Origin of the sequence: Streptomyces sp. LMG1-1-1.1 (genome assembly GCF_040815545.1) — a bacterium.
GTDB lineage: Bacteria > Actinomycetota > Actinomycetes > Streptomycetales > Streptomycetaceae > Streptomyces.
Genome location: NZ_JBFPNH010000046.1, coordinates 1 through 51,841, shown reverse-complemented (window position 1 = coordinate 51,841; position 51,841 = coordinate 1). Strand labels below are relative to the sequence as shown.

Annotated in this window: 53 protein-coding genes, 1 tRNA gene and 2 pseudogenes; 22 read left to right on the top strand and 34 right to left on the bottom strand. The window is 68.6% G+C overall.

Translation table 11 applies throughout. The features are described 5' to 3' along the window. Nucleotides 1–1,816: 1,816 nt before the first annotated feature. The 5 genes from MRBLMG1_RS26660 to MRBLMG1_RS26640 form a co-directional block, all read right to left on the bottom strand. Nucleotides 1,817–2,929, bottom strand: a complete 1,113-nt coding sequence (locus MRBLMG1_RS26660; protein WP_367826662.1) for a hypothetical protein — start codon at nucleotides 2,927–2,929, stop codon at nucleotides 1,817–1,819. Continuing rightward, nucleotides 2,926–3,276, bottom strand: coding sequence for a hypothetical protein (locus MRBLMG1_RS26655; RefSeq protein WP_367826661.1), 351 nt, complete (start codon nucleotides 3,274–3,276; stop codon nucleotides 2,926–2,928). Before MRBLMG1_RS26655 ends, MRBLMG1_RS26660 begins: the two co-directional genes overlap by 4 nt. A gap of 44 nt (nucleotides 3,277–3,320) precedes the next feature. After that, nucleotides 3,321–4,808, bottom strand: coding sequence for an integrase (locus MRBLMG1_RS26650; RefSeq protein WP_367826660.1), 1,488 nt, complete (start codon nucleotides 4,806–4,808; stop codon nucleotides 3,321–3,323). Continuing rightward, nucleotides 4,805–5,563, bottom strand: coding sequence for a TnsA-like heteromeric transposase endonuclease subunit (locus tag MRBLMG1_RS26645; RefSeq protein ID WP_367826659.1), 759 nt, complete (start codon nucleotides 5,561–5,563; stop codon nucleotides 4,805–4,807). The genes MRBLMG1_RS26650 and MRBLMG1_RS26645 overlap by 4 nt, the downstream gene beginning before the upstream one ends. Nucleotides 5,564–5,782: 219 nt before the next feature. Further along, nucleotides 5,783–6,328, bottom strand: a complete 546-nt coding sequence (locus tag MRBLMG1_RS26640; RefSeq protein WP_367826658.1) for an SMI1/KNR4 family protein — start codon at nucleotides 6,326–6,328, stop codon at nucleotides 5,783–5,785. Between the two features lie 472 nt (nucleotides 6,329–6,800). On the opposite strand from MRBLMG1_RS26640, the gene MRBLMG1_RS26635 reads away from it, so the two are divergent. Then, nucleotides 6,801–6,923 (top strand): hypothetical protein, encoded by a 123-nt coding sequence (locus MRBLMG1_RS26635; RefSeq protein WP_329219709.1) that lies wholly within the window; start codon nucleotides 6,801–6,803, stop codon nucleotides 6,921–6,923. A gap of 949 nt (nucleotides 6,924–7,872) precedes the next feature. On the opposite strand, the gene MRBLMG1_RS26630 is transcribed toward MRBLMG1_RS26635, so the two are convergent. The 3 genes from MRBLMG1_RS26630 to MRBLMG1_RS26620 form a co-directional block, all read right to left on the bottom strand. Beyond that, on the bottom strand, nucleotides 7,873–8,394 hold the full coding sequence (locus tag MRBLMG1_RS26630; RefSeq protein WP_367826657.1) for a hypothetical protein: 522 nt from the start codon (nucleotides 8,392–8,394) through the stop codon (nucleotides 7,873–7,875). Between the two features lie 1,211 nt (nucleotides 8,395–9,605). Next, a complete protein-coding gene (locus tag MRBLMG1_RS26625) occupies nucleotides 9,606–10,793 on the bottom strand; it encodes a serine hydrolase domain-containing protein (protein ID WP_367826656.1) in 1,188 nt (395 codons plus the stop codon). Nucleotides 10,794–10,909: 116 nt separating this feature from the next. Continuing rightward, nucleotides 10,910–11,542: a TetR/AcrR family transcriptional regulator gene (locus MRBLMG1_RS26620; protein WP_367826655.1), complete on the bottom strand. Its 633-nt coding sequence runs from the start codon at nucleotides 11,540–11,542 to the stop codon at nucleotides 10,910–10,912. 107 nt (nucleotides 11,543–11,649) lie between these two features. Here MRBLMG1_RS26620 and MRBLMG1_RS26615 point away from each other — a divergent pair, with 107 nt between their 5' ends. The 3 genes from MRBLMG1_RS26615 (at nucleotide 11,650) to MRBLMG1_RS26605 (ending at nucleotide 15,832) form a co-directional block, all read left to right on the top strand. Then, nucleotides 11,650–13,206 carry an acyl-CoA synthetase gene (locus tag MRBLMG1_RS26615; protein WP_367826654.1) on the top strand — a complete coding sequence of 519 codons (1,557 nt, stop codon included), beginning with the start codon at nucleotides 11,650–11,652 and terminating at the stop codon, nucleotides 13,204–13,206. A 14-nt stretch (nucleotides 13,207–13,220) separates the two neighbouring features. Then, nucleotides 13,221–14,390, top strand: a complete 1,170-nt coding sequence (locus MRBLMG1_RS26610) for an acyl-CoA dehydrogenase family protein (protein ID WP_367826653.1) — start codon at nucleotides 13,221–13,223, stop codon at nucleotides 14,388–14,390. A gap of 116 nt (nucleotides 14,391–14,506) precedes the next feature. Continuing rightward, on the top strand, nucleotides 14,507–15,832 hold the full coding sequence (locus tag MRBLMG1_RS26605) for an MFS transporter (RefSeq protein WP_367826652.1): 1,326 nt from the start codon (nucleotides 14,507–14,509) through the stop codon (nucleotides 15,830–15,832). Between the two features lie 497 nt (nucleotides 15,833–16,329). Here the strand turns inward: MRBLMG1_RS26605 and MRBLMG1_RS26600 are convergent, their stop codons facing one another. Together MRBLMG1_RS26600 and MRBLMG1_RS26595 are read right to left on the bottom strand one after the other, a co-directional pair. Continuing rightward, entirely contained in the window at nucleotides 16,330–16,533 is a 204-nt protein-coding gene (locus MRBLMG1_RS26600) for a cold-shock protein (RefSeq protein WP_367826651.1), read from the bottom strand. 245 nt (nucleotides 16,534–16,778) lie between these two features. Continuing rightward, complete coding sequence (locus MRBLMG1_RS26595) at nucleotides 16,779–17,117, bottom strand: helix-turn-helix domain-containing protein (protein WP_367826650.1); 339 nt, start codon at nucleotides 17,115–17,117, stop codon at nucleotides 16,779–16,781. Nucleotides 17,118–17,869: 752 nt separating this feature from the next. Here MRBLMG1_RS26595 and MRBLMG1_RS26590 point away from each other — a divergent pair. Continuing rightward, the gene (locus MRBLMG1_RS26590; protein ID WP_367826649.1) at nucleotides 17,870–18,658 is read left to right on the top strand and encodes an FAD-dependent oxidoreductase; all 789 of its coding nucleotides are present in this window, start codon (nucleotides 17,870–17,872) and stop codon (nucleotides 18,656–18,658) included. Between the two features lie 36 nt (nucleotides 18,659–18,694). On the opposite strand, the gene MRBLMG1_RS26585 is transcribed toward MRBLMG1_RS26590, so the two are convergent. Beyond that, complete coding sequence (locus MRBLMG1_RS26585; RefSeq protein ID WP_367826648.1) at nucleotides 18,695–18,919, bottom strand: hypothetical protein; 225 nt, start codon at nucleotides 18,917–18,919, stop codon at nucleotides 18,695–18,697. A gap of 167 nt (nucleotides 18,920–19,086) precedes the next feature. On the opposite strand from MRBLMG1_RS26585, the gene MRBLMG1_RS26580 reads away from it, so the two are divergent. After that, nucleotides 19,087–19,557: an excalibur calcium-binding protein gene (locus MRBLMG1_RS26580; RefSeq protein WP_367826647.1), complete on the top strand. Its 471-nt coding sequence runs from the start codon at nucleotides 19,087–19,089 to the stop codon at nucleotides 19,555–19,557. Between the two features lie 1,484 nt (nucleotides 19,558–21,041). Here the strand turns inward: MRBLMG1_RS26580 and MRBLMG1_RS26575 are convergent. After that, nucleotides 21,042–21,425: a hypothetical protein gene (locus MRBLMG1_RS26575; RefSeq protein WP_367826646.1), complete on the bottom strand. Its 384-nt coding sequence runs from the start codon at nucleotides 21,423–21,425 to the stop codon at nucleotides 21,042–21,044. 177 nt (nucleotides 21,426–21,602) lie between these two features. On the opposite strand from MRBLMG1_RS26575, the gene MRBLMG1_RS26570 reads away from it, so the two are divergent. Then, on the top strand, nucleotides 21,603–21,824 hold the full coding sequence (locus MRBLMG1_RS26570; RefSeq protein ID WP_367826645.1) for a hypothetical protein: 222 nt from the start codon (nucleotides 21,603–21,605) through the stop codon (nucleotides 21,822–21,824). A 107-nt stretch (nucleotides 21,825–21,931) separates the two neighbouring features. On the opposite strand, the gene MRBLMG1_RS26565 is transcribed toward MRBLMG1_RS26570, so the two are convergent. Beyond that, complete coding sequence (locus tag MRBLMG1_RS26565; RefSeq protein ID WP_367826644.1) at nucleotides 21,932–22,060, bottom strand: hypothetical protein; 129 nt, start codon at nucleotides 22,058–22,060, stop codon at nucleotides 21,932–21,934. A gap of 280 nt (nucleotides 22,061–22,340) precedes the next feature. Here MRBLMG1_RS26565 and MRBLMG1_RS26560 point away from each other — a divergent pair, with 280 nt between their 5' ends. Next, entirely contained in the window at nucleotides 22,341–22,691 is a 351-nt protein-coding gene (locus MRBLMG1_RS26560; protein ID WP_367826643.1) for a Mu transposase domain-containing protein, read from the top strand. Nucleotides 22,692–22,707: 16 nt separating this feature from the next. On the opposite strand, the gene MRBLMG1_RS26555 is transcribed toward MRBLMG1_RS26560, so the two are convergent. Both MRBLMG1_RS26555 and MRBLMG1_RS26550 read right to left on the bottom strand, forming a co-directional pair. Further along, nucleotides 22,708–23,181: a hypothetical protein gene (locus MRBLMG1_RS26555; protein WP_367826642.1), complete on the bottom strand. Its 474-nt coding sequence runs from the start codon at nucleotides 23,179–23,181 to the stop codon at nucleotides 22,708–22,710. Between the two features lie 457 nt (nucleotides 23,182–23,638). Beyond that, nucleotides 23,639–24,082: an exonuclease domain-containing protein gene (locus MRBLMG1_RS26550; protein WP_367826641.1), complete on the bottom strand. Its 444-nt coding sequence runs from the start codon at nucleotides 24,080–24,082 to the stop codon at nucleotides 23,639–23,641. A 55-nt stretch (nucleotides 24,083–24,137) separates the two neighbouring features. Between MRBLMG1_RS26550 and MRBLMG1_RS26545 the strand changes: the two genes are divergently transcribed. Continuing rightward, on the top strand, nucleotides 24,138–24,284 hold the full coding sequence (locus MRBLMG1_RS26545) for a hypothetical protein (RefSeq protein ID WP_367826640.1): 147 nt from the start codon (nucleotides 24,138–24,140) through the stop codon (nucleotides 24,282–24,284). 144 nt (nucleotides 24,285–24,428) lie between these two features. Beyond that, on the top strand, nucleotides 24,429–24,929 hold the full coding sequence (locus MRBLMG1_RS26540) for an allene oxide cyclase barrel-like domain-containing protein (protein WP_367826639.1): 501 nt from the start codon (nucleotides 24,429–24,431) through the stop codon (nucleotides 24,927–24,929). A gap of 323 nt (nucleotides 24,930–25,252) precedes the next feature. Here MRBLMG1_RS26540 and MRBLMG1_RS26535 read toward each other — a convergent pair whose 3' ends face one another. Both MRBLMG1_RS26535 and MRBLMG1_RS26530 read right to left on the bottom strand, forming a co-directional pair. After that, nucleotides 25,253–25,522 carry a hypothetical protein gene (locus MRBLMG1_RS26535; RefSeq protein ID WP_367826638.1) on the bottom strand — a complete coding sequence of 90 codons (270 nt, stop codon included), beginning with the start codon at nucleotides 25,520–25,522 and terminating at the stop codon, nucleotides 25,253–25,255. Further along, complete coding sequence (locus tag MRBLMG1_RS26530) at nucleotides 25,519–25,749, bottom strand: hypothetical protein (protein ID WP_367826637.1); 231 nt, start codon at nucleotides 25,747–25,749, stop codon at nucleotides 25,519–25,521. Before MRBLMG1_RS26530 ends, MRBLMG1_RS26535 begins: the two co-directional genes overlap by 4 nt. A gap of 636 nt (nucleotides 25,750–26,385) precedes the next feature. Here MRBLMG1_RS26530 and MRBLMG1_RS26525 point away from each other — a divergent pair. Then, on the top strand, nucleotides 26,386–27,786 hold the full coding sequence (locus tag MRBLMG1_RS26525; RefSeq protein ID WP_367826636.1) for a helicase associated domain-containing protein: 1,401 nt from the start codon (nucleotides 26,386–26,388) through the stop codon (nucleotides 27,784–27,786). Between the two features lie 398 nt (nucleotides 27,787–28,184). Here MRBLMG1_RS26525 and MRBLMG1_RS26520 read toward each other — a convergent pair whose 3' ends face one another. Further along, on the bottom strand, nucleotides 28,185–29,120 hold the full coding sequence (locus tag MRBLMG1_RS26520; protein WP_367826635.1) for an NAD(P)-dependent oxidoreductase: 936 nt from the start codon (nucleotides 29,118–29,120) through the stop codon (nucleotides 28,185–28,187). Nucleotides 29,121–29,235: 115 nt separating this feature from the next. On the opposite strand from MRBLMG1_RS26520, the gene MRBLMG1_RS26515 reads away from it, so the two are divergent. After that, nucleotides 29,236–29,868 carry a TetR/AcrR family transcriptional regulator gene (locus tag MRBLMG1_RS26515; protein ID WP_367826634.1) on the top strand — a complete coding sequence of 211 codons (633 nt, stop codon included), beginning with the start codon at nucleotides 29,236–29,238 and terminating at the stop codon, nucleotides 29,866–29,868. Nucleotides 29,869–30,057: 189 nt separating this feature from the next. Here MRBLMG1_RS26515 and MRBLMG1_RS26510 read toward each other — a convergent pair. The 7 genes from MRBLMG1_RS26510 to MRBLMG1_RS26480 form a co-directional block, all read right to left on the bottom strand. Then, nucleotides 30,058–30,131, bottom strand: a tRNA-Met gene (locus MRBLMG1_RS26510). 66 nt (nucleotides 30,132–30,197) lie between these two features. Then, nucleotides 30,198–30,398 carry a cold-shock protein gene (locus MRBLMG1_RS26505; protein WP_367826633.1) on the bottom strand — a complete coding sequence of 67 codons (201 nt, stop codon included), beginning with the start codon at nucleotides 30,396–30,398 and terminating at the stop codon, nucleotides 30,198–30,200. A 118-nt stretch (nucleotides 30,399–30,516) separates the two neighbouring features. Continuing rightward, complete coding sequence (locus tag MRBLMG1_RS26500) at nucleotides 30,517–30,783, bottom strand: HU family DNA-binding protein (protein WP_367826663.1); 267 nt, start codon at nucleotides 30,781–30,783, stop codon at nucleotides 30,517–30,519. Between the two features lies 1 nt (nucleotide 30,784). Continuing rightward, the gene (locus MRBLMG1_RS26495) at nucleotides 30,785–31,186 is read right to left on the bottom strand and encodes an alpha/beta fold hydrolase (protein WP_367826632.1); all 402 of its coding nucleotides are present in this window, start codon (nucleotides 31,184–31,186) and stop codon (nucleotides 30,785–30,787) included. After that, nucleotides 31,183–31,398 (bottom strand): hypothetical protein, encoded by a 216-nt coding sequence (locus MRBLMG1_RS26490; RefSeq protein WP_367826631.1) that lies wholly within the window; start codon nucleotides 31,396–31,398, stop codon nucleotides 31,183–31,185. The genes MRBLMG1_RS26495 and MRBLMG1_RS26490 overlap by 4 nt, the downstream gene beginning before the upstream one ends. A gap of 91 nt (nucleotides 31,399–31,489) precedes the next feature. Then, complete coding sequence (locus MRBLMG1_RS26485) at nucleotides 31,490–32,497, bottom strand: NADP-dependent oxidoreductase (protein WP_367826630.1); 1,008 nt, start codon at nucleotides 32,495–32,497, stop codon at nucleotides 31,490–31,492. A 175-nt stretch (nucleotides 32,498–32,672) separates the two neighbouring features. Further along, the gene (locus tag MRBLMG1_RS26480; RefSeq protein WP_367826629.1) at nucleotides 32,673–33,359 is read right to left on the bottom strand and encodes an SDR family oxidoreductase; all 687 of its coding nucleotides are present in this window, start codon (nucleotides 33,357–33,359) and stop codon (nucleotides 32,673–32,675) included. Nucleotides 33,360–33,470: 111 nt separating this feature from the next. Between MRBLMG1_RS26480 and MRBLMG1_RS26475 the strand changes: the two genes are divergently transcribed. Together MRBLMG1_RS26475 and MRBLMG1_RS26470 are read left to right on the top strand one after the other, a co-directional pair. Then, nucleotides 33,471–34,031, top strand: a complete 561-nt coding sequence (locus MRBLMG1_RS26475; RefSeq protein WP_367826628.1) for a TetR/AcrR family transcriptional regulator — start codon at nucleotides 33,471–33,473, stop codon at nucleotides 34,029–34,031. 680 nt (nucleotides 34,032–34,711) lie between these two features. Then, a complete protein-coding gene (locus tag MRBLMG1_RS26470; RefSeq protein ID WP_367826627.1) occupies nucleotides 34,712–35,197 on the top strand; it encodes a hypothetical protein in 486 nt (161 codons plus the stop codon). A gap of 1 nt (nucleotide 35,198) precedes the next feature. Here the strand turns inward: MRBLMG1_RS26470 and istB are convergent, their stop codons facing one another. Beyond that, nucleotides 35,199–36,020 (bottom strand): IS21-like element helper ATPase IstB, encoded by an 822-nt coding sequence (gene istB, locus MRBLMG1_RS26465; protein ID WP_367826626.1) that lies wholly within the window; start codon nucleotides 36,018–36,020, stop codon nucleotides 35,199–35,201. A 3-nt stretch (nucleotides 36,021–36,023) separates the two neighbouring features. Continuing rightward, nucleotides 36,024–37,277 (bottom strand): IS21 family transposase, encoded by a 1,254-nt coding sequence (istA, locus tag MRBLMG1_RS26460; RefSeq protein WP_367826625.1) that lies wholly within the window; start codon nucleotides 37,275–37,277, stop codon nucleotides 36,024–36,026. 297 nt (nucleotides 37,278–37,574) lie between these two features. On the opposite strand from istA, the gene MRBLMG1_RS26455 reads away from it, so the two are divergent. Then, nucleotides 37,575–38,105 (top strand): hypothetical protein, encoded by a 531-nt coding sequence (locus MRBLMG1_RS26455; protein ID WP_367826624.1) that lies wholly within the window; start codon nucleotides 37,575–37,577, stop codon nucleotides 38,103–38,105. Between the two features lie 605 nt (nucleotides 38,106–38,710). Here the strand turns inward: MRBLMG1_RS26455 and MRBLMG1_RS26450 are convergent. Next, the gene (locus MRBLMG1_RS26450; protein WP_367826623.1) at nucleotides 38,711–39,319 is read right to left on the bottom strand and encodes a GOLPH3/VPS74 family protein; all 609 of its coding nucleotides are present in this window, start codon (nucleotides 39,317–39,319) and stop codon (nucleotides 38,711–38,713) included. A 588-nt stretch (nucleotides 39,320–39,907) separates the two neighbouring features. On the opposite strand from MRBLMG1_RS26450, the gene MRBLMG1_RS26445 reads away from it, so the two are divergent. From MRBLMG1_RS26445 to MRBLMG1_RS26430, 4 genes are all read left to right on the top strand, one after another. Further along, the gene (locus tag MRBLMG1_RS26445) at nucleotides 39,908–41,059 is read left to right on the top strand and encodes a S1 family peptidase (protein ID WP_367826622.1); all 1,152 of its coding nucleotides are present in this window, start codon (nucleotides 39,908–39,910) and stop codon (nucleotides 41,057–41,059) included. A gap of 672 nt (nucleotides 41,060–41,731) precedes the next feature. After that, on the top strand, nucleotides 41,732–42,994 hold the full coding sequence (locus tag MRBLMG1_RS26440) for a family 16 glycosylhydrolase (RefSeq protein ID WP_367826621.1): 1,263 nt from the start codon (nucleotides 41,732–41,734) through the stop codon (nucleotides 42,992–42,994). A 148-nt stretch (nucleotides 42,995–43,142) separates the two neighbouring features. Beyond that, a complete protein-coding gene (locus MRBLMG1_RS26435; RefSeq protein WP_367826620.1) occupies nucleotides 43,143–44,813 on the top strand; it encodes a glycoside hydrolase family 64 protein in 1,671 nt (556 codons plus the stop codon). A gap of 242 nt (nucleotides 44,814–45,055) precedes the next feature. Further along, entirely contained in the window at nucleotides 45,056–46,261 is a 1,206-nt protein-coding gene (locus MRBLMG1_RS26430; protein ID WP_367826619.1) for a protein-L-isoaspartate O-methyltransferase family protein, read from the top strand. 175 nt (nucleotides 46,262–46,436) lie between these two features. Here MRBLMG1_RS26430 and MRBLMG1_RS26425 read toward each other — a convergent pair. Then, nucleotides 46,437–46,604, bottom strand: a pseudogene (locus MRBLMG1_RS26425) (tyrosine-type recombinase/integrase); the annotation flags it as partial. Nucleotides 46,605–46,714: 110 nt separating this feature from the next. On the opposite strand from MRBLMG1_RS26425, the gene MRBLMG1_RS26420 reads away from it, so the two are divergent. Then, nucleotides 46,715–47,326, top strand: a complete 612-nt coding sequence (locus MRBLMG1_RS26420; RefSeq protein WP_367826618.1) for an SMI1/KNR4 family protein — start codon at nucleotides 46,715–46,717, stop codon at nucleotides 47,324–47,326. A 940-nt stretch (nucleotides 47,327–48,266) separates the two neighbouring features. Here MRBLMG1_RS26420 and MRBLMG1_RS26415 read toward each other — a convergent pair. Together MRBLMG1_RS26415 and MRBLMG1_RS26410 are read right to left on the bottom strand one after the other, a co-directional pair. Then, entirely contained in the window at nucleotides 48,267–48,404 is a 138-nt protein-coding gene (locus MRBLMG1_RS26415) for a hypothetical protein (RefSeq protein ID WP_367826617.1), read from the bottom strand. A 13-nt stretch (nucleotides 48,405–48,417) separates the two neighbouring features. Beyond that, nucleotides 48,418–48,597 carry a hypothetical protein gene (locus MRBLMG1_RS26410; protein WP_367826616.1) on the bottom strand — a complete coding sequence of 60 codons (180 nt, stop codon included), beginning with the start codon at nucleotides 48,595–48,597 and terminating at the stop codon, nucleotides 48,418–48,420. Between the two features lie 510 nt (nucleotides 48,598–49,107). Here MRBLMG1_RS26410 and MRBLMG1_RS26405 point away from each other — a divergent pair. Beyond that, nucleotides 49,108–49,278, top strand: coding sequence for a hypothetical protein (locus tag MRBLMG1_RS26405; protein WP_367826615.1), 171 nt, complete (start codon nucleotides 49,108–49,110; stop codon nucleotides 49,276–49,278). 284 nt (nucleotides 49,279–49,562) lie between these two features. Here MRBLMG1_RS26405 and MRBLMG1_RS26400 read toward each other — a convergent pair whose 3' ends face one another. Continuing rightward, a complete protein-coding gene (locus MRBLMG1_RS26400) occupies nucleotides 49,563–50,096 on the bottom strand; it encodes a hypothetical protein (RefSeq protein WP_367826614.1) in 534 nt (177 codons plus the stop codon). Nucleotides 50,097–50,355: 259 nt separating this feature from the next. Between MRBLMG1_RS26400 and MRBLMG1_RS26395 the strand changes: the two genes are divergently transcribed. After that, nucleotides 50,356–50,568: a DUF4262 domain-containing protein gene (locus tag MRBLMG1_RS26395; protein WP_367826613.1), complete on the top strand. Its 213-nt coding sequence runs from the start codon at nucleotides 50,356–50,358 to the stop codon at nucleotides 50,566–50,568. Nucleotides 50,569–50,629: 61 nt separating this feature from the next. Here the strand turns inward: MRBLMG1_RS26395 and MRBLMG1_RS26390 are convergent, their stop codons facing one another. Beyond that, nucleotides 50,630–51,622, bottom strand: a complete 993-nt coding sequence (locus tag MRBLMG1_RS26390; protein WP_367826612.1) for a GlxA family transcriptional regulator — start codon at nucleotides 51,620–51,622, stop codon at nucleotides 50,630–50,632. Between the two features lie 32 nt (nucleotides 51,623–51,654). Continuing rightward, a pseudogene (locus MRBLMG1_RS26385) lies at nucleotides 51,655–51,841 on the bottom strand (hypothetical protein); the annotation flags it as partial.

Here is a 51,841-nt window from a genome sequence, read left to right as displayed (position 1 = left end):
CTCCTGCGGAGACACGACGCGGAGTGACTGCGTCACTCCCAGTGCCGCGGCGCCGCTGCGCGGCGCTCGGCTGGCTACCTGAGAGGCAGTCACCTTCGGTGTCTGTGGGGTAGCGAGGTGAGTCAAGGGGTGCGGGTCATGGGGTGGGGGCTGGTGTGTGGTTTAGCACCCGCCTGCGGCGGGTTGTAGTGCGGTAAGTTGGCTGATTTTCTTGGTTGTTAATGGGTTGTTGGGTAACGCCGTTCAGGATGCCGATCCCTGCGAGACCGACCGGTACGGGATGCTTCCACTTCGTCCCGGGAAGGCTCCAAGAGGCGTCAGGGGCCACTCTCTGGCGCTCAAAGGTTCCCTCGGTCCGCCAGAGAGTTGTCACTCTAAGTAAATCTCGGCAATGTATCCCGATCTCAAGTGGTCTATACCGAGAATGATCATAGGTGACGCCCCCAGAGTGGACGCGCGATGTCCGAAGCCGGAAGAACATGCCGGAAACACAAAACCTGCGCCCATCACCAACCCCCACCACCAGACAGCCATATGACGAAAACGTAAAACCCGCACCATCAACGCCTCCTGGTGCAACATCACCACCCCATACACAAAGCACATAAGACAGCCCATCACCCACGCGGAACATCACCCCTCTCCAGCACAAAGACCGGCAAGAAGCACAGGACCTACGGCCCCGCACCACAAGCAAGCCCAGCACCCCCACAGGGCGCCCAGGCTCCCCCAGACGAACAGAAGCGACGACAGGAGTCCACAGCGACACGGAGCGCGGCGGTCGCCACCCGAAGGACGCCCAGGCACAGCAAGGAACCAGAGCCCGGGGCGGGATGCAGGACAGTGGCCGGCCTCAAACGGCCATGGATCCAACACCCGCCCCACGCGCGGCACACAAACGGGCAGGGCAGCAGGAGCAGTAACGGGCGCGGGGAGGCACGGGCATGCAGGCGTCAGGGACGCAAGCCGCGTATGCAGAAAACGCAAACAACTACAGCACATGGACCTGCGCGTATGCGGAAAACGCAACCACCGGAAGAGCTATCCCCGCCTTCGCTATGCGGGAACCGCATACGAATAGAGTGAGCGATCGGCACGGGTCGGCCGCACGCGCAAAACAGCGTGCGAAACCAACCTCGAACCCCAGTCGCTTCAGTCACTCACCCGTGGCCCCACGTTCCCTCCCCCCAGACCCGCCCCCGGAGGTCGGTGAGATCCCAGGCGAGCAGGTCAAGGCCTCGGCGCCCCGTCGCCCGCACCGCACCACGACAGTCACCCTGCAAGGACCCAGAACGCGCTGCAGACCTCGCGGCGCAGCTAACCCTGTTCGACGAGCACTGGGACTGCCCGTGGCCGCTGGACTGGCAGCGGCACTACCGCGTCCTGGCGGCACCTGGTCGACGCCGACGGCGTCCTGCCCCACATCACACCGGGCGTCGTCTTCGAGGCAACGACGTCGCCAAGTGGCTCCAGCAGCAGAAGCAGTCGACCCTCTGAGCACGGCTCCTGCCCGAGCAGCAGGCACGGCTGGGCGTGCAGCCCGACCAAGCGCCCTGTGGCCAGCCGCGGGGCCCCGAAAGCCAAGCAAGGCGCAGCAGGCGTTCCAGCGGGGGCTGGCGGCGCTCGCGAAGCTGGGTGTGGACCGGGTGTGACACGCCACCTCGCCCGTCGTTGAGCTGGGAGGTCAGCTGTCCTGTCTCAGATGATCTGGTCCAAGGATGGGGCTCTGACCTGGGGCGACCAGATCGATTGAGATGTCAGGCCGCCGGAAATCGCAATCGACCTGGTCCCCCAGAGGCGAATGCCCGGTCCCGTCTCAGACGACCTGGTTCGTCTCGAACTGATACCACGCCTGGTTGGCCAGCCATGACTGGTAGTTCTTGAAGATCACGGCGAGGCCATCGGGTTGTTCGCGTAGGTCGAAATACTCGCGCAGAAGCCGGTAGAGAGTATTGACGGCCTCGGCCTCGGCCTGTGGGGTGAACGGATGGATCCAACCGCCGGAGGCGAGGTGGCGGATCAGCACGGGCCAGGTGAGGTCGTGGCCATGGTCCAGACGGATGACGAGCCACTCCTGGAAGCCCGTGAGCATGTTCCAGGAGGTGCCGGCGTCCAGGCCGAGAATGAAGGCGGTGTTCGCGGCGAAGGAGTCGTCCAGGCCGTGCCGGGTCGGGTCTCTTTGCAGGGCGCTCAGGAGCGCTCGATAGTGCTTGAACACGTTGCCCTGGAAGGTCTGCCGGGTGACAGCGAGGAAGTTCCCCGCAGTTCGATCCGGGTGGTTAGCATGGGTGGACGGGCTATGGGCTGGGTGGTCGGACATGTAGCGGTGGACGGTGGCGAATCCGACGGTGATGTCGTATTCGTCGAGTAGCCGTTCCCAGACCTGCATGACCGTCGGAGGCTGGCCACCGTGTTTGGCCGCGTGATCGTTGATGATCATGTCGATGGCTGCTTGGGCGCGTTCTTTGGCGGCGGCACGCTTCTTGCGTGGTGGTGGCGTGGGAGAGTCCAGGGCTTGGAGGATGATGCGCCGACTGACATGGTGTCGCTCCGCCAAGCGCTGAACCGAAAGTTCGGGCTTGACAGTTGAGTCTTCGCGGATGGCTGCGAAGAGCCCGGGTTTGTCGGCGTCGGTCGTGACGCGTCGCTTGGGCTTGGCCGGCGCCTCCTTCCGTGGCGCGAGATCGGTAAGTGTCCGCTCCAGCACGTCCTGTCGGCGCCCGGTGAGCCCGGCGAGCCGATCGATTCGAAGCCGTCGTCGAGGGCTGAAGTCCGGTGGGCCGGCGAGGTAGCCCCGTAGGTAGCTGGGCTTGAGATGGTTGGCCAGGGCCAGGCGGCGGACGTAGGAGTCGGTGGTCTCACCGGCCTGTGGGCGCGGGCAGGCCGGCAGCAGACGAAGACGGCCATCATCGCTGCCGGGAACATTCACGAGGCGGGCTTGGTCTTGCGGGTCTGGGCAGCGCGGTCGAGTTTGACGCGTTCCAGCGACCGTCGGGTGATCTTCTCGGTGCCGTCGAGGATCGCGTCGATGGCGGCCCCGCGGATGAGGTGGGACAGGCTGCCGATCATGCCGCCGGTCCGTTGGTGGAGGTAGTGAGCCAGCCCCTCCAGGGTCTTGGGCTGGTGGTGGTGCAGTCGCAAGGCCTCTTCGAAGGTGCTGACCAGGCCGGTCCATTCCGTAGTGCGAGGGAAGGGGACGGTGTCGATGACCGCGAAGCGCCCGGCGATCTGCCGCCCGCGGGTGCCGTTGAACAGTCCGTTCGCCTCCAGGTCCACCCCCGCATAGACGAAAGTGGCCGGGATCCGTTCCGAGAAGTACTTCAGCGTGTCCGAGACCTCCCGGCGCTCTCGATCAGGGCGGCGTACTTCTGGTTTGGGGTGAAGGTCCGGCCGGGGACGCCCGGGTCGCGGAGCCCGTCATGCGGCCGATTTTGCCATTTGGCGACAAGCCACTCGTCGAGGAATTCCTGGATCTCCAGCATCGACCAGAGCGGCTCGTCCTCCACGTCTCGGCCGCGGTGTTCGGCGGTGCGGCCGAGGTAGCCGGGCAGGAACTGGCAGAACAGCGTGGCCACCGATTCAAGCGTGCGCTCGATGTGGGGCTTCTCCGCCGGGGAGCGCGGGTGGCAGGGCTGGAAGGTGATCTCCAAGGAGCGGCAGGCGGAACGGAAGTTGTCCGAGATGAACGCCTTGCCCCGGTCACAGACGATCGTCTCGGGGATGATCACCGGCCGGGCAGCGGCGTGTTCCAGGCGCTCGTCCAGGGGCAGCAGCCTGCGGTGCGGCAGCACCGAGCGGGACATCGCCAGCGCCTGGGCCCAGCCCGGTCGCATCTGCTCCGGGGTCAGCGCTCGGGCCAGCAACAGCGAGGCGTCCACAGACTTGGTGGTCGGCCGCACCACCGCGGCGGCGATGGTGCGGGTGGCGACGTCGACCAGTCCGGTGAGCTCGACCCGTCCGGGGACCCCCTCGTCCAGCCGCACCAGCACGTCCAGCGGGGTGGAGTCGATCTGCATCAACTCGCCCGGGGCCGCGACCGACTCGTAGCGGAACGGCCCCTCGGGCTGGTCGGCCAACGAGCGGCGGGTGCGGGCCGAGCCGGTGACGTGGACTCCTTGCGACAGGTTGCCGAAGAGCCGGTAGAACGTGGCCCGCGACGGCATCTCCACCGCGCCCTGGCCGTGCTCGACCTCCAGGATCCGCTCGGTCCGCCAGCGCGCGTGCTCGATTGTGCGAGTGGGGGCCGGGACGCTCTCGCCGATTGCCTGGCGGATCGCCGCCACCACCCGCGGATCGGCCCGGCCAACCAGTGAGGCGTGCGGGACCAGCCGGTGATCCACTACCGCTGCGATCCCGCCGGCCTCGTACTGCTGGCGCTTGCGCTTGATCGTCCGCGCCGTGACTTCCTCGCCCAGCGCGGCCAATTCGGCGGCCTTCGCCCGCTCGCGTTCGGCCAGCGAGCGGCAGGCGGGGTCGTACTCGGACTTGACCCGAGCTCCAGCCGGGGCGTCGGGTGGCAGGCCGGTGAGCAGTTCGACCAGGGGCCGCTGCCACCACAAGGCGCGCTCGGCCACCGGCTCGGGCAGGCGGTCCAGTAGCGCGGCCGAGCCCAGCGCGGTGCGGTCGCCGGCCCCGAGGACCGCGAAGTCCTTGGCGGACTGCAGGTGGACCTGGTCGACGAGCATGCCGGCGCCGTGCGTGTCGGCGAGCCGGACCCGCATCCCGGTCAGGCCGACCACCGTGTAGGTGTGCTTCTGGAACCTGACCCGGTCGCCGAGCCGCAGCCGACCAGGCCGCGCGGAGTTCACGGCCGGACCAGGGACGCCAGGTGCACCAGGGTGCCGGTGCCCAGCGGAGCCGTCACCAAGTCCGCCGTCAGTTCGTGCCGCCAGAGCAGGTGGTAGAGCACCGGCAGCACGGCCAGTCGGTCCCCGACCTGCTCGGCCCCGACGAGCAGGGGCAAGGGCTCGGCGAAGGCTTCCCGCAGCCGGTCGGCTGCGGGGGCGCGATGGCAGCGGCGGTGTCGGCAGCGGGCCAGCCAGCGCAGGTTCGCCCGGTAGGGCTGGTTCAGGTCGCCGATGTGGCGGAACTGCCAGCCCACTTCCTCGCAGACCCGCGCAGTGAACGCGAAGACCTCGGCGGTGGCCTCGTCGACCAGGTTCTCCGGTCGCCCGTCGACAACGACACCTGTGCCGTCCAGCAACCGGGCGAAGTAGTCCGGGGTATGCCCGCGCTCCCGCTCCCCGTCCGTCCAGGCGAGACGGAAGGGCTGGGAGGCCAGCGCGACGACAGCGGAATCGAAGTCCAGCGCCATCGCCGCGTCCCTCTCCACCCAGGACTCATAGCCCACGTGGGTCCGCGAGGTTGCCGCCCAGTACTCGCCGGTGAAATTCTTCTGTCCCTTGAACGAGGTGAACGGCCGCACCGCCAATGCCAGTTCGAAAGGCTCTGCCCACCAGCACGCCAACGGACCGGAACGCTCGACGCCGTCGGTGTCGACGAACCCGACCTCGACGCCCGAGGCGTACTCCCAGGCGGAGGCCACCACCGCGGACCCGTCCATGAACACCTCCACCCTGCCGGGATCGTCCCCGTCACTGCGAGGGTGGAGCACCCTGCGGCCCACCGTGGCCGAGAGCCGGATACCGTCACGCGAAAGGGTGACAACCCGTCTCAAACAATCTGGTCGTCGCAGGCCAGGGGAGTTCTGACCGCTCCCGGGCCATCGTCAGGGCCGGAGTTGCCGTGCCTGGGGGTCGAAGCAGTTGAGTGGTTGGGTCACCTACTGCACCCACTCGGTGTACCAGGTGCGAAAACAGGGGCTCACTGGGACGAAGCCGCCCCAGTCCGGGTCGATCTGCCAGACCTCGCCCTTTCGTGGGCCGTTCAAGATCAGCCTGTTGTAGATGCCGCAGCCCTCTTCGGCCAGCATGAGCGTGCCCCCGGTCAGCTCGCCGGTCGATGCGCCGATCCGGCCAGGCAGCGGTTCGGTGAGAAGGAACAGCTGGGCGAGTCGGCCCGGCAGCCGGTCTTCTTCCCACTCATCGTCCACCGCCCAGTCCTCGTGGGCCTCCAGGCGAGGGACGGTCAACGGCATCAACCCGTGGCCGGGCCCAGCAGGCCCATTGCCCACCTCCGCGACGAAGGACCGGTACTCCGCCGGCAGATTGATGCCGTGGGCTTCCTCGAACGCCCTGATCTCGGCCTCCGGCAGCGCTGGCGCCAGCTCGTACCGGTGTGTACCCGCCCCGAAACGCGACCACTCCGGGTCCTGTGCTGCCATGTCCCGTATCCGAGCGCGTACACCGCCCTCGTCCCAGCTCTTCATCCACCGACCGTAGCAATGACGTCTGGGCCCGGTCCGCCGCACCTCCACGCGACGCGGCTACTGGTGGTGCTCGCGCCGTTCCTCATGGCACTCCGCGACATGAACCGGGGTGCTGTTTGCGTCCTGCCCATGCCTCGGACCAGCGCGCTCAAGCTTCGGTGGCACGGACCAGATCACCTGAGACGGCAAGCCAATCGGACCAGATCGTCTGAGACAGGGACCAGATCACCTGAGACAGGACATCAGCGAGGTGGAAGCCCCGGGCGTCGTGACTGGCCTGTCTCACCGGAGTTGGGCCGTGTCCCACTGGAGATAGGCAGATGCTGGCCCATCTCATCGATCGGGCAGCAGGCGCGCGACCAGCTCAAAAGTAAATGGGCAAAGTGCCCACAATCTGGAGAAAGCGCCGTCCGTGCGGTACGCGTCGCGCTACTGTCCTCACCTTGCGGCACTGACATGTTGGGAGATAACGATGGACCGGACAGAGCTACAGGCCAAGATCGATGAGCTGATGCGTCAGTACCACGACGAGGAGATCGACGGAGCCACCTACGCCCAGGCAATGATGGAGTTGACCGCCTCCGCGCAGGAGTGATGCCCGGTCCGCAGTTGATCCTCTCGGCATAGGTGCGCAGCTGACCCGTCTCGCCGAAGGTGGACCGATGTGTGGTAGCGCTGGTCACGCCAGATCTATCGAGTACTCGGCCAAGGCCTCGGCGTCAGGCTACGGTCGTCTCACCGGCAGGCGCCTCTCCGGCAGGCGCCTCTCCGGTGTGGAAAGTCGGCGCACCATCGACGGTGAGTTCCGACTTCGGCGCGACCTCGGCGGCCCTGCAGCCCTTCGAGTGCGTGTTGCGGGCCTGCTCACGCGGCAGCGGTCGCCTCTCTCCCTATGCGGGAACCGCATAGGGAGAGAGGCGGAAGGCTAGCCACGGGTCGGCCGCACGTGCAAAAACAGCGTGTGCAACCAACTCCGAATCCCAGTCGCTCCATTCACTCACGCTCTGGTCCCAAGTCCCCTCCCCCTCCAGGCCCGCCCCTGGAGCAGGACCAGAACGGCCCCCGCTGGAGGTCGGTGAGATCCCGTCGTCGAACAAGCCAGTGCGAAAGCAGACACCGGGCACAGCCCTGCTCGCAGCCGACGGCCTCGAAGCCCGGGAGTAGATAGCCGTCGCACAGTAGCCGTCGCACGACAGGACCCGGAACAGGCCGACCGTCACGGGCGCAGTGCGCCTGGTGAAGGTGTACCAGGGTAGGGCCAGCTTTGGAGGCAGGACACGAGCCCGGAAGATCAGGCGCACAGGAAGCGTGGCAAGGGGGCCAGCTGGGCAGGAGGTGACCATCGCCGTGCGGCAAGAACCGAAGCAGGTGACTCGCAGCCAGGAGGAAGGGGCGCGCCCAGGCCGGGACGGTGTAGGTGAGGCAGTTGGTCACTACCCCGTGGCGGGGGCCCTAACGGTCGTAGAGGGTGAGGGTGGCGGTGTCAGGGTCTCAGGTCTGTCACATGCGCCACCCCACGACAGCGGACCCGAGCCGACCTGACGTCAGCCCAGGGAGGCTGCGAACTTCCCCGCTTCTGCATCGGCTGCCTTCAGGGAGATCTTGCCGCGGTGGGTCACCTCGACCTGGTAGATGGCACTGCCCTTGGGTACGCCAGCGACCGAGACAGGGAAGCGGCACATCTTGGTGGTGAAGTTGGTGTCGTCGTACTTCGGCTCACCCAGCGAGCCGGTACCGACGGCAGCGCCTGCCGCGTCGTACACCGTGACCGAGGCACCAGCCCGAATGTCGTCGTACCCGCCGATGCCTCGACACGCAGAGTCGCCGATGCTGGACACCTGACGCGGCCCACCGACCAGGCTCATCGTGCCGTTCAGCTCGAACGTCTCGCCCCGCTGAGGGCCTCCCTCACTGGACAGGGCCCACGCTCCGCCCACAGCCCCCGCCCCGATCACGACCCCCGCAAGGCCGCCAACGAGCCACGGAACGAAACGGTTCGCCACCTTCGGCGAGGCAGCAGGGGCATGGTCGGGGGCAGGCGGAATAGTCGCCTCTTCAACGGACATGCAGCGGATCGTCGCAGAACGTCTACACCGCGACCGCCGGAGTGACCAATCCGTGACAGGAGATGGCCGATGCCCAGATGTACTGCCGGCCCGTGTGCTCCGCCCCCGGCTTCCCCAAGTCCACCAACCAGAGCGATGCGGCCGCGGGGCGGCGGGCAGGACGCTACGGCCGCGCGGGCAGCAGCAGAGCAGGCAGAACAGGCCCGCACACTGGAAACCATCGCAACGGGCAGGGTCGCGGCACGGGCGTGGCTGACTGCCGCCCCGTACATGGCTGCTGACCTTCAGAACGGCCGTCTCGAGGAGGCCCGACGGTACGCCGACCAGTTGGAATCGGCGTATGGCGAGTTCGTCTCTGCCCTTTACCGCATACCGGCCCGCCGACTCCCCCAGTCGACCACCCCGCCGCCCGTGACCATCCCATAGCCGTGGAGCCCGGCCGAACCGCCCTCCGCCCCGCGTCCGTGTGCCGCTGAGTTGGCGGAGGTCTCGCAGCTCTTCCGCGAAGCCTTCCACCACCTCAAAAGCCATGAAGTTCTTCAGATCGCCTACGACGTCCTGATTGGCGACCGACAAGAAACCGCTCTCACTCCCGCCGCGGCCAAGACTGAGGGCGAAGCGGCGGTGTCCGCCCGCGACGAGCAGGAAGCCGACGGACCACCCTCTGGCTGATGGGCCCCGTGGAGCCGCTGACCCGGCCTTCTCAACCTCCAGTCCAAGATCGGCAACACGCTCGTGCAACCGCGTGGCAGGATCCGCCGTATGAGTGAGTGGGGGATCGCCCTGATCGCCGCCGGGTCGGCCATCTTGGGCAGCATCACGACGGGCTTCTTCGCGTGGAAGGCCGGCCACTGACAAGCCGCCGCCGCAGAGGCCGCTGGGCAGGCCCAGGCAGCCGCGCTGATTTCGACCGTCCAGGCCACTCTCAACGAACAGCAGCGCCCGCGAACGAGCCTCGCCACCATCCGACTCGCGTTCCTCGAGAACGGAGTCCCGCTGCGCCCGGCTGGTTCCTACCCGGGCCGTCCGAGGAGAAGATGACGGCGGCGACGCTGCCGACCAGCTCATGGCCACGTTCGTGAGACAGGGCTTGGCCGTCGTGAGACCCGAGCCGCATCGTCGAATCGGTCACCCTCCAGCCTCGTAGTTGCCAGCGTCCGCGGCCTGCCGGCTCGGGGTTACCCAGGCCCCGGTGGTCCTTGGGGTTCTGGTCACCGGTGGAGGTGGGCGCCGATCGTGAGGAACGCCTGGACGAGGGGTGCCGGGGGGACGGCCGGGGAGACGATCTGGGAGGCGTAGTGGACGACGACCAGGTCGAGGGTGGGGCAGACGAAGAGGCGCTGGCCGTGTATGCCGCTGGCCATGAAGGACCCGTAGGGGTCGTTCGGGATCCACCACAGGTCGTGGTACGAGAGGGTGGCCGGCGCGTCGTGGGGAGCGGCGGGGAAGCGGACGCGACGGGGGTAGCCGTCGGGCACGCCGGAGACGATGGTGGTGGCGACGGCTTCGGGGACGATCTGGCGGTCGCCGATCGCGCCGCCGCAGCGGATCATCTCGCCCAGGCGGGCCAGGTCGCGGGCGGTGGCGCTGAATCCGCCGGCGGCGGCCTCGGTCCCGTCCGCGTCGAGGAGGTAGTACGCGTCCTCCTCGGCGCCGATGCGGGACCAGATCATCTCGGACAGCAGGGCCGAGGTGGTGGTGCCGGTGACGCGGCGCAGGACTTCCGCGAGGGCTTCGGCGTTGCCGTTCTCGTAGCGGAACTCGGTGCCGGGCTCGCCGGTCGGCCGCGCGGTGGCGAGGTGTTCGCGGATCGTGGTAGGCCCGGTGTAGCCGTAGGGGCGCAGTTGGGGGGCGAGGACGGCGAAGTACCGCTGTGCTTCGAGGGCCTTGTCGTACGGGCGGCCCGCGTAGCTCATCAGGGTGCCCATGTGGAGGAGGTCGTCGACCCGGGCCTCCCCGAAGGCGGTGCCGGCGAGTTCGGGGACGTATTTGGTGACCCGGGCGTCGCGGGCGAGCTGTCCGTCGTGGGCGAGGACCGCGGCGAGCAGGCCCAGGTAGGACTTCGCGGCGGAGGCGTTGAAGTGCGGGGCATGCGGCTCGTAGCCGTGGAGGTATTCCTCGTGGACGAGGGTGCCGCGGTGTATGACAAGGAGGGCGTCGGTCTCCGCCAGGGTGAGGAGTTCCGGGAGGGTGAGGGAGCGGCCGTGCGGCGCCGTGAAGGTGAGGCCGTCGAGGGCGCCGACCGGTGCGGCGGGCAGCGGGGAGGGGGTGCCGGAGCCCCGCCAGACACGGCGGCTCGGAACGAGTTCCCGGCCCGACGTTGTGTGCCGTCGGGCCCAGGAGGGATCGGTGTATCCCCGCGCCCAGATGAGGTCGGCCAACGAGGGAATGCTTGTCATGTGTTTGCTCCGCTCTTCGGTCGTGCGCCTACCGGCTGGTTACCGTACACATTGTTCGGTAACTCGACCAGAGATGGGCGGGTGGAGACGAAGACGACCGCGCGGGCTAGGGTGCCTCAGGGGGTGAGGTCGAGGGCCCCCGGCGCGTCGGACGGGGTGAGCCCGGTGGCCCAGACGCGCCCGTAGACCGACAGGTCGCGCAGGTGGGCGGTGATCTCGGCGGCGCCGTAGCCGGTGTCGTTCTCCACCCACCAGGTCAGCAGGCCGATGAGTTCACCGGTCCAGGCCCGCGCGACGATGTCGAGAGGGATCCTCGGTGTGACCGCGAGCTGCTCGGCCCGCGCGCGGAAGGCGGCTTCGGCGTGTGTGCGGATGAGGTCGGTGAACTCGCGTAGGGCCCGGCCGTCCCCCTCGCCTCGCAGGATGACCTGGTAGACGGGCCTTTCCTGTTCGGCGTGTTCGAAGATGTACTTCACCGGCAGTCCGGTGAACCCTTCCGCGTGTGCCTGCCGGACCGCCGGCAGGAGGCGTTCGCGGTCCTCGGCGAGGTCGCGGACGATGCCGACCAGGAGGTCCTCCTTGTCGCGGTAGTGCGCGTAGAAGGTGGCGCGGCCGACGTCGGCGCGCTCGGTGATCTCCTCGACCGTGACCGTGTGGAACCCCTTGTCCAGGACCAGTTCGACCAGGGCCTGGCGCAGTGCGGCGCGCGTCCTGCGGACGCGGCGGTCTCCCGCGGGCTTCATGTCCACTTCGTTTCCTTCTCGTCCGAACCGTTGACCTGACCCTAACGCCGCCTTTACGTTGCCGCACACCAAGCTTGTTATCAGACACAGCGTTCGGAAACTCTGGAGATGCGATGAACCTCGGGCGGTACGTACGCCGGACTGCCGGTCACCAACCCGATGCCGAGGCCGTGGTCTGCGGCCCTGTCCGGCTGACCTATGCGGAACTCGACGAGCACAGCGACCGGCTCGCGACGGCCCTGCGTGCCCTCGGCCTGAACCGGGGCGACCGCGTGGCCACCCTCGCGGCCAACCGGGCGGAACTGGTCGTCACGGAGGTGGCCCTCTACAAGGCCGGCCTCGCCCGGGCACCGATCAACGCCAGGCTCGGCGCCGCCGAGGTGGCCCATCTGCTCGCCGAGTCCGACGCCTCCGTCCTCCTGACGGATGCCGCGCACCTGGACATCGTGCGCGCTGCGGTCCCCGGCACAGCGGTCAAGACCGTCCTCGGCTACGACGGCTTGAGCGATCTCGGCCCCGGCTATCCCGAGACCCTCGCGGGCACCGAGCCGGAACCCGTCGACACGGAGTGCGAGGACGGCGACATCGCGGTACTGCACTTCACCTCGGGCTCCACCGGCAAGCTCAAGGCGGCCGTCCAGACCTGCGGCAACCGGCTCGCGCTGATGCGCAAGTCGGTGATGAGCGCCGACACCCGGGTCGGACCCGGCAGCCGTCAGATCCTGGCCGGGCCGGTCACCCACGCCTCCGGTATGCCGCTGATGGGGATCTTCTTCGCCGGTGGCTGTGCGATCGTGCTGCCGCGCTGGGACGCCGAGGAGTTCCTCGCCACCGTCCAGCGCGAACGCGCCACCCATGCCTTCGTCGTGCCGACCATGGTCAACACCGTCCTCGCGCTGCCGAACGCCCGCGACTACGACGTCTCCAGCCTGCGCCAGCTGATCTACGGCGCCGCGCCCATGTCACCGGCCCGCATCAGGGCCGCCTGGGGCCTCTTCGGCCCCGTCCTCTCCCAGGGATACGGCTGCGGCGAGACGACCTCCGGCGTCCTGTTCCTCTCCACCGAGGACCACCGGCGGGCGATCGACGGCGAGGACGAGGAACTGCTGCTGTCCTGCGGACGGCCGCTCGCCGAGGCCGAGATCGCCATCGTCGACGACGAAGGAAAGCCCGTCACCGACGGCGAGATCGGAGAGATCGCCGTCCGCGGACCCGACGTCGTCCCCGGCTACCACAACGAGCCGGACCTCACCGCGGAGAGCTTCCGCGACGGCTGGTTCCACACCGGCGACCTCGCCCGCCGCCGCGCGGACGGCTACGTCTTCATCGTCGACCGCAAGAAGGACATGATCGTCTCCGGCGGCTTCAACATCTACGCCGTCGAGGTCGAGTCCGTCCTGCACCAGCACCCCGGCGTCTACGAGGCCGCCGTCGTCGGCGTCCCGGACGAGCAGTGGGGCGAGGCCGTCAAGGCGGTCGTCGTGCCCCGCGACGGCGCCACCCTCACGGAGGCCGGACTCGTCGACTTCTGCGCCGAGCACCTGGCCCGCATGAAGAAGCCCCGCTCGGTCGACTTCGTCGCCGCGCTGCCCCACAACCCCAACGGCAAGATCGACCGCCGCGCCATCCGCGACCGCTACTGGGCGGGCGCCGAGCGCCGCGTCAACTGAACAGGACACCCGGCATGCCCTTCACCCTCGAACCCACCTACGACGACAACCCCCGCCTCCAGACCCTCGTCGTACGCCTGCGCTCCTACCTGCGTGACGAGCTCATCCCCTACGAGCGCGAGCACGGCATCACCGCGGAGACCACACTCGACCGCACCACCCTCGAACACGTCTGGAAGCGCAGCGCGGAGCTCGGCTTCTACGGCATCAGCCTCCCGCCGGAGCTGGGCGGCCAGGGCCTCAACTTCTCCGAACTGTGCGCCCTCAAGGAGGAGCTGACCGCCTCCGGCGCCGCGCTCTCCCACTCCGTCCTCGGCGACATGGGCGGCCCCCTGCGCGTCGGCGCGATCGTCAAGTACGCCACCGAGGAGCAGCGGGAGCGCTACCTGATGCCCGTCGTCCGGGGGGAGCGGGCCTGCTGCTTCTCCATCACGGAGGAGGACGCGGGCTCCGACGTACGCCGGATGACGACCACCGCCACCCCGGACGGGGACGGCTACGTCCTCAACGGCAAGAAGGTGTTCTCCTCCGCCGCCCCCTTCGCGGACTTCGCGATCGTCGTCGCCCGCATGGCCGGCGAGGAGGAGGCGTACAGCGCCTTCCTCGTCGACCTGGACACCCCCGGCTGCACTGTCCTGGAGGGCGAAGTCCCCATGTCAGGGCAGCAGATGGAGGGCGACCTCGTCTTCGACGACTGCCGGATCCCGGCGTCGAACCTGCTCGGCCAGATCGGCCAGGGCCTGCGCATCGGCATCGGCCGGATCACCCTCAACCGCCTGCTGCACTGCCCGTCCCTCATCGGCGCCGCCCGCCGCGCCTGGGACCTGTCGGTGGCCTACGCCATGAACCGCGTCGTCTTCGGACAGCCGCTCCTCGCCCACCAGGCGATCCACCACAAGATCGCCGAGATGGCGACGGAGATCTACGCCGCCCGCTCGATGGTGATGGCCACCGCCGCCAAGGCCGACCGGGGCGACAACGTCTCCGTCGAGGCCAACATGTGCAAGCTGTTCACCTCCGAGGCGGCCTTCCGCGTCGCCGACCAGGCCGTCCAGATCCACGGCAAGGCCGGGCTGACCCGCGGCCACGAGGTCGAGCAGATCTTCCGCAGCCTGCGCATGTTCCGGATCGTCACCGGCACCACCGAGATCCACAAGAACGCCATCGCCAAGGGCCTGATCTGACCGACCCCTTGGTGTCCGGGCGGCACCGCGGGCCCCGCTCAGCCGGGGCCCGCGACCACGGGGAAACCGCCCACCCGCACATCCCCTGCTCCACCCGCATCCGCAGGAGTCGCCCCATGGCACCGCACACCACCGCGCAGTCGCGGCACACCGCCGCCCCCGCCCCCACTCCCGACCGCCGCCGCGCCTGGCTGATCACCGCCCTGATCGTGACCTTCATGGTCATCAACTTCGCCGACAAATCGGTCCTCGGCCTCGCCGCCGTCCCGATCATGGACGAGCTGAACCTCACCAACAGCACCTACGGCCTGATCTCCAGCTCCTTCTACTTCCTCTTCAGCCTCTCCGGACTGCTCGTCGGCTTCCTCTCCGCCCGCCTCTCCAGCCGCGTCCTGCTCTTCGGCATGACACTGCTGTGGGCCGTCGCCCAGCTACCGGTCCTGGCCGTGGCCTCGGTGCCCACCCTGCTCGCCGGCCGCATCCTGCTCGGCGCCGCCGAGGGACCGGCGGCCTCCATGTCCATGCACGCCCTGTACAAGTGGTTCCCGCCCGAGCGCCGCGCCCTGCCCTCAGCCCTCCAGATCGGCGGGGCGGCCCTGGGCACGCTCATTGCGGCACCCCTGGTGACCTGGCTCATCGAGGCATACGGATGGCGCTCGGCATACGCAGTCCTCGCCGCCGTCAGCGCGATCTGGGCACTGGTGTGGTGGCGCCTAGGCCACGACGGCCCTCACGACCACACCCGCGCCGGCGCCATGGGTGGTGGTACCGGTCCCCGACTGCCGTACCGCAAGCTCCTGTCGACCGGCACCATCCTCGGCAGCATCGCCAGCGCGTTCGGCGCGGCATGGGCGCTCTCCCTCAGCCACGCCTGGCTGCCCGCCTACCTCAGGACCGAACTGGACATGTCGGCGGGGTCCGCGGCGACCACGATCAGCCTCATCTCCGGTTACGGCCTCGTCCTGCTGCTCACCGTCTCCCCGGTCGTGGACGCGCTCAAGGCGCGCGGCGTCAGCAGCCGCTGGTCAAGCGGAGCGGCCCAGAGCATCGCGGTGAGCATCGCGGGCTGCGCAATGGCCGCCTTCCCCCTCGTCGAGAGCACCGCGCCCCGGCTGGTCCTGATCGGACTGGCCTTCGGCACGATCGCCATCGCCATCCCCCTGCACTACATGACCGCGGCCGAGGTCGTACCCACCTCCCAGCGCGGCGCCGTATTCGGCATCGTCGCCGGACTCGGCACCCTGCCCGGCCTCGTCGCCCCCTCCCTGACCGGCCACCTCATCGACGCGGCCGAGTCTCCCGCCGCCGGCTACACCGCGGCGTTCCTTACCGCCGCCGCAGTGATGCTCACCGCGGGCGCGCTCGCCCTGACCGCCATCCGACCCGAGCGCGACGCCCGCCGCCTGGGCCTGGACCACAAGCCGGTGAACGACGCACACTGAGCCGCCAGTGCGACCGATGTAACGAAGAGTGGGGCGCTCTCCGGTACAGGGCTGCGTACCAGACAGCGGGCGAGTACGCGGTAGAGCGAAGCGACGCCCGGTTTGCACCCGCCAAACTGCAGTGAGAACCATCCAGGTTCGATGAGAACGGGCATCGACGGCTCATCTGCTCCCCGGCCGGTCGGCGGGCCCCCTGAGGAAATGCCACGTGCGTGAGACCGGCCCGCTGCGCCATCGACCTGAGACAGCGGAAGAACCGCCGGTCAACGATCACGGCCAGCGCCACGAGCGGCAACACCCCACAGCTCCCGCGCTATTCAGACCCGGCCTGTGACCGCATGCCCCGTGGGACCACCCGGTAACGCGTACCCGAAGCTCGCTGCTGATCGCCTGCGCCTTGAAATATTCGGGGCCGTGCCGCTCCTGGCTGCACGGCCCCGAACCTGTTCACCACGCACTATGCCGCTGGGCTCTTCGCCCCTACGGGCAGCGAAGGGTCAGGCGAGGGTGATGTTCTCCGCCTGGGGGCCCTTCTGGCCCTGGGTGACGTCGAACGTCACGGTCTGGCCCTCCTGGAGCTCGCGGAAGCCCGAGGAGTTGATCGCCGAGTAGTGGGCGAAGACGTCCGGGCCGCCGCCGTCCTGGGCGATGAAGCCGAAGCCCTTCTCCGCGTTGAACCACTTCACAGTTCCGGTAGCCATATCCATGCCTTCCAGTCGATGAACGCCTCCCGCACCATGCGGAAGGCGGAGGTGATCGCCCTGGTCCCTGCGGCACAGCACAGCAAAAAAGCCCACGCCGAAGGCATGGGCAAAGGGAAGATCCGAACCACGACAGCTAACGGGGACGGTACACGGTCACACCCACTGTCACCACAGGAAACGCTTCATGTCTCACGCCCTGCCATGTGTCCGCGGGGTTGACCGGTGTCTGGGGGCGCATGGTCTCAGGCCGCGGCCGGCGGCTTTGCCGCTTCGGCGGCGCGGCGGTATTCGGCGTTGATGCGCTGGGCTTCCTCGAGCTGGTCCTCGAGGACGATGATGCGGCAGGCGGCCTCGATGGGGGTGCCCTGGTCGACGAGTTGCCGGGCGCGGGCCGCGATGCGCAACTGGTAGCGGGAGTAGCGTCGGTGACCGCCCTCGGAGCGCAGCGGGGTGATCAGGCGGTGTTCGCCCAGGGCGCGCAGGAAGGCGGGGGTGGTGCCGAGCATTTCGGCGGCCCGGCCCATCGTGTAAGCGGGGTAGTCATCGTCGTCGAGACGCCCGTGTGGGTCCTCTGCTGTCATCTGCACCTCTCTCTGCAACGCGTGGAGGGGCCCTGGCGCCGTACGGCACCAGGGCCCCGAAGGAACTACTACAGCACCTGCCGGCCCTGATACCGCGCCGGCCTTCTGTGTCCGCGGACCCGACCTGACCGATGCCGGGGCTGCGGGGATCGCGGTTGCTTGACCGGAGACCACCTCACTCACGATGTCCTGCGGTACCCGGACTCCAGACTCCCGTCCGGGCGATCCTGATGGTGCTTCGTCCCTCCGCTTCTTCCCTCGGTGATCAACTACGTACCAACCGGGAACCGCGTACTGCCGGTACTGCATTACTGCCGGTGATGCCGGTACTGCCTTACTGCGTACTGCACTCTTCGGCAGCCAGCCCCGTCGCCCGTCCTGCGTCCGCTCTGGCTTAGAACCCCACTGCCGAACTTCCCGGTGCGCGCGCCCGCAGCCGACGCCTTCACCAGGGGTACTGCTCACTGACTTCACTGCTGCGTACTGCGTTCCGCACTTAAGGGGTGCCGCGTCTGCCATGACCGCGGTCCCGCTCACGGTGGCCCCTGATCACTGCGGGCCGCCCGGTCCGGCCGTCAGTCCCGTCGCCGTCCTGCAACAACCCTGGCTTCGAAACTCCACCACCGCACCGTCCTGCAACTGCGTGTACTGCGGGTACTCCTGCCCGGCAGTTCGTCTCTGCCAAGCCCTGCGGCCTCTCTGAGCTACGAGAGAAACCATAACCACGCCACCCCCTAATGTCTACTCTGGCCATGACAGATTTTCGTCTGTTCGGCAGCGAGATAATCGCCCTCGAACAGTGGCAGGTGCGGGAGCAGGCCGGATTAACCGGCCGCAACCGGGACACACGCCCCAGGCAGACAGCCCGACATCGACGGACACCGGGCGACCAGATGGACAGCACGAGCGTCACCACAAGCCTCCGCTCGACAACATCCGCCACCAGCGCACGCGACAGCGCCCGGCACTTTCTCGAAGGGCTCGTACCAGCCCTCGCATCCAAGGCCACCGACACCGTGATCCCCGTCGTTTCGGAGCTCGGCACCAACGCCCTGCGCCACGGCAGCAACACCTGCACCCTGGACCTGACCACGTACCACGACACCATCGAAGCAGCCGCACGCGACCCCAGCCCCCCAGCCCGGCCGCATCCGTACCCTCAACCTGAACAGCAGCACCGAAGGCTTCGACTCGTGGCGGGGGCGGAGGCCCGCAAGCTCGACCGGCTGGGCGCCGCAGGCCGGAGTCGGGCGCTGCTGCGCCGGCTTGTCCCGCATCTCGGTCCCGAGGTTCTCACCCCTGCGAGCTGGCACGAGAAGTCGTGGCACCTCGACGAACTCGTCGGCGGCGGATACGCGGCGCTGGCGACCCCGGGAACCACCGACGGGTACTTCCCCATGCCATCCCAACCGGTCGGCGCCCTCCACTGGGCCGGGACCGAGACAGCGAGCGAGCACGCCGGATACATCGAAGGCGCCATCGAATCCGGCGAACGCGCCGCTAGCGAAGTGATCAGGAGCTTGCCGCACACCGCGCAGTGAAGACATGAAGGTGGCACCACCCCAAGGGTCGGGAAGTCACACCGGATGGTCGCGGCCTGTGCGTTCGAGTGCGGTCACGACATGCGCGGTGAGCTGAGCCCAGTTGCGGAAGTTTCCATGAAGTGCTTGGCGGTCTGCGTAGGCGATGTCGAGGGGATCAGGGTGGGTGCAGACGGTGGATAGAGCGGGATGACCTGCTTGGAATCCTGCCAGGATCAGCTCGGTGACGTGCTGCCAGATGAGGCTGCGGGAGAGCAGCATCGGCTCCTTGCACACCACGCTGTGCGCGCCTTCTCGGTCACCTCGTGACAGCCACAGGGGCCGAGAGAGACAAAGCGTGGCCCCTATTTGGCCTAGCGTCACGCGCTCCGGACGTAAGCAGCTTTTAGCGTGAAGTGACGCTCGCAGGAACCGAGGAGGTCTTTCCGATGAGCAGTCGCAGCGTGGTCGCCGGCATAACCCTGGCCATCGCCTCTCTCGCCCCCTTGTCCGGTGTCGCTCACGCGCAGGATCTCAACTGCCGGGACTTCCGCTTCCAGGAAGACGCCCAGGCGAAGTTCAACCGGGACCCGAGCGACCCGAACCGGCTCGACGAGGACCAGGGCCCCGATGACGGCATCGCCTGCGAAGCACTGCCCAGGCGCGGCATGGTGACGGTGCCCCCGGTGAGCCCCAGCCCTACGGCCCTCCGGCCGGTGAACCCGGGGGTTGCCACCACTCCGGAGTCCGCGGCCCCCGTCGTTCCCGTTCCTGTCGTTCCAAGTCGCGGCACCCGGGCGGGGGTCGGCGGAGCGTTCCGTCCGTCCGGGCTCAGCATGGGCGTGGGTCTCACTCTGTCCATCGGAGCCGCTGTGGCAGGCGCGTACCTCGCCGCACGGCGTCTGCGCCGTGCGGGTTGATCCGGCAAGCGCCCGCGCTTCAGCATCACGCCGCCGGGCTGCTCAGTGTGTGAGCTCAGTGCAGCGGATCCGGCCGGCGGGGTGCCACTCCATCGCCGGCTCGGTAGCGGTGCCGTGCTCGATTCAGTACGGGGCGGGGACGATGCCGCCGCAGGTCTGGCGTGCGCACCGGCGCGCGATGCTGAGGGCGGTTCAAGGCACGCCGTGGCGGATGACGCCGCCGCTGGTGCGGGGTAGGCGGTGCCGCGCAGCCGGGCGGGCCACGCGAGGGTGACGCGCAGGCCACCCGTCCCGGCCCGGAACCGGTCAATCACGCGGACGGCGTCGGGTACGGCAAGCGGGTGGGCACCGGAGCGGTGAGCTTACGGATAGCTGCCCCAGTCTCAGCTGCGGCAAGTTCGGCAAAGGTGCCGGTCATCCAGCCGGACAAGCGGCCCTCGTCCTCAGGTCGGTCAGCTTCAGGAGCGGATCATGCACCCGGAAGCGCTCTTACGCCCCCGCGGGCGCGGGGAGCAGCATCGGCAGGACTTTGACCTGGGACAACCGCGGAGACCGTTAGCCACGGCGACCTGCTGCAAGGCGCCCTGGCTGTACTGGGGCGGCCTGGCAGCGAATGTCGGTGGTTATCGGAAGCAGCCGCTGCCTGACAGACGTGGCGATGTCGGCGAGCAGTGAGAGCGGTCCACTCTCACGTCAGGGGCCGACGGCGCGGACGTGGTCGGGTGAGAGATGTAGTTCGTAGGGGCAGCAGCAGTCTGAGCAGAGCGTGGCGACGAGGGTTCCGCAGGTGCAGAGTTGGTTCATTCCGCCGGTCGGTGTTGCTCCGCAGCAGGCGGAGGACGCGTGATGGTACTCCAGGCCGTGGGCGTCGTCGGGGTTGATGACGATGTTGCCTCGCGGGCCTTGGGACACGAGGTATTGCCCGTGCTGGTTGCTTATCGTCCCGTAGCGGGGCATCGCCTGCGCGGGGACTTCGGAGGCCACCAGGGGGGCGCCGTATGGTTCCGTCTCGATGGCATAGCAGCCTGACGGGACAGTCGGCGGGGACGGACCGGGCTCCTCGGCGTTCCACCACTCGTAGTACGGCGCCTCGGGAACCGCGGGCAGCCGAGTGAGGGGGCCCGTCAGAGGGACTTCGCATGCTGCGCACACGAAGACCACTGCTTCGGCCTCTGTGGCGCCGCCGACGGCGGGGGCGAGGTGTTGGGGCGCCGCCTTTTCGGTGTCCTGGTCCTGGTCTCGTCGGTCGTACATGCACTGACCGTACGCGGCATGCTGCTTAGCTTTGCAGCCACCTCGCACCACACGGCCGACGCTCCGCGTCAAGCGATCAAGTGCCGCTGAAACGGACGGCAGCCGTTCGCCAGTCCGGAAGGCACCCGAGCGCCTCTAGAAATCGAGCTGCATGCTGAGCCGCGCGGAGGCTCCCGGCGTGGTGCGCCAGTAGTGCGCCGGGGTATGAGGGCGCGCCTCCTGAGAGATCCTCACGCGCGGAGCAGTGTGGCGAGGGATGCAGCGGTTTCCGTCGGGTCCGCGGGCAGGGTGATTGTGGCGTCGGCCTGGCTCCATGCGGCCAGCCAGGCGTCCTGTGGCCGTCCGATCAGGAGGAGGACCGGTGGGCACTGGAAGACCTCATTCTTGATCTGTCGGCACACGCCCATGCCGCCGGCGGGGACTGCTTCGCCGTCCAGCACGCAGGCGTCGAATCGGGTCGTGTCCAGTGCCAGCAGGACCGCAGGAAGGGTCGCGCATTCGACGAACGTGATCGGCGGGATGTCGGGCGCGGGGCTGTGGCCGACGGCCAGCCGGATCTGTGCCCGGGTGTCGGCGTTGCTGCTGTAGAGGAGGACGGAGACGGATGACGGCATCGTTTCTCCCGGCTTGCACGGCCTGACGTGGTGGACCGTGGCCCGGGCCTGCCCGATTGCCGACCACCTAGATGTTCAAAATTGCATAAATGGGGTATTTCTGCATGTTCGGCACCAACCGGGCGCCTGTTCGCTCCGCAGGGGCAGGCACGGGACGTCACACGGCGGTGAAACCCGATGACCGAATGCAAGCCCCCCGACTACCGCACCGGCCATCACGGCCGGCACTGGACACACGCACTGCGTTGCGCACAGAAGGCCGGAGCCGTCATCGTCACCGACGAGACCGAGGAACCTGTGTCCTACGCCCACGAAGACTCCGGACCCGGCCGCTTCAGGCCCTGGATCACCCAGACAGGCTCCCGCTACGACAGCCACGACGTACACCCCGAGTGGTGACAAGCAGCCGCCCCGACCGTTCGCCTTACCGCAGGAATACATCCGCTTCGAACTGCAACGCAACCGAGAAGAGGAAGGCGAAGCGGGTCGTGGAGGTCCTGAAGGCCTCAGGGCCTGCTCTTCCAGTTGTGCGCGGGGCGGTGGGCGGTGTGGCGGATGCCCGGCGAGGTGTCCTCGTACCAGCGCACGATGAGGATCTCCCAGCTCGCTGAACGCTCCGGCGTGCCGGCGACCACCCTGTGCTTCTACGAGGGAGCTGAGCCGGACTCCTGCCAGCGGACCGGAACCGGCTGGTTACCGGGTGTATGGCGAGGACGCGGTCGAGCGACTCCCGGTCATCGGTGAGGCCAAGCACCTCGAGCTGCCGCTGGTCCGGGTCCAGGACGAGGCCGTCGTCGACACGCGGACTGTCGGCGCCGGCCCCGGGGCTCCAGCCGGGGCGAGGGGGTCGGGGTCGGTGGGCCGCGGGGTTTCGATGCCGCGCCCGAGGTCGCGACGCCCGCCGAGCTCAGCGCGATGATCGACCGGTGGGACCAGGAGGACGACGCCCGCCGGATCCGGTCCCGTCCTCGCACGATTGGCGAGTACTTCGCGGCCGAGCAGCCTCTGCAGGCGCCACTGCCGCCGGAGCCCTTCGCGCCGGGCCGGCTCTTCACCCTGCGGGTCGACCGCTACAGCCAGATCAGCGTCCGCACCAACCGCTACTCGGTGCCGGTCCGGCTGATCGTCCGAACGTCCGAACGTCCGAACGTCCGAACGTCGGAACGTCCGAACGTCCGAGCGATGCTGCACGCCGCCGAGCCGGTCGTCTATGACGGCCGAGACCAGGTTGCCCGGCATGAGCGGCTGATCGCCGAAGCCGTCTGAGCGCAGTGGGCCTGTTCTATCGAACTGGCCCACACTCATCGACGATCACGGTCGGTTCTGACAGGAAGACATCCCAGTCGACGGGGCCATAAGCGATGTTGAACGTGTCCAGCCAGTACGACCAACCGCGGATCCCCAGGGCGCTGGTGAACCGGTAGTTCAACTGCCAGCGGACCCACTGCCCGGGAAGCAGTCGAACTGCCGGCGGCCTGCGCGGCCGAGGAGGCAACCCGACGAGCGGCTCCACACGAGCGAGCACTCGCAGCCGATCACCTTCGTCCCGCAGGCTGACACCGACCTCACGGAAGTCTTTCTGGCTCGGACGCGGCTCGAAGCCTTCCCGCTCGGCCATCTGGACGAAGTGGGCAAATCCAGACGGCACCTGAGGCAACGGGAAGCCGACCGGCGCTGCGTTTCTGCGGGCAGCAGCCTCCCCGCCCCGAGACTGCTTCGTCCAGGACGTCTTGATCCACTGCACCGTGATGTCCACCGCACCTGCCCTTCGGTCCATTTCGCCTCGGGGAGCCGGTACCTACGGGGGCTGGACTCCTCTCCTCGTCCGTCTCCCTATCAACGATCAAGCAGCCCATCCGACGCGCTCCACCTCGATCGGGCAGGGCTACTCCATGACGCCAGAGGCGTCCATGCCACCACCGCCGGGCAACCACTTCAGCGGGATCAAACCTCGGCCGCTTGCGCTGCCGTGTCCGCGCCCCGGCCCAGGCGCAGACACCGGCGGCATCGTCCGGCTTTCGCCGTTCTCCTCTCGTGCCCTTCCCACTGCCCACTGCCCGCTGTTCCACGGCCGCACCACGTCGTGGGACACGTCTCTACCTGCGAGGCCAGACCGCGTGCCCGGCGCGTTGGAAAGGCTTCGTAGCCGCACGGGCCAATTCGTGCAGGCGGTGCAGCAGACCTCGGCACTTCTCTGCCGCGTCGTACCCTCCTCACAGAGGCTGCCGCAGGTAGAGCGAGCGGTCTGCCAGCCGCATCCCCCTGGTCACCGCGGCCGGCCCGATCGCGTCCTCCCAGCGCCTTGGTTCGAGCGGCGCCCGAGCAGGCAAGACACTGCCGTGAAGGCGCGACAGTTCCCGGTCCACGACGTCCTTGTCGAAGCGGGCGTTGTAGGCGGTGCAGCGCCGCCCTTTCACCACGCCTCTCAGCTCCGGCAGCAGGTCGCCGAAGCTCGGAGCGCGAGCGACAGAGGTGTCGGTGATGCCGTGGAGCCGGCTGGCCTCAGCCGGGAGCGGCAGGCGCGGATTGAGCAGCTCGTTGACCAGGGTGCACCCTTGGTTGTCCAGCGCGGCGATCCGTACCGCCCAGGCCTGAAGTACCCAGGCCGGCGGTCTGTACCGCCCAGCCCTGAGTACCCAGGCCGGCGGTCTGGACATCGAGGACCAGCAGCGAGGGATCCGCCGGCAGCCCCTGCGCCCATCGCCCCACCTGTTGGCGCTGGCGGAACCAGGCCGGCGGCCGCCGCACATCCTGACCGCGTCGTCCAAACCGACGGGCGGGATCGTCGCCAACGAGGAGCCCATGGCCCGGCATCGCCTGGAGCTGCCGTTCGCCTTCGTGCCGAGCTCCGCCGCCTGACTTTGGTCCGACCGGCTGGTTGTGCCGGTGGGTCGTGCCGGGGTGCTCCGCGGCGCGGCAGAGGCGAGGTTATGAAGGGAATCGAACGAAATCGGATGAAAGTTCGCCATCCGGTCATTCCCGAACATCAACCTCAGGAGTCGCATGATGCGCCCCATCAGAGCGGCCTGCCTCGGCACGGCCACGCTGGTCACCCTCCTCGCCTGCACCCCCGTCGCGGCCGCCGCGACGGACACCGGTTCCGCCCAGGCCAGGGATAAGGCCCGGATCATCACGGTCCTGGCCGAGGTGCAGCAGCTGACCCGCTTCCCCGTCACCCCCGGCAGCGTCTCGCAGGGCGATCAAGTCGTCGTCCGCTCGGACCTCTTCGACGAGGCACACAACAAGGTCGGCGAAACCCACGGCATCTGCACCACCACCCGGGGCGGCGCCGATGAAGCGGAGCAGTGCGTCGTGACCTACACCCTCCCGGGCGGCCAGCTCACTGTGCAGGGTATGTACTTCAACTACCTCGACCAGGGCCCCTTCGACAACGCGATCACTGGCGGCACCGGGAAGTACGAGAAGGCTCGCGGCTCGGTCCACTCCGACACGATCGCGACGGACCCCAAGGTCGTGAGGCGCTTCACGATCCACCTCGTCTGACGGACCCCGACGTCCACCTGACCCCGGAATCCGGCCTTCTCCCCTCGCGTTACACCATCGGAGACAGTCGCACAAAAGGAATTGCGGGTCAGGGGACGTCAGGGCCGCTCACCCTTCAGATCGTTAAACGCACTAACGACATGAGTGGGTTCGTGGTGCCCCCACGCAGGTGGGGGGTGTGGAGAGGGCGCTGAGCTGGCTGATGCGCTCGCGGCGCCTTGGCCGGGACTACGAGACCCTGCCCGAAAGCAGCGAAGCCGCCGTGCTGTGGTCGATGACCATGCTCAGGGGACGCCGCCTCGCCCGCCACCGGAGCCGAAGCGTCACCCGGCAGCCCGCCTCGGCGCGAACACCCCGGGACGCTCCTTGGCCAGCCAACCCCGCTCCACCAGCCGCTTCAACTTCGACCGCACCCCCTCGGCCTTCGCCCGCACCGACTCCAGGCCCATGCGTGCGGGCGACTTCCGTGCCCGCAGCCCTGACCCGCCTGCCTCCCCCTCCGCCTCCAGCACGTCCACCAGCCGCTGGTAGTCCGGCGCGGGCACCTCCATCGTCAGGCCCACCCGCCAGTGCGGCACCACCGACCCCGTCACCGGGGACTCGGCAACGGCCAGCGCTGACTCCGGCGGGTGCTCGGCCTCCGGCTCTCCGGCCCAGCCAGGGCCTCGGCCAGCTCCACGCGGGCGATGGCCCGCCGCTCCAGCACCGCCTCCGCCTTCGCAAGCTCGGCCAGCACCCTCTCCGCCGCCTCGCAGAGCTCTTCGACCCGAACTTGCGCGGCCGTCTCGCGCGCTTCCAATAGGCCCATGACCGAAGGCATCGACAACCTCCGTGTCATAACCGACAGACGTAACGGCCCGACTCTTTCTCGATGCCACGGAGTTCACGCCGGACCAGCGGAAACCCACCGATCAAGTCCAGAAAGACAACGGCTACTTATACCGATGGGGCGACCTGGGCTCTTTCGTGTTTCTCGTTTGTGGGTCACGGCGTTTGTGTCTCACGGTCTTGTCCCGTGGCGCCGGGTCGGCCTGGCGGTCCCTGTTCTCCTGCTTCCGCATTCGGTCACCAGGGAGGTCACGTGCGGTCCTCGCCTGGCCTGTCAGAGGGCCGTGGAATGCCAGAGGCAGGGCCTGCGAGGCTGGAGCGGAAGCAGGACGACACTGGTGGCCGGGAGAATTGCTTGATCACCACAGGTCCTGGTGGCATTCGGATTTGCTCGGAGGCCGACGACCACCGCTGGCCTGACGACGGCCGCGGCCAGGGCTGCCCGTTCTGCGCCGGTCACCGAATGTCCTCCACCAACAGGCTCTCGGACCTCTACCCGCAGGACGTCGCGAGGTTGGACACCCCGGGGCTCGGGTATCACCGCGGATGAGTTGAGCGTCGGCAGCAGCCGTGTGGTGCTCTGGTCTGCGACACGAACCCCACGCAGCACCCGTCGTTCCCGCGGAGCGTGAACGCCTTCACCGGTGGCAAGAAGGACAACGGCACCAAGGCCTGCCCCAGGTGCCGCCTTGTGGGAACGTCCGTACAGGAGCTTCTGCTGAAGGCCGAGCTGGCAACAGTGCTGCGCATCGACCCAGACTGCGACCAGGTGCTGGATACCGACAATCGCCCCGCGCGGGTGGACATCGTCGCCGTCGATGAGCACGGCAACCCGTCCCTCGTGCTGGAGTTTGACGGAGTCTGGTGGCACAAGGGCAAGGAGGACAAGGACGCTGCGAAGGCCGCGCGTCTTCGCGCGGCGGGGCTGGCGGTGGTGCGGATCCGCGAGACGCGCCTTGAACCGCTGGATCCGCGGTTCGATGTGGTTGTCGGGTTCGCGGCGGCTGCCGAAGACGTCGCAGCCGACGTACTGGACCACTTGGCCGGACTAGGCATGGTGGTCCGAGCCGAGGCCGACCGCTACCGCGAGGCCTCGTTCGCCGGTCCGCGGAATCAGGCGCTGGCCAAACGGTGGATCCGCGACCGGCTCGGGCAAGCGGCACTTCGAGTGGAACGGAACCTGCACAAGGAGCGGTGGGCGCGCATGTACGCGGCGCTCGTCGACTACGAGGCCGTCAAGGGTCACTGCAACCGGGCCGATGAGGAAGTCACGGTTGTCGGTGTGAACCTGGCTCGGTGGGCCCGCAAGCAGCGTGCTCTGGCGGCCAGTGGCCAGCTGGACCCCGAGCGCGCCCGACGTCTGTCCGACTACCCCTCGTGGTCGATCGAGAACGCCTTCGATGCATCGTTCCGCCGTCCGTGCGACCGCTACCGGGCCGCGGTCCTAAACGAGGGCGGCGCGGGGGACAGCGTGATGCACGCACGCGAAGCCACCGTCTGGGCAAACAACCTGCGTACGACCAGCACGCGGCTGACCGATCAGGGCGCGGACCTGCCGGCCTGGAAGCTCGAGGCTGTCGGCTCACTTTCGGGATGGATGTGGGACCCGTTCGAGGAGGATTTCCTGGCCAAGGTCGTGATTCTCCAAGACTTAGCTGCCGAGACACAGCGGAGCGTCGGCAGCATCAAGCAGCGAGAACAATGGGGCGGACACCGGATCGGCAGCATGGTCAACTCCTTCCGAACCCGGCGAACCACCTGCAACGCGGAACGCAGGGCCGCATTGGAAGAACTACCCGGCTGGGCATGGACCCCGCAGGAGGATGCCTGGAATGCCAGGTTGGACGAGTTGCGCGTCTGGGCCGCCGAACACGACCGCATGCCTCAGCCGCATTCCGCCGACGAAACCGAGAGGCGGCTCGGAGTGTGGAAGAGGAACAACAAGAGCACGCGCAAAGGCCGCACCGACGACGACCAGGCAGTCCGGCCCCGCACGCTCCTGGCCGAGTACGGCGAGCACATGCCCTGACAAAGCCGGAACCAGACAGGAGTGCGTTTCGCTGCCCCGTGCCTTGGGCCAGAAGAAGCCACCGTGCGCGGGAAAGGGTCATCGGAGAATGCGGACCTACACGGGCGCAGCCCGGCCGAGGCCAGGCAGGGAAGGTCCCTCGACGGCACGCCCGTACTCCTATTGGTAGACCTCTCCCGCTCCGGTGCGGCGTAGATACGCTCTGGCTGGCTCCTTTGTTCGCTACTGGGTCCCGATCGGGCGTACCGGGTGCCCTGACACCCGCCAAGCCTTCGTACGGTAGGCGCCGCTCCGCAGTACTGGCGCGACCGCCTGATGCCCGCGGGCTGGGGGCTCTGGGGATCCTTGACGCTCCGTCGTCACCTCCATAGCGAGCCCCTGCTTGTCGTGGGGCTGCGTCACGACAACGATGCGACCGTGTTCCCCGACGGCCCAGCCGGTGCGTGCGCTGCGGTCGGAGGAACGCTGTCGCTGCGCGCTTCCAGCGCCCGTACTACGGCCGCCATGTCCTCGCCTCCGTGACCGCGTGCGACGGTTTCGCCGTACAGGGCGTGGCAGACGTCGAGGAGCGGGGAGGCCAGGTGGGCAACGCGGGCCGCTTGGGTGAGGAGCTGGTTGTTCTTGAGTACGTCCGAGGCGGCCGCTTGGACCGTGAAGTCCCGGGCCAGCAGTTTTTGTCCTTTGACGCGGGAGACTGCGCTGGCCATCGGGCCCGCGTCCAGGACGTCTTGGAGCAGCTGCTGGTCGAGCCCATGCCGGTCGGCGAAGTGGAAGGCTTCGGCCAGGCCGGTGACCATCGTGATGAGGAACAGGTTCACGGAGAACTTCATCAGCAGGGCTCCGGGGACGGCTCCGCAGTCGAACATCTCGTGGCACACCGGAGTGAGCAGCGCGCGTACCTCGGCCACGGTCTCCTGGTCGCCGGCCAGCATTCCCACAAGCCGGCCCTGTTCGGCGGGAGTACGGGATCCGGAGACTGGGGCTTCGACGTACCGTCCGCCTGCGGCCCGGATGTCGTCCTGGAGTGTGGCGGAGTAGCTGGGCGAGGTGGTGCCCATGTGGACCACGCTGTGGCCGGCGACGCGGGCGGCGAAGTCAGGAGTGCCACGCCCCAGGACGGCGTCGATGGCGTTCTCGTTGGCCAGCATCAGGATCACGACCCTGGTCTGGTCGAAGACTTCGTCGATGCTCGTGGCGACAACGGCTCCGGCCGCTCTCAGGGGTTCGCACCGCTCGGGGGTGCGGTTCCAGACGACCGCAGGGATTCCGGTGCGGGCGAGGTTGAGGGCCATGGGCTGGCCCATGACTCCCAGGCCGATAAATCCCACATACATGGGGAACCACCACTTTCGGGCCGCGATCCAGGACTATGACCGCTGTCATAGTAGTCCCGTCTATGACAGCGGTCATAGGATGGAGGCTTTGATGCAAGGGACGGAGAGAGCGGAGATGGCGGTGCCGGAGCGTGGGCCGCGCGAGCGGATGATCTACAGTGCGGTCCAGCTCATCCGACGCCAGGGGGTCACGGCCACTGGGATGCGCGAGGTTGCCGCGCACGCCGAGGCGCCCCGCGGCTCACTCCAGCACTACTTCCCCCGAGGCAAGGAACAGCTGGTGAACGAGGCGCTGGACTGGTCAGGCCGGTTCGCCGCCGGCCGAATCGCCCGATTCCTGGCAGCCTTGCCCGAGCCGACGCCGAGTGGACTCTTCGCCGAGATGGTGCGCCAATGGACGGACGAATACCGCGAGAAGGGGTTCGCGGCCGGCTGTCCCGTGGCCGCCGCCACCGTCGACTGTGCAGAGTCCGTCCAGTCCACACAGCAGGCCGCGTCCGCCGCGTTCGCCACCTGGAACGGGCCAGTGGGACAGGCCCTGATGGACATGGGAGTGGCACGGGAAAAGTCCTACGCGCTCGCCACGGTCATGATCAGCGCCCTGGAAGGGGCCATCCTCATCGCCCGCGCCGAGCAGAACGTCCGAGCCCTGACGACCGTGGTCCAAGAACTCGGCCCCCTCCTCGACGCCGCTGTCGGCCAAACCGCCGAGACTCCGCCGGATACTTCCCTGCCAGCAAGTAGCTAGGCACGGGTAGCGTCATCGCGCGCCCCTTGGTCGGGGTCGGGCATGGAGGCGCAGCTGCCGGGGTTGAGGGTGCCGCAGCCGCCGGGCATCACACGGTCCGGCGGAGCCCTGGCCCGGCTCGCTTGTCGGTCGGTCGGTCGGTCGGGGTACGCGACAGGGGCCCGGCATCAGCCGGGCCCCTGTCTTTCGTAGCGGGGACAGGATTTGAACCTGCGACCTCTGGGTTATGAGCCCAGCGAGCTACCGAGCTGCTCCACCCCGCGTCGGTGACACCACTCTACACAGTGTCCGATGCGGAACGGTAAGCCGTTTACGTGGGGACCGGCAGGTCAGCCGCGGACGGTGTTCTCGGCTTGAGGGCCCGTCTGGCTTTGCGTCACGTCGAAGGTGACCGTCTCGCCCTCGGCGAGCTCGCGGAATCCGTTGCCGGAGATGTGGGAGTAGTGGGCGAAGACGTCCGGGCCGCCACCCTGGGCGATGAACCCGAAGCACTTCTCCGCGTTGAACCACTTCACGGTACCGCTGGCCACTGAAAACAGGATGGAGTCTTGCCCTTGTGGGAAGACGTTCGGTGCCCGTCTCAGCGGCCCATGATCCGGTTGATCGGTCATGCGGCTGTCGGGTCAGAGCGGGGGTGAGGTGGAGGTGTTACTTGACTTTGGCGGCTTCCTTGAGCTTGGAGCCCGCCGAGACCTTCACGCTGTAGCCGGCCGGGAGGTCGATCGGGTCGCCGGTCTGCGGGTTACGGGCGGTGCGAGCGGCACGGTGGGTGCGCTCGAAGGTGAGGAAGCCAGGGATGGTGACCTTCTCGTCACCCTTGGCGACGACGTCGCCGACGGTCTCGGCGAGCGCCATCAGGAGAGCGTCGGCGTCCTTGCGGGTCACCTCGGCACGGTCGGCCAAGGCGGCAATCAGCTCACTGCGGTGCCTGTGCGACGAATTCGTCGTGGCACTGGAAGATGCCCCCGTGTCGGGCGTCCGGGTAGAGGGGGACGAGTTCGCCCCGGGGGAGCCGCGCGGCCAGGTCGAGGGTGTTCTCGCTCGGCACCATCCGGTCGCTCTCGCCGTTGGCCACCAGGAACGGCTGGCCGATGCGAGACAGGTCGGCCGGCGGTTGGAGGCAGCAACGGCGGATGGCCCTCAGCTGGGCGCGGAACGACGTCAGAGAGATGAAACCGCCCATCGACAGGCCGAGCAGGTCGACCTGCTCGAAGTTCAGGGCGGGGGTGAACAGCACCGCATCGCGGACCATAGCCTCGACAGTGTCGGGCGTGACGCCGCCCGACGCGCCGACTCCGCGGTTATCGAAGGTGATCACCCGTCGCCGGGCGGCGAGTCCGTCGTGACACGGGGGTCCCAGTTGTCCAGGATCGCGGCGAGGTGGTGGAGCAGGATCAGAGGTACGCCGTCTCTTTCCCGGCCCAGCTGCCGGTAGACGAAGTCGACGCCGTGCACGGGCACCGAACGAGTCGGCGCGTCCTTATACGACGAGGTGGGGGTGGCCGTGAGGGAACTGTGCGTTGCGCTCATGATCGATCACTGTGGGGGCGGGCGACGGGAGCCAGGGGCCTCTGGTCGCCCGGGACTTACCGGTCGTGGTTTGGGTGGGAGGGGCTGGCCCTCACCCCATCGTGATGACGACCTTGCCGGCTTTGGCGCGGCCGTTCTCGGCGTACTCCATCGCCTCGCGGGTCTGGTCGAAGGGGAAGACGCGGTCGACGACGGGGCGGATCTCTCCGGCGTCGATGAGGCGGGTGAGTTCGCGCAGCTGGTCGCCTTCGGCCTTCATGAACAGAAAGGAGTAGGTGACGCCCCGGCGCTTGGCGTGGCGACGGGTCTTCCAGCTCAGCGCGTTCATCGCCTGCCGCAGGACCGGGTTCGCACCCAGCTCGCGGGCGAAGTCCGCGTCGGGAGGGCCGGCGATGCTGATGGCCTTCCCGCCGGGCTTGAGGACGCGCAGTGACTTCTCCAGGGTTTCGCCGCCGAGGGTGTCCAAGACGACGTCGTAGCCGTCCAGGACCTCCTCGAAGTCCTGTGTCCGGTAGTCGACGACGACGTCCGCACCGAGCTCCTTGACCAGGGCGGCGTTGGCCGCGCTCGCTGTGGTGGCCACGTGTGCGCCCAGCTGCCTGGCCAGCTGGAGGGCGATGGTGCCGACTCCGCCGGAGCCCGCGTGGATCAGGACCTTCTGGCCCGGCCGGACCTGTGCCTTCTCGATCAGCGCCTGCCATGAGGTGAGGGCGACCAGAGGGAGGGAGGCGGCCTCCGCCATGGTGAGGGTGGCCGGCTTGGGCGCCAGGTCGTCCTGGTGGACGGCAATGAGTTCGGCGAAGGTGCCGATGCGGTCCTTGTCGGGCCGGGCGTAGACCTCGTCGCCCACCGCGAACCGGGTGACGTCCGATCCCACCTCGGCCACCACGCCGGCGAGGTCGTTGCCCAGGACGAGTGGGAGACGGTACGGCAGGATCGCCTTGGAGCCGCCGTCGCGGATCTTGAAGTCCAGCGGGTTGACGCTCGCCGCGTGGACCCGGACCAGGACGTCGTCGACGCCCACCTGCGGGTGGGGGGCTTCGGTGATGCGGCCACCGCCGCCCTTTTCGCCGTACCGCTCGATCATGAAAGCCTTCATCGTCGTCTCCGGTTCCCGTCCGCATGGGGACGTGGCCTTAATGCGTCCCGGGCTTCTGCCATTACGACGCACTTTGTTGTGTTTGTTCTGGAGCCCCTCGCCTATGCGATGGGCGGCCGTCATCGGCGCGGTACGAGTCGCCGGGCATCAAGGCCGCCGGTGGGGCGATGTGCGCTCACGCCGCGTTCGGCGATGCGGCCAGGCTCTGCTTCACGTAACGGGTGATGTCGTCGGCGAGGATCTCGGGGAGTCCCGTCTCGATGCCGGCCAGGGCGTGGGCGGCGACCTCGGCGGGGTCGGCCCTCTGGTCGGCGGGAACGCTCGCGGCCATGTCGGTGTCCATGTATCCGACGTGCAGCGCCGAGACGGCGATGCCGCGGGGCGCCAGTTCTTCCCGGGCCGCGCCGGTCAGCGCCCATGCCGCGGCCTTGGCCGCCGCATAAGCTCCGAGGCCGGCCGGGTGCAGCCAGGACAGGACCGACAGGACGTTGAGCACGGCGCCGCCGCCGTTGGACTCGATGACGGGGGCGAAGGCCCGCGTCACGGCGAGGGGACCGAAGAAGTTGGTGTTCATCTCCAGGCGCACCGCGTCCAGGCCGCCCGCGATCAGCGGCGTTCCGGTGGAGATTCCGGCGTTGTTCACCAGCAGCGTCGCGTCGGACGCGATCCGGGCCGCGGCCCGGATCGACTCCTCGTCCGTCAGGTCGAGCCGCAGCGGGGTGACCCCCGGCAGGTCCACCGTCTCGGGGCGCCGGGCCGCCGCGTACACCATCGCTCCGCGCTCCACGAGCTGGGCGGCCAGATGGCGCCCGAGCCCCCGGTTGGCACCGGTGACCACCGCGATCGCATCCTTCAGTTCCATGCCCACTCCCAGCGTTACGGCCGTCAACAAGGCGACCTAATTAGATTACGACTACAATCTAAGCACTGACCTAGAATAGATGCCAGTCGACATCCAAATGGGAGGTACTCGATGGGCCGCGTATCGCAGGCGCAGGCAGAGGAGAACCGCCGACGGGTCGTGGAAACCGCGTCTCGCCTGTTCCGGGAACAGGGGACTCACGTCAGCGTGGCCGACCTCATGAAGGCGGCCGGTCTGACCCACGGCGGCTTCTACAAGCAGTTCGCATCCAAAGAGGCGCTCATCGACGAAGCCACCGCCCACGCCTTCGACGAACTCACCCGGCACCACAAAGACGGACTCGAGCAGCACGGCGGGCAGCGCGGCGCTGCCCAGCAGGCACTGATCGACACCTACCTCTCTCCCGAACACCGCGACAGCCCGGCGGACGGGTGCCCCGTCGCCGCACTCGCCTCTGACATGGCACGCGAAGGCGAAGATCATGAGGCCCGCCGGATCTACACCGAGGGTGTGGCCGACTTCGCCGAGTGGCTCACCACCGAGGACCAGGACGGCATCACCCGGTTGTGCACCATGTTCGGCGCACTCGTCCTGGCCCGGGCCACCAACGGCTCCCCGCTCTCCGAGGAGATCCTCACCACCGCGCGCAGGGCTTTGACGGCAGCCGGCTGATCAGTGACACGCTGCCGGGCAGTCCCCCGCCGCCGCAGCGCGTCCCGCAGCGACACGAGGACGCACAGCTCGTACGGGATGCGCTCCGCCCGGCCGCGGTCATCCACGACCGCCTTGCGCTACTCCTCGCGCACCACCCCGCCCAGCGAAAAATTCTCCGCCGTGTCGAAGAACGCGCCCTCCTTGGCGCTGGGCTGGTCCAGGTACCGCTTGAGCAGGCCGATGGCGTCCATGGCCGGCCGGTAGGCGGTGTTGTTGCACTTCAGCTCGGGGCAGCTATCAGTGTGTTCGTGCCTACCTCCGCCGAAAACGCACCTCACCGCAGCCCGTAACAGCCCGCCCGCCCCCCGCCCAAGGCCGTCGCCGGGTGGGTCCTCCGCCGCCCGGAAACCCTCTCCGAGACCGAATACCTCCACCTGAAGAACGTCTTCGCCCCCGCCCCGAAATCGATACCCGCACCAGGCACATCCGGTCCTTCGCGACCATGCTCACCGAGCGCCAAGGCGAGCGCCCTGGCGGGCTGGCTCGACGCTGTCAGTCAGGACAATCTGCCCAGCCTCCACACCTTCGCCGCGGGAATCGACCGCGATCGTGACGCCGTGTCAATGCTCTCTGAATCTTGACCCCCAGCGAGTCTCCGAAAAATGACCCCCAGGGGTTGGTCGTCGAGTGTCCCGGTCATGTCGGGACTGTCGGCCGCGGATGCCAGAATCAGCGGCATGACGTTGTGTGACTACTTCTCGGCCGCCGACGACCAGGCTGCTGTCGCCGTGGTCCAGACGCTCGGAGGACCGGGCCAGGCCGCGCTCGACGTGGTCTCCCTCAAGGGCATCGATCCGGTCGTCGCGATCGTCCAGCTCGAAGCGCTGGTGACCGGTTGCAGCTATGAGGAGGCCGGCCGGCGCCCGCGGTCCGGTCAGTTGCTGTCCGAGCCGGAGGCCGACGGCCCGCTCGTATTCAGCGTGTCGGACAGCCTGACGGAGGCTCTCGTCGGCGCGGCCCGAGAGGACCTTGTGCGGTTCGCTGAGTCGTGGTCCATGACTGCTGAACTGAAGCAAGGCAAGGTCGACGCCGAGACTGCGGCCGGCGTTCTGGAAGCACTGGCTGGCTTGGCCCAGCGCGCTCGGGTAGGCGGCCTGCGCCTGTATTGCTGGTGGTCGCTGTGATTCACCGGTGCCCGGCGCCGTTGTCCTTGGCCAGCAGTTCGCGTCTCTGGCGGGTGCGGTAGGAGTCGCCGGTGAGGGTGAGGACCTCGGCGTGGTGGACCAGGCGGTCGATCATTGCGGCGGCGACGACGTCGTCGGAGAAGGTCTCTCCCCAGCGTCCGAAGGGCAGGTTCGAGGTCACCAACACCGAGCCCTGCTCGTAACGCGAGGCTATGAGCTGGAAGAACAGGTTCGCGGCGTCCTGGTCGAAGGGGATGTAGCCCACCTCGTCGATGATGATCAGCTTGTAGCGGCGGATCTTCTTCAGCTCGGCTTCCAGGCGGCCGGCCTGGTGGGCTGTGGCGAGGCGGGTGATCCAGTTACTGGCGGTGTCGAACAGGACCGAGTAGCCGGCCTGGGTGGCCTTGACCCCAAGGCCGATCGCCAGGTGTGTCTTGCCCAACCCGGGCGGCCCGAGCAGGATCACGTTCTCCGCCTTCGCGACGAACGTGCCGGTGGCCAGGTGCGCCAGGACGTCTCGCCGCAGTGAGGGCAGATGATCCAGGTTGAAGTCCTCCAACGTCTTGACCTGCGGGAAGTGGGCGGTGCGGATGCGCATCACGGTGCCCTTGGACTCCCGGTCGGCGACCTGGCGCTGCAGCAGCGCGGCCAGGTACTCCTCGTGGGACCAGTTCTCGTCGCGGGCCTGGGCGGCGAGCTCTTCCCAGAACGCTCCGATCGTGGGGGTCTTCAGCACCCGGGTCAGGTAGGCGATCATGGACGGCATCCCGTCCTTCGGCCCGGCGGCCGAGGAGGTCGGCTTGGGCTTGCTGGCAGTGGTCATCTGTCATTTCGCTTTCGTGGCCGGTGGGTTGAAGTCGACGCCGAAGAGGGCGTCGTAGTCCGGAAGGGCCCGCAGCGCGACGGCGTGGCCGTCGCCGTGGTGGCGGGTCGCTGCCGCACGTCTTTGGCGGTCCAGGGCGAGGGCCTGGCGCATCCGCGCGGCGGTGGCGGCGTGGGCCGGGTCGGTGACCACGGCCTGCTTGGCCCAGGAGCGTGTGTGGCGGGCGACGACCTGGCCTTCGCAGAGCACGGTCACGGTCTGCGCGGAGGCGGTGATGTCGACGAAGCGGCCGATCGCCTGCGGGTCGACGGAGTAGTCGACCGTGTCGACGCGCACGTAGTAGTCCCGGCCCAGGCGGATGCGATGGTTCAGTCCGACCGCCGGAGCGAGGGGCGGCAGCGGGAGCATCGACAGGTAGTCGGTCTCCAGCAGGTCGACCGGGCGGCCCTGGATCGAGCGGACGGTGCGGGCGTTGGCCCGCGTGAGCCAGTCGCCCAGCTGGTCGTTGAAGTCCGCCGGCGAGGCGAACTGGCGCCCTGGCAGGAAGCTGGTCTCCAGGAACTGGTTGTTGCGCTCGACGATCCCCTTGTATTCCGGGTCGCGGGGCGGCGCGAGCTTGATCTGCGTGGCCAGGGTGCCGGCGAACGCCGCCGCGGGCGCGGTCACCTTTCCGGTCCCGCCGATCGCGGACTCCCGGTCCCAGACCAGTGTCCTGGTGACCCGGCCGACACCGCTGATCAGCAGCCACATTCCCGCGAGGATGTCTCCGGCCTGGCGGGTCGGGATCATCGTGGCGGTCATGAACCGGGAGAAGCCCAGTGCCATCACCAGCACCGGCAGCACCCGCTCCTGGCCGGCGGCGACCTGCACCCTGGTCTCGGGGAACCACAGATCGCACTGGGTGATCTGGCCGGGCTCGTAGGTCACGCGGTCGACCGGGTCGATGCCGACGTACTCCGGCCGGATCACCGCGAGGCGCTTGCGAAGCGGCGGCATCGAGTGCGGCCAGCCGATCCGCTCGGCGATCACCGGCGCGGGCATCCGAGGCCACTCGTTCAGCAGGACCCGGATCCGCGGTTCGAACGCGTCCACCACCGACCCACGCGGAGCCCGGTCGTACTTCGGCGGCTTCTCCGAGGACAACGCGGACCGCACCGTGTTCCGGGCAACCCCCAGCCGCCGCGCAATCTCCTTGATGGGCACACCCTCCGCCCGATGCAGGCGGCGTATCTCTGCCCAGTCCTCCACGTTCAACATCCTCCAAGCTTCCGGAGGGGGTCAGTTTTCGGAGACTGCCTGGGGGTCAGTTTTCAGGAAGCAGCGACACGGCCGTCACCGCCGGCCTCACCCTCCCCCCTCTCCCTTCCCTTCCCTTCCCTGGAGCTCGGACGTCACCGAAGCGCATCAACCGCATCAAGATGCTCAAACGCCAGGTGTATGGTCGCGAGGGCTTCGCCCTCCCGCGCAACCGGGTTCTCATGTCCTGATCACCGAGACAGGCGGAGGAACTCGATGGCAGCACCGTCTGCGAATGTGCGAGCCTTCTTCTCCCAGATGCCGATCGAGAAGACTGTGATGACCCGCGACGACGCTCTAAAACAGCTCAGCCACATCGCGCGCGAGAGGGCATTCGGTAGGCAAGTCGGGTCTGACCAGCTCATCCAGGCAGGGCTGAACGCACTGATTGCCGGAGTTGAGAGCCAGTCCCTCGCTATGCTGGCCGGCCTCCTCCGGAGCGAAGAGCCCGAGGCTTCGGCACTCTTCGACGATGTGCTGGAGGAGTTGGGACTCCTCTTCCACCCGCCCGCTGACCCTCGGGCCGCGAAGTGGGCGATGGCCTACTGGGTTGCCGGTCAGATCGCCGACGGATCCCTGGATCCCGCCGCCGGCACCCACCTCATCTGGGCCGACATCGCCTATGACCTCGGCTACCCCGAAGAGCTGAAACCCCTTGTCCACTGCGCGTACGACCTGGACGGCTGGGAGGAGAGCTGGGGAGTCTCTCTTGAGGAACTCAACAGCGAAGCGGTTGAGGCAGCGAAGCAGTTCCTCAGCAAGCGGTCGGCAGCAGAGGCGGCTGACTGACCGCAGTCTCGCCGCCGGGATTGGTCCACCCGCTACCGGCCTCCTCACTCCGCGTGGCGCACCATAGGAGCTGTGCCAGAACCCGAGAAGGTTCTGGCACAGGTTCTGTGAACTGGCGCCGACCCGGTTCACGCCTACCTCGGAGCGAGCCGCCGACCTGCCAGTTCGCCAGGGGCGCGGGCCTCGGCCACCGAGGCTCGGCTCGTTTTCACAGAAGTTGTGCCGGAGCCCGTTCTCGGGTTCTGGTCCACTTCTTGTGGTCGCGTACGCAGCGTGACGGCTGATCGTCGTTCGATGGCGGGTGACATCGTCGGTCGACGTGGCCGATGCCGTCGTGAGAGTGGACGTCAGCACTACAAGATCCTCTGCGACTGCCGACAGCGCGGCAACGGCCTCCGCTACGCGGTCCAGGCCGTCGCCCACATGCACAACCTCGCCCTCACCGCATGGCCAGACCCGCCCGAAAACCGGCCCTGACCTGCCCGGACGCAACCTTCTGCAACAGCTTTAGGCACCTCGGATCGGCAGGGACCCCGGGCTCCCGTTGGGCAACCGGTGGGCTGCTCTCCGTCATCGATGGCTTCGGCTCCGGATCCCCACTCGCGTCACGGCCCGCGCCAGAGGTTGGCGAAGGCCGCGTTCTCGATGGTCCGCCTCTGACGGACGGCCTCCAGCTCCATGACCGCGTCGTGCACGGCGGCGACCACGGAGGTGGCCGCCTCGTCATCGAGACCCGGCTCGATCTCGGAAAATCCGCCGCCGATGCCCACGACCGAAGCGAGGGCAGTCAGGACGGGTTCCCGCCGCTCCCAGCGGTCGATGGCCGCGTGACGGGACGGCGTATCGACCGGTTCCATGCGTCGCGCGCCGAACGACAGGCGGCCGCCGGCCTTCTGCGTCAGCTCACCGTCGGCCTCCAGCGCGGTCTGGTAGGTGGCAGCGAGGTCCTTGCCCCGACGCCACAGCCAGTCTTCGACGCGCTCGTACGGCGTCTGCCGGACGATCCGCGCCCCCGCCTCACCGACGAGCCGGTCGTCATCGGGGGCCGACGGCTCACCCGGCACGACTCGGTCGCCCTCCAGGGTGACGCTCCCGGCACCGAGGAGATCGATCAGCTCGGCGCCCGCGAGCGCGAGCGACAAGTCCCCCTGTCCGACGGCGGGCTCCTGCCCGGAGTCCATCGCGATGATGAACAGGTCTTTCGCCGTGGTCATGAACGGCTCCCCTCGGATGCGTCGATGAAGGCGCGCCCCGCCCCTCCCGGCTGTGGCGCCGTGGAGGCGATGGCGCCCTGCCCTTGCAAGTATCGTCCCGGCCGACCGCTTCCGGCCCCGTCTCGGCCGAATCGCGATCAACGGCTGATCACGCGGACCAGATAGGCCCTCCGCCGTCAGGACAGCGCACGACGCCTCAGGGGCCTCGGGGCCAACCCGTCCATCCGCGAGCAGCACCTTCCACCGCCGTCATGCGGTGGCCAGGTGCGCGGTGACGCGGTGACGCGGTGCCATGCTCCAAGCCCCCTCACCTCCCTCACGGCACAGCGATGTCGCCCCTCGACGCGGCGTTCTGCTTCCGCACGATGCGCGCAACGGCGCCACACGCGATGACCGCGCGGCCCTACCCCCCCGACCGCGAACAGGGGCCCGCGGTCCGGGACTTCGCCGTATACGCGAGTGGGGGCGGGGTCGGCCGTCCCGACGGCAGAATCGATTCCTGGTATGGACCTGACAAGCGAGACCGGTTAGCGTGACGGCGACGCCTTGCTGAGAGCGCTCTCAAAGCCCCCCACATCAGGAGGTCCCGTGAAACGCACCACCCCCCTGCGCGCTGCCATCGCCGCCCTGCTTCTGACGGTCGGCCTGGGCGCCGCCCAGGCCGGCGTGGCGGGCGCGGCCCCGCTTCCCGAGCCCTGGACTGCCCCGTCCGCCTCGGCCGGACTGCTCGACGCCATGAGCCGGGACCTCGGGCTCACCGCCGCCGAGGCAGAGGAACGGCTAAGTGCCGAGAAGGCCGCCGTCGCGGTGGAGACGGCCGCTCGCCGGAGCGCGGGCGCCGCCTACGGCGGTTCGTGGTTCGATCCGGCGAGCGGCCGGTTGGTCGTCGCCGTGACCGACCGCGCCGAGGAGGCGAAGGTCCGGGCGCTGGGCGCCGACACGCGGCTCGTCCGGCACAGCGCGGCCGCGCTGGACCGCGCCAAGGCGCGCCTGGACACGCTGCGCGCACCCGCCGGAGTGGCCGGCTGGCACGTCGACCCGAGGACCAACAGCGTCGTGATCGACATCGTGCGCTCCGAGCGGCAGACCCCCGCCGTGCGGTCCTTCGTGGACCGGGCCCGGGCCGGCGGCCCCGTCACCGTCGCCGAGACGGCGCAGGCACCCCGTACGTACGCGGCCGGCACGGTCGGCGGCGACCCGTACTACACGGGCAACGTCCGCTGCTCGATCGGCTTCTCCGTGTACGGGGGCTTCGTGACGGCCGGGCACTGCGGTCGGGCCGGCGCGGCGGTGCGCGGCTGGGACGGCTCCGCGATGGGCACTTTCCAGGGCTCGTCGTTCCCGGGCGACGACTACGCGTACGTCTCGATCCACAGCGGCTGGTGGACCGTGCCCGTGGTGCTCGGCTGGGGCACCATCCCCGACCAGCTCGTCCGCGGCTCGGCCGAGGCCCCGGTGGGCTCCTCGATCTGCCGCTCCGGCTCGACCACGCACTGGCGCTGCGGCACGGTCCTGGCCAAGAACGAGACGGTCAACTACAGCCAGGGTGCCGTGTACCAGATGACCAAGACCAGCGTCTGCGCCGAGGGCGGCGACTCCGGCGGCTCGTTCCTCAGCGGTGACCAGGCTCAGGGCGTCACCTCCGGCGGCTGGGGCAACTGCTCCTCCGGCGGCGAGACGTGGTTCCAGCCGATCAACGAGATTCTCGGCCGGTACGGCCTGCGGCTGCACACCGCCTGAGCGCGCGACACCGAATGGGTCCTTCCCGGTGCATGCGCTCGGAAGGACCCCCGTGCGGCTCCCGCGCCACGCCTTGCGCGCCGCTGTCGACGCCGTCGATGCCGTCGATGCCGTCGATGCCGTAACCAGCTGTGCCCACGACCCGTTCGTTAGCTCGGGTGCGCAGGTGTGTGGGGGGATGTCGACCTCGGCGCGGTCTTAGCCGCCGCGGTGGCCGTGTGGACGTGCGGATCGGCTACACGTGCGGGAGCGGGTCCCCGATGCCAAACCGCGCACGGCCGCCGCCGATTTCGGGGGGGGGACACTCCGACGGAAGGGAGTGTCGGACATGTCGGGCCAGGACCGTATGCGGGCCGAGGCCAGCCGTATGCGGGCCGGGGCCGTATGACCGACCACCCGAGAGGCCCATCCCCCTCCCGCGCTCCCTCAAGCCAGCCTTAAGGGAGCGTTAAGTCGCAGGTCGCCAGAGAAAACCGCAGCTCAGAGGCCCGTAAGGAGTGACCTCCGACGTTGCCATGACAGTTACTCCTCCGTAATACTCACTGCCCGCGGGTGACGTCTCGTCACGGTTGAGAGCGCTCTCATTCGTGAGCCGCACGGTTCGACCTGCCCTGTCACCCTCGTCCCCCATCTCCCGTCCCCCTCGCCCCCCCCAGACAAGGGAGCACGCCCATGGCTGCTGCTCATCGCGCACGACGCTGGTCCTTCGGCGGCGTGGTGCTCGTCCTGACCGCTGCCCTCGTCGCGGCGGTCCTCATCTCCTTCAGCGGCTCGGTCGCCCCACGGGCCGGTGCCGCGGTCGCCGCACAGACCTGGTCCGACGAGTTCGACGGCGCGGCAGGACGCGCACCCGACGCCGCCAAGTGGACACTGGAGACAGGTGGTTCGGGCTTCGGCAATCACGAGCTGCAGTACTACACCAACAGCACGTCCAACGCCGCGCTCGACGGCCAGGGCCACCTGGTCATCACGGCGCGGAAGAACACCGACGCTGGCCTCGGCTGCTGGTACGGGCAGTGTCAATACACCTCCGCCCGGCTCAACACCGCCCGGACCTTCACCCAGGCGTACGGCCGCTTCGAGGCCCGCATCAAGATCCCGCGCGGCCAGGGCATCTGGCCGGCCTTCTGGATGCTCGGCAACGACCTCGGCACCGTGGGCTGGCCCAACAGCGGCGAGATCGACATCATGGAGAACATCGGCCGCGAGCCCAACACCATTCACGGCACGGTGCACGGCCCCGGCTACTCGGGAGCGGGCGGACTCGGCTCCGCGTACAGCCTGCCCGGCGGCCGCGCCTTCGCCGACGACTTCCACGTGTTCGCCGTCGACTGGAGCCCCGACTCCATCGTCTGGTCAGTGGACGGGACCGCGTACAAGACGCTCACTCCGGCCGACACCGGCGGCAACAAGTGGGTCTTCGACCACCCGTTCTTCATCATCCTCAACCTCGCGGTCGGCGGCGACTGGCCCGGCAGCCCGGACGGCTCCACGGCCTTCCCGCAGACGATGACCGTCGACTACGTCCGTACCTCCTCTTCCGGCAGCGCTCCCGCTGCACGCCCGATCCGCGGCATCGGCGGCATGTGCGTCGATGTCGCCGGCGGCTCCAGTGCCGACCGCACCCCCATCCAGCTGCACAACTGCACGGGCAACGCGGCCCAGCAGTGGACCATCGGCAACGACGGCACCGTCCGCGCCCTCGGCAAGTGCCTGGACGTGGCCGGCGGCTCCACCGCGGACGGGGCGGTCGTCCAGCTCTACACCTGCAACGGCACCAACGCCCAGAAGTGGACGTACACCGCCGCCCACGACTTCACCAACGTCGGCGCGAACAAGTGCCTGGACGCCAAGGGCAACTCCTCGGCCGACGGGACCCGCCTCCAGACCTGGACCTGCACCGGCGCCGCCAACCAGAAGTGGACGGTCGGCTGACCGGCTCGCCCCACCGGACGGGTCTTCCACTCCCGTCGGCTCCCCCTCCCCCTCTCCCCTCCCTCCCGCATCCCCGCATCCCATCGCTCCCCGACCCGACCTCACTCAGAACGGACCCCCCACCGTGACGGCACGCCACCAGCGAACGATGTCCCGTAGAAAACTTCTCACCGCGACCGCGGGCCTGGCCGTGGCGGTCCCCGCCGTGGCCACCTGGCTCGAGGCCGGCGCCAACGCGGCCACCACGCCCACGCTCCCCCTCGACCTGGTCAACACCACAGGCAACAACACGGTGTACGCCTACGTGCTCGGCCGCGACCCGGCGGCCGGCGGCAACTGGGCCTTCATCCAGGCCAACGGCTCCACCCTGTACCACCCGCCGGCTCCGGCCAACGACCAGACCCCGCTCGGGGCCGACTGCGCGATCGCGCTCAACGCGTCGGGCGCCGGGGCGCGCAGGGTCACGCTCCCGCGGCTGTACAGCGGCCGCATCTACTTCTCCGTCGGCGCGAAGCTCACCTTCCTGATGAACCGCGGCGGCGGGCTGGCCCTGCCGTCGGTGAGCAACCCCACCGACCCCAACGCGAACGTCCACCACGACTTCTGCGAATTCACCTTCAACGCCGACCAGTTGTACGCGAACATCACGTTCGTCGACATGGTCTCGCTGCCGATCGCCTTCCAGCTGGAGACCGGCCAGGGCACCCAGACGGTGCGCGGTCTGCCTTCCGATGGGCTGTCCCGGGTCGCCGCGGCCCTGCGCGCCCAGTCCGCCGCCGACGGCAGCGACTGGAGCCGGCTCATCGTCGGGAAGAGCGGGGGAGGCGACCTGCGCGTGCTCAGCCCCAACCTGGCGATCCGCGGCAACAACGCCCTCTTCCGCGGCTACTTCGACAGTTACGTCGACGAGGTGTGGAACAAGTACCGCTCCACCGACCTGCGCATCGACACCCAGTTCACCTGGGGAACCCTCACCGGCCGCGTCAACGGCGACACCCTCACGTTCCCCGGGGCCGGCAGCTTCGCCAAGCCGTCGACCCTGTCGATCTTCTCCTGCAGCGACGCGCCCTTCACCACGGGCAACGACCTGATGGGCAACCTCAGCGCACGGCTCGCCGCCGCGTTCAACCGCACCACCCTGCTGGACAACCCCCACCAGCCGACCGCCGAGAACCCGGCCGCCTTCTACACCCGGCCGCGCACCAACCACTACGCCCGCATCCTGCACGACACGACCCCCGACCACCTCGGGTACGCCTTCCCCTACGACGACGTGCACCCGGCCGGCGTCGACTTCGAGGGCAAGGTTCAGTCCGGCAGCCCCGGCCGCTGGACCATCACCGTCGGCGGAATGGCCGGGGGCGGTGGTACGCCGAGCCCGACGCCGACCGCCACCGCCACAGGCGGCGGGGTCAGCGCCTTCGCCACCATCCAGGCCGAGGCGTTCAACGCCCAGTCCGGGGCCCAGGTCGAAGCGTGCTCCGACAGCGGCGGCGGATCCGACGTCGGCCACCTGTCCAACGGCGACTGGCTCAAGTTCTCATCCGTCGCCTTCGGCACCACCGGCGCCACCCGCTTCAGCGCCCGCGTCGCGTCCGGGGCCGCCGCCGGCGTCAGCGGCCTGGTCCAAGTCCGCCTCGGCAGCCCCACGGCCACCCCGGTCGGCAGCTTCGCCCTCGCCAACACCGGCGGCTGGCAGACCTGGCGCACCGTCCCCGCCGACATCGCCCGCACCACCGGCACCCACGACGTCTACCTGACCTTCGACAGCGGCCAGCCCGCCGACTTCGTCAACGTCAACTGGTTCACCTTCGCCTGAGGAGTGTCCAGGCCGGGGCTCGCGGACGCGCGGGCCCCGGCCGCGTGCCGACCGGGTCGAAAGCGCGCTCCTCCCCGCGGTCAGTGTGCCTGTTTCCAAGCCTCCGACCTGAGTAGCCTTGGGCTCTACGCTGGCGTGGTGTCCGAGGACACGGGGGCCGACCGAGGAGAGCAACTAGCTTGCTAGCAGGGCCGGTTACCACCGAGCCCGCCCCGCCTCGTCGCCCGCGAAGGAAATCCCACATGCCCGCTGACCTTCAGCACGCCGACACAACTGGTCTACGCGCTGCCATGGTCGACCGCCTGACCGCTGCGGGCGTGCTCACCCACCCCCGGCTGCGCGACGCCTTGCTCAGCATGCCTCGCGAAGCGCTCCTCCCTCACGCGTACGTAGGGGTCAGCGGTCCGGGCGCCGATCCGATCGAGTGGCGTCTGCTCGACGGCACCCATCCGGACGACCGTCAGGAGTGGCTCGGCCTGATCCACGGCGACGATTCGGTGCTCATGCAGCGCGACGGGGAGCCGTTGGACGCCCTGCCGCGCGGGCCGGTGACCGGCGGGCACATGACCTCCATGTCCACGAACCTCCTCGTCACCGCCGAAATCCTCCAGGCACTCCGGCTGGAGCCCGGACAGCGGTATCTGGAACTGGGACCGGGCCCGGGGGGCTCGCTCGCCCTCGCCGCCGCCGTCACCGGTCCCCTCCGCGCCGTCGGAATCGAGCGCGACGGGCACATGACCGCCTTCGCCCAGCGCGGCCTCGACCGGCTCGGCCTGGACGCGACGGTGCTGGAGGGCGATGCCCTCGACGGGCATCCGGAGGGAGCGGAGTTCGACCGGATCCACTCCGGCATCGGTGTCCCCCGCCTCCCGCGCGCCTGGGTGGAGCAGCTCGCGCCGGGCGGGCGGATGCTCACCACCCTCGCGACCCGTACGCCAAGCTGGCCCGGCCGGCTCGAGGTCACCCGCACCCTGGCGGGCCGGCTCGAAGCGACCCTGCGGGGCAGGCCGCGCGGGTATAGGCCCATGCTCGGCTACCGCTGGCTCCACGCGGTCGACCACCGGGCTCGCATCCAGGCGGCCCCTGGCACACCGCGGACGACCCGGTTCGTGCCGCCGCCGGACGACGCGTACGGCTTCTGGCTGGCCGCCGCGTACCTGGTCGGTGCGGTGGTACGGGAGTTCCAGGCCGACACCATGACCCTCGTCGCCCCCGACGACGGCTCCTGGGCCGTGGCCGGTCCCAGCGAGGGCACCGTCCACGTACACGGGCCGCGCGACATCTGGGCCGAGCTCGAAGCACTCCACGCCCGATGGAAGAAGGCCGGGTGCCCGGACGCGTACCGCGTCGATCTCGACGACGGCACCGGGGAGCAGCACGTCACTTCCACAGCAGGCCCGAAGGCCCTCGGCTGGCCGCTGCCGCCGCTGCCCGCCGTCCCCCACTAGGCATCCCGATGACGGCCGCCGAAGTCGGCTGCGTCTGGTCGGCCACGGTCGTCGACCTCGCGCGCGACTCACCTTCACCCCGGTGAGTTCCCACTCCCCCCGCCTGACCGGTTACTTCGGGGGAGCTGACGTAAAGGTTCCCAGTACCTCGCTTCGCTCCCCTGTCGGGCGGGGGACGTCGTCGGACGTGGGCGTACGCGGTAGCCGTGACGCCGATGTGGGCACGGCCGAGTACTTCCTTGATCACGACGAGTTCGACACCCGCTTCGAGGAGCAGGGTCGCGGCCGTGTGCCTGAGGTCGTGAAACCGAATGCGGCGGGGCCTGGCTGCCCGACAGAGCGTGGTGCCGGCTGAGTCGATGTCGCTGGTCCCGTCTACCCTCACGGCAGGCCACAGCGTTCGTGATGGCGATGACGCGGCGCGCTGACGCCCTAACCCGATGAGGAGAGCCCGTGCGCGACTATCTCGCTGAGGTCTTCGCCATGCTCGGCCCTGGCGAACAGCGCTTCACCAGCCCCGATGCATGGGCCGAGTTGGAGGCCGAGATCGGCACTGACTTCCCCGAGGACTACAAGGCGGTCGTTGACGCCTACGCCCCGATCCAAATCAACGGGCACCTGTATCTCTCCCATCCGGCCACCGAGGGCTGGAACCTCGGGAGGAGGATCCGCGAGACCTCCTGTGCCTGGTCCGAGCTCGACTGGGACCGGGAGGACTGGCTGGAGCCGCAAGAGAACATCAGCGTCTCCCTCGACCTGCAGGAGGTCAGGTTCGGAACGAAGGACGGCCTGATCCCCATCACCAGCACTGATCGCGGCGAATACATCTTCCTGGCGCCGCTGCCCGACCGCACGGGACAACGGATCTGCGCGGTGGAACACGACGGATCCTGGTACGAGTACCGGATGACCTTCTCCGAATGGCTCTACCGCTACCTGGTCGGCGAGGACATGGTCGGACCGAACAGCTCCGCCTTCTCCCCCGGCCCGGTGTTGCTCCAACCGCTGCCGATGTCGCCTGAGGACCACCCCACACCGACGTACGGCCCAGAGCGTGGCATGTGACCGACACAAGCGCTTCGCTCCGACGACGAACGCCTACCGAAGCGCTCATTCACCATGCTGGGGCGTCACTTCGGTGCCGAGGAGAGGGCTTCCTAGGAGGTCTGGAAGCAGTAGGACTCGGTGCCGGTCTGGACGAGGGTGCAGCGGAAGGTGATCCGGGCGATCGGTGACGCGGGACCATCCCCGCGGGCGCGGGGAGCAGGCTTCGTGACCTGCAGTTCTACCGCACACTCAGCCCGAGCTGAGCCACTTTCACCGATGCCGGCAAAACACCCAGATGAAGCGACTGCTCCCCATTCTCTACGCTCCCGGCCCGGGTGCAAAGAGTCGTGCACTCCGCCGGACCCGCTGCCCCCTCCGACCTCTCCACGACTTCCGGTAGACCCGATGCCGCTGCCGACGTGCCCTGCCCAGCCCGCTCGCCCTGCCTGGCGCGCGGCTCCTGGCCACCGCCCTGATGACCGCACGGTCACCCGTGCGCCGCGCTGGTGCAGGCGGCTCGCGACGGACGGTGCCGGAGATTCGCGGACGTCGTTGATCCGGTCCGGGCGGAGCGGGTCATCGATCGCGTGGCTTCCCGCAGGAATACGGGGTTCCACACCACGTCGACGGCGTCGCCTGCCGGGGCGAGGCGGTGGACCGGTTCGGTCAGGCGCCGCGTGGTGCCGACGGTGACCGTCGACTTCCCATGATCGTGCACGCCTTCGTCAGGTGCGGGGGGCAAGCTCCCGTACAGCGCGGAATACCTGGACGGGGTCGTAGGTGCGGCCGTCGGAGTCGATCGGCGCGCCCACGGCCAGGCCCTCCGTCGTCGGGTCACCCGCACCTGTGAACGGGTAGGGGGACACTCCCGGCGGACGGGTCGGGGCATGCCGGCACGTCTGCGTGGGCGGCGGAGAAGCCGTGCCGCTTGAGGGCGTCGGCCCACGGCTCGGGGCCGTTAGAGGGCGAGGGTGGAATTGTTCAGCCACGGGACCGACCCGACCGCGAGGTTGCCGTCGGGCCCGTACAGGCTCCCCGTGATCGGCGAGACGTAGGTGGCGTGCGGGCCTCGGCGTATGGAGAGCGGGGTACGCATGAGGGGCACTCCTTCAGTGGGAGGACGGAGGGGTGGAACGTCCGCGAATTGCGCGACCCACGAGCACGGCGAGCGGAATCACGACCACGACGTAAGCGGCGCAAGCCGCTGCGGCCACGAAGCTGCCGGTGACCGCAAGGACGATTACCCCGAGCACGAGGCCGGCGGCGAGGGCCGAGAAGAACAGGCGCATGGGACCTTCAACGACTAGAGCTGTTCGGGGACCCTGAGGGTCGCCCAGGATGCGGGGCCAAGGATGCCGTCGGCGGCCGCTCCTACGACGCCGCCGACATGACCTCCGCACAGCGGACCAGCGCGTCGCGCTGGTCGCCGTCGTCCACACCATCGCCGAGGCCCTCGTCAGCGACCCGGGACCAGCCCTCCGGCGCGACCTCACCATCCTGAACGCGATCACCGACAGCGCCATCAGCACGCCTCTCAGCGACTCAACTCAACACCCTTGAGCACGGATGGGGAGAAGGGCGTGTGCCCCCTATCGAGCGTGGTGACCGGAAACCCGACTCGGCGGTTGATCCGATCACGAACAAGATCACCCTCATCATTGCTGCCACGCTCCTCGCCGCCGGACTCGCCCCCGCCGCAACTGCCTCCGTCTCCCCTACCCAGGACATCCGACCCCAGCTCACCGCCGCCCGCACCCGAGACGACACCGAGGTGATCGGCTACGGATGGCTCGACTGCCTTGCCTGCCAGCAACCGCCCCGCCTGCGCGGCGAGCCGGACGGCAGCTGAGCACGCTCCCGTCGCCCTGACCGCCCACGGCGCCCACCGCGGCCGCAGCTTCGACTGGACCCGGGCCCACACCAACAACTGCGAGGCCATCGTCAAGACCGGCCCCTTCTTCTCCGTCTGACAGGCGCCCCGATCCCGCGCATAGGAGCCCACACCCTCGTCCGTGGGCAGTCCGAGCCGGCCGGGCCACGGAATCTCCAGCATGGTGGCGCCCGCCAACAAGTTCTCCTACGGGAACCGGGCCTGGACACAGGCGACGACTGCAACACCCGCTTCATCTGCAAGCTCGAATCACGGCTGAGGGCAACGTCCCCGGTGCGCGGCGACCGGAGCGTTGTAGGTCCCTCTGAGGCCCGAGAGACGGCTCGACTCCTGCACCGATCGGTGCGCGGGGACGCGGGCGGCTTACTCGTCGTCGACGTGGCGAAGGACTGCACCCTCAGGGATCCACGGGAACCTGATCCCTGGAAACGTTGCCTGCCAGGCTCCGTACGGGTCGAAGGCGAGGACTGCGTCAATGAATGGTTGGGGTGGCAGATAGCTGTGGTCGACGACGTAGTGGCCGATGAGGCTTGGAGCGGCGAAGACAGTGCCAGGGCTGCCGGGGATGCGGATCTCACCGGTTCCGGCGCTTGCGCGTAGGTCCCCCGGGCGGGGCGTGTACCAGGGGTGGGAGTCGGGGAGAGGTGTTGGGCAAAGATCGCACTCATGTAGGCCCAGCATGTCATTGACTCGCTGGGCATCGACCACCGCCAGGAGCCTGTGGGCGAATTCCCGGGGAGCGTGGCCGCGCGTCCAGGTACGGTCAGTTTCCAGCCAGCCTATGTTGATTCGTTCGTAGACTGGCTGAAAGCTCACAAATCGGAGGCCATCGGTTACGTCAGTGAATTCTTCACCTTCGCCCCCGTAGGCGTATGGACTGAGGTCCGCGTAGAACATGTGCCCATCATCGGGCCTGCCCAGGACCACTTGGACGCTCACGGGTGACACGGCCTGGCTTTGTCCGCGAGAACAGGGTTCTGGTGGACATCTCGGGGGCCATCGCGGAGGGTGATGCCGTCGTTCGATTGAGGGGGGTTCAAACTCCGGTGGCTCGACGTGAGGGGTCACCTCGTGCTCTCCGCGCAGGATTGATGATCCGTTCCAGTGCCGCTCTGTCCTCTGCCATGACTACGGCGACCGGGACGAAGCGGACCGCATGGATCTGACGGTCATCGAGCATGTGCAGCAGCACGGATGGCACGTCGTGATGGTTCCCGAAGGCGAGATCGGTCCTGGATTCGCCTACACGATCGGCCTCACGCACTCGCATACTTCTTCAACTAAGCAGGTCTGGACGCCACAGCGTGGGAGACCTTCGCGCATGTGGTCCGGTCCGCCTCAGAACCCGTTTTCGTACCGATCATGTTGAGTGTGGGATCGACTCGGCGGACTCGATCGCGTGATCTTTCGAATGGCAGGCATGGATGCTGTCAGGGCGCCTCAGATCCGAACCGGCGCTTGTACGCCGACGGAGTGATGCCCTTCTCGCGACGCATCAGCGCGCGCAGATTGGTCGCGGTGCCCAGCCCGCTCAGCCGTGCGACTACCTCGAAGCGTGACTCGCCTCGCTCGATCAGCCGGCAGGCCAGGGAGAGCCGCTCCCCCGTGAGCCACGCCAGGGGGGTCGTTCCCAGCTGCGTCCGGAAGCGGCGGTGCAGTGTCGCCGGACTGACCGCGGCCCGCGCCGCCAGGTCCGCGATCGTGAGTGGCGAGTCGAGACGTTCTTGTGCCCAGGCCAGGATCGGTGCCAGGGACTCGTCGGGGAAATCGGGCATCGGACGCTCGACGAACTGCCGCTGCCCGCCGTCGCGGTGCGCCGCGAAGACCAGTCGCCGGCTGACAGAGTTGGCGACCTCGGCACCGTGGTCGCGGCGGACCACGTGCAGCCCGAGGTCGAGGGCCGCCGCGCTTCCCGCGGCGGTGAGGATGTCACCGTCGTCCACGAACAGGACGTCTGATTCGAGGTGGACGGCAGGGAAGCGGGAGCGGAAGGAATCCGCCCACTGCCAGTGGGCCGTGGCCCGGCGCCCATCCAGGACGCCGGCCTCAGCCAGGGTGAAGGCGCCGCTGCAGAAGCCGATCAGGCGAGCGCCGCGCGCATGCGCCCGTCGGATGGTGTCCAGCACGGCCGGCCGGCGGGGAACCTCGACATCGGGGCGATTGGGGACGATCAAGGTGTCCGCCATATCGGCCACCTCCAAGCCGGCGACCCCGGCGAGGGTGAAGAATCCGTCTCGCATCACAGTGGAGGGCTCGGGGGAGCAGAGCCGGAAGTCGTAGAGCTCGCGGCCGATCTCCGGCCTCCGCAGACCGAAGATCTCGGTCGCGCAGCCGAGCTCGAACGGGTTGGAGTTCTCGTCCACGATCACGACCACCCGATGTGCGCCCGCTGCCTGAGCTTGATGCGAGGATTCTTTCGCCATATGCAATTCCTAGGGCCTGTGTGATGTCGTGATCATTCGGCGGTCTTCAGGAGATCGTCGATCCAGACCATTGCGGCGCGGAGGTGGAGGCTGGCGAGGTAGCTGTCGGGCGACTTGTCGTAGCGTGTGGCGATGCCTCGCCAGGCCTTCAGCTTGTTGATCGCGCGCTCGACGGTGTTCCGTTCCTTGTAGAGATCGGTGTCATGGCTGAAGGGTCGG

What these genes read in the sequence shown, in the direction of transcription:
- MRBLMG1_RS26645 (WP_367826659.1), bottom strand. Translation starts at nt 5,563, where the DNA reads ATGGACGGGTCCGCGGTGGTGGCCTCCGCCTGGGAGTACGCCTCGGGC.
- MRBLMG1_RS26640 (WP_367826658.1), bottom strand. Translation starts at nt 6,328, where the DNA reads ATGAAGAGCTGGGACGAGGGCGGTGTACGCGCTCGGATACGGGACATG.
- MRBLMG1_RS26635 (WP_329219709.1), top strand. Translation starts at nt 6,801, where the DNA reads ATGGACCGGACAGAGCTACAGGCCAAGATCGATGAGCTGATGCGTCAG.
- MRBLMG1_RS26630 (WP_367826657.1), bottom strand. Translation starts at nt 8,394, where the DNA reads ATGTCCGTTGAAGAGGCGACTATTCCGCCTGCCCCCGACCATGCCCCT.
- MRBLMG1_RS26625 (WP_367826656.1), bottom strand. Translation starts at nt 10,793, where the DNA reads ATGACAAGCATTCCCTCGTTGGCCGACCTCATCTGGGCGCGGGGATAC.
- MRBLMG1_RS26615 (WP_367826654.1), top strand. Translation starts at nt 11,650, where the DNA reads ATGAACCTCGGGCGGTACGTACGCCGGACTGCCGGTCACCAACCCGAT.
- MRBLMG1_RS26610 (WP_367826653.1), top strand. Translation starts at nt 13,221, where the DNA reads ATGCCCTTCACCCTCGAACCCACCTACGACGACAACCCCCGCCTCCAG.
- MRBLMG1_RS26605 (WP_367826652.1), top strand. Translation starts at nt 14,507, where the DNA reads ATGGCACCGCACACCACCGCGCAGTCGCGGCACACCGCCGCCCCCGCC.
- MRBLMG1_RS26600 (WP_367826651.1), bottom strand. Translation starts at nt 16,533, where the DNA reads ATGGCTACCGGAACTGTGAAGTGGTTCAACGCGGAGAAGGGCTTCGGC.
- MRBLMG1_RS26595 (WP_367826650.1), bottom strand. Translation starts at nt 17,117, where the DNA reads ATGACAGCAGAGGACCCACACGGGCGTCTCGACGACGATGACTACCCC.
- MRBLMG1_RS26590 (WP_367826649.1), top strand. Translation starts at nt 17,870, where the DNA reads ATGACAGATTTTCGTCTGTTCGGCAGCGAGATAATCGCCCTCGAACAG.
- MRBLMG1_RS26585 (WP_367826648.1), bottom strand. Translation starts at nt 18,919, where the DNA reads ATGCTGCTCTCCCGCAGCCTCATCTGGCAGCACGTCACCGAGCTGATC.
- MRBLMG1_RS26580 (WP_367826647.1), top strand. Translation starts at nt 19,087, where the DNA reads ATGAGCAGTCGCAGCGTGGTCGCCGGCATAACCCTGGCCATCGCCTCT.
- MRBLMG1_RS26575 (WP_367826646.1), bottom strand. Translation starts at nt 21,425, where the DNA reads ATGCCGTCATCCGTCTCCGTCCTCCTCTACAGCAGCAACGCCGACACC.
- MRBLMG1_RS26570 (WP_367826645.1), top strand. Translation starts at nt 21,603, where the DNA reads ATGACCGAATGCAAGCCCCCCGACTACCGCACCGGCCATCACGGCCGG.
- MRBLMG1_RS26560 (WP_367826643.1), top strand. Translation starts at nt 22,341, where the DNA reads ATGATCGACCGGTGGGACCAGGAGGACGACGCCCGCCGGATCCGGTCC.
- MRBLMG1_RS26550 (WP_367826641.1), bottom strand. Translation starts at nt 24,082, where the DNA reads ATGTCCAGACCGCCGGCCTGGGTACTCAGGGCTGGGCGGTACAGACCG.
- MRBLMG1_RS26540 (WP_367826639.1), top strand. Translation starts at nt 24,429, where the DNA reads ATGATGCGCCCCATCAGAGCGGCCTGCCTCGGCACGGCCACGCTGGTC.
- MRBLMG1_RS26530 (WP_367826637.1), bottom strand. Translation starts at nt 25,749, where the DNA reads ATGCCTTCGGTCATGGGCCTATTGGAAGCGCGCGAGACGGCCGCGCAA.
- MRBLMG1_RS26520 (WP_367826635.1), bottom strand. Translation starts at nt 29,120, where the DNA reads ATGTATGTGGGATTTATCGGCCTGGGAGTCATGGGCCAGCCCATGGCC.
- MRBLMG1_RS26515 (WP_367826634.1), top strand. Translation starts at nt 29,236, where the DNA reads ATGGCGGTGCCGGAGCGTGGGCCGCGCGAGCGGATGATCTACAGTGCG.
- MRBLMG1_RS26490 (WP_367826631.1), bottom strand. Translation starts at nt 31,398, where the DNA reads ATGAGCGCAACGCACAGTTCCCTCACGGCCACCCCCACCTCGTCGTAT.
- MRBLMG1_RS26485 (WP_367826630.1), bottom strand. Translation starts at nt 32,497, where the DNA reads ATGAAGGCTTTCATGATCGAGCGGTACGGCGAAAAGGGCGGCGGTGGC.
- MRBLMG1_RS26480 (WP_367826629.1), bottom strand. Translation starts at nt 33,359, where the DNA reads ATGGAACTGAAGGATGCGATCGCGGTGGTCACCGGTGCCAACCGGGGG.
- MRBLMG1_RS26475 (WP_367826628.1), top strand. Translation starts at nt 33,471, where the DNA reads ATGGGCCGCGTATCGCAGGCGCAGGCAGAGGAGAACCGCCGACGGGTC.
- MRBLMG1_RS26470 (WP_367826627.1), top strand. Translation starts at nt 34,712, where the DNA reads ATGTCGGGACTGTCGGCCGCGGATGCCAGAATCAGCGGCATGACGTTG.
- istB (WP_367826626.1), bottom strand. Translation starts at nt 36,020, where the DNA reads ATGACCACTGCCAGCAAGCCCAAGCCGACCTCCTCGGCCGCCGGGCCG.
- istA (WP_367826625.1), bottom strand. Translation starts at nt 37,277, where the DNA reads ATGTTGAACGTGGAGGACTGGGCAGAGATACGCCGCCTGCATCGGGCG.
- MRBLMG1_RS26455 (WP_367826624.1), top strand. Translation starts at nt 37,575, where the DNA reads ATGCCGATCGAGAAGACTGTGATGACCCGCGACGACGCTCTAAAACAG.
- MRBLMG1_RS26450 (WP_367826623.1), bottom strand. Translation starts at nt 39,319, where the DNA reads ATGACCACGGCGAAAGACCTGTTCATCATCGCGATGGACTCCGGGCAG.
- MRBLMG1_RS26440 (WP_367826621.1), top strand. Translation starts at nt 41,732, where the DNA reads ATGGCTGCTGCTCATCGCGCACGACGCTGGTCCTTCGGCGGCGTGGTG.
- MRBLMG1_RS26435 (WP_367826620.1), top strand. Translation starts at nt 43,143, where the DNA reads ATGTCCCGTAGAAAACTTCTCACCGCGACCGCGGGCCTGGCCGTGGCG.
- MRBLMG1_RS26430 (WP_367826619.1), top strand. Translation starts at nt 45,056, where the DNA reads ATGCCCGCTGACCTTCAGCACGCCGACACAACTGGTCTACGCGCTGCC.
- MRBLMG1_RS26415 (WP_367826617.1), bottom strand. Translation starts at nt 48,404, where the DNA reads ATGCGTACCCCGCTCTCCATACGCCGAGGCCCGCACGCCACCTACGTC.
- MRBLMG1_RS26410 (WP_367826616.1), bottom strand. Translation starts at nt 48,597, where the DNA reads ATGCGCCTGTTCTTCTCGGCCCTCGCCGCCGGCCTCGTGCTCGGGGTA.
- MRBLMG1_RS26400 (WP_367826614.1), bottom strand. Translation starts at nt 50,096, where the DNA reads ATGTTCTACGCGGACCTCAGTCCATACGCCTACGGGGGCGAAGGTGAA.
- MRBLMG1_RS26395 (WP_367826613.1), top strand. Translation starts at nt 50,356, where the DNA reads ATGGATCTGACGGTCATCGAGCATGTGCAGCAGCACGGATGGCACGTC.
- MRBLMG1_RS26390 (WP_367826612.1), bottom strand. Translation starts at nt 51,622, where the DNA reads ATGGCGAAAGAATCCTCGCATCAAGCTCAGGCAGCGGGCGCACATCGG.